The sequence below is a fragment of the Bradyrhizobium sp. JR4.1 genome (assembly GCF_040548605.1).
In the GTDB taxonomy this organism is placed as follows: Bacteria; Pseudomonadota; Alphaproteobacteria; order Rhizobiales; family Xanthobacteraceae; genus Bradyrhizobium; species Bradyrhizobium canariense.
On record NZ_JBEPRY010000015.1, the window covers coordinates 54,631 to 110,141 of the forward strand.

The 55,511-nt window shown below is 64.8% G+C and carries 56 protein-coding genes and 1 pseudogene (2 of these 57 only partly in view); 28 read left to right on the forward strand and 29 right to left on the reverse strand.

All coding sequences use genetic code 11. From position 1 onward, the window contains the following. The 3 genes in view from ABIB90_RS26015 to ABIB90_RS26025 are tightly spaced (at most 60 nt apart) and all read right to left on the reverse strand, a layout consistent with a single transcriptional unit that may run on beyond the window. Positions 1–69: the 5' end (the start) of a DUF4170 domain-containing protein gene (locus ABIB90_RS26015; RefSeq protein ID WP_007596929.1), read on the reverse strand. Its footprint begins 174 nt before the window's first position; the window shows 69 of its 243 coding nt (coding positions 1–69); its start codon is at positions 67–69; the stop codon falls past the left edge of the window. A 60-nt stretch (positions 70–129) separates the two neighbouring features. Continuing rightward, entirely contained in the window at positions 130–948 is an 819-nt protein-coding gene (locus tag ABIB90_RS26020) for an inositol monophosphatase family protein (protein WP_219685579.1), read from the reverse strand. Next, a complete protein-coding gene (locus ABIB90_RS26025; protein ID WP_354128663.1) occupies positions 935–2,338 on the reverse strand; it encodes a TldD/PmbA family protein in 1,404 nt (467 codons plus the stop codon). The genes ABIB90_RS26020 and ABIB90_RS26025 overlap by 14 nt, the downstream gene beginning before the upstream one ends. 264 nt (positions 2,339–2,602) lie before the next feature. Here ABIB90_RS26025 and ABIB90_RS26030 point away from each other — a divergent pair, with 264 nt between their 5' ends. Next, positions 2,603–3,121 (forward strand): DUF6101 family protein, encoded by a 519-nt coding sequence (locus tag ABIB90_RS26030; RefSeq protein ID WP_007596933.1) that lies wholly within the window; start codon positions 2,603–2,605, stop codon positions 3,119–3,121. On the opposite strand, the gene ubiA is transcribed toward ABIB90_RS26030, so the two are convergent. Together ubiA and ABIB90_RS26040 are read right to left on the reverse strand one after the other, a co-directional pair. Beyond that, complete coding sequence (gene ubiA / locus ABIB90_RS26035) at positions 3,118–4,050, reverse strand: 4-hydroxybenzoate octaprenyltransferase (protein WP_354201625.1); 933 nt, start codon at positions 4,048–4,050, stop codon at positions 3,118–3,120. The genes ABIB90_RS26030 and ubiA overlap by 4 nt on opposite strands. Continuing rightward, the gene (locus tag ABIB90_RS26040; RefSeq protein ID WP_007596938.1) at positions 4,047–4,706 is read right to left on the reverse strand and encodes a hypothetical protein; all 660 of its coding nucleotides are present in this window, start codon (positions 4,704–4,706) and stop codon (positions 4,047–4,049) included. Before ABIB90_RS26040 ends, ubiA begins: the two co-directional genes overlap by 4 nt. A 210-nt stretch (positions 4,707–4,916) precedes the next feature. Between ABIB90_RS26040 and ABIB90_RS26045 the strand changes: the two genes are divergently transcribed. The 6 genes from ABIB90_RS26045 (at position 4,917) to ABIB90_RS26070 (ending at position 10,913) form a co-directional block, all read left to right on the forward strand. After that, complete coding sequence (locus tag ABIB90_RS26045) at positions 4,917–5,669, forward strand: 16S rRNA (uracil(1498)-N(3))-methyltransferase (RefSeq protein WP_354201626.1); 753 nt, start codon at positions 4,917–4,919, stop codon at positions 5,667–5,669. 132 nt (positions 5,670–5,801) lie between these two features. Then, positions 5,802–6,953, forward strand: a complete 1,152-nt coding sequence (locus tag ABIB90_RS26050; protein WP_007596942.1) for an ATP phosphoribosyltransferase regulatory subunit — start codon at positions 5,802–5,804, stop codon at positions 6,951–6,953. Between the two features lie 3 nt (positions 6,954–6,956). Next, positions 6,957–7,934 carry an ATP phosphoribosyltransferase gene (gene hisG / locus ABIB90_RS26055; protein WP_354201627.1) on the forward strand — a complete coding sequence of 326 codons (978 nt, stop codon included), beginning with the start codon at positions 6,957–6,959 and terminating at the stop codon, positions 7,932–7,934. Between the two features lie 112 nt (positions 7,935–8,046). Beyond that, the gene (locus tag ABIB90_RS26060; RefSeq protein WP_354168622.1) at positions 8,047–9,108 is read left to right on the forward strand and encodes a glycosyltransferase family 2 protein; all 1,062 of its coding nucleotides are present in this window, start codon (positions 8,047–8,049) and stop codon (positions 9,106–9,108) included. Further along, complete coding sequence (locus tag ABIB90_RS26065) at positions 9,105–9,950, forward strand: ChbG/HpnK family deacetylase (RefSeq protein ID WP_354201628.1); 846 nt, start codon at positions 9,105–9,107, stop codon at positions 9,948–9,950. The genes ABIB90_RS26060 and ABIB90_RS26065 overlap by 4 nt, the downstream gene beginning before the upstream one ends. 135 nt (positions 9,951–10,085) lie before the next feature. Continuing rightward, positions 10,086–10,913: a DUF2076 domain-containing protein gene (locus ABIB90_RS26070; RefSeq protein ID WP_354201629.1), complete on the forward strand. Its 828-nt coding sequence runs from the start codon at positions 10,086–10,088 to the stop codon at positions 10,911–10,913. A 73-nt stretch (positions 10,914–10,986) separates the two neighbouring features. Here the strand turns inward: ABIB90_RS26070 and ABIB90_RS26075 are convergent, their stop codons facing one another. Further along, on the reverse strand, positions 10,987–11,787 hold the full coding sequence (locus ABIB90_RS26075) for a L,D-transpeptidase (protein WP_007596951.1): 801 nt from the start codon (positions 11,785–11,787) through the stop codon (positions 10,987–10,989). 314 nt (positions 11,788–12,101) lie between these two features. On the opposite strand from ABIB90_RS26075, the gene ABIB90_RS26080 reads away from it, so the two are divergent. Next, positions 12,102–12,881 (forward strand): protein phosphatase CheZ, encoded by a 780-nt coding sequence (locus ABIB90_RS26080; protein WP_007596952.1) that lies wholly within the window; start codon positions 12,102–12,104, stop codon positions 12,879–12,881. 168 nt (positions 12,882–13,049) lie between these two features. Here the strand turns inward: ABIB90_RS26080 and ABIB90_RS26085 are convergent, their stop codons facing one another. Beyond that, positions 13,050–13,571: a hypothetical protein gene (locus ABIB90_RS26085; RefSeq protein ID WP_007596953.1), complete on the reverse strand. Its 522-nt coding sequence runs from the start codon at positions 13,569–13,571 to the stop codon at positions 13,050–13,052. A 313-nt stretch (positions 13,572–13,884) separates the two neighbouring features. Here ABIB90_RS26085 and ABIB90_RS26090 point away from each other — a divergent pair, with 313 nt between their 5' ends. From ABIB90_RS26090 to ABIB90_RS26100, 3 genes are all read left to right on the forward strand, one after another. After that, entirely contained in the window at positions 13,885–14,181 is a 297-nt protein-coding gene (locus ABIB90_RS26090; RefSeq protein WP_007596954.1) for a co-chaperone GroES, read from the forward strand. Positions 14,182–14,327: 146 nt separating this feature from the next. Next, on the forward strand, positions 14,328–15,959 hold the full coding sequence (groL, locus tag ABIB90_RS26095; RefSeq protein WP_027520435.1) for a chaperonin GroEL: 1,632 nt from the start codon (positions 14,328–14,330) through the stop codon (positions 15,957–15,959). A 203-nt stretch (positions 15,960–16,162) separates the two neighbouring features. Beyond that, positions 16,163–17,374, forward strand: coding sequence for a hypothetical protein (locus ABIB90_RS26100; RefSeq protein ID WP_354201630.1), 1,212 nt, complete (start codon positions 16,163–16,165; stop codon positions 17,372–17,374). Between the two features lie 157 nt (positions 17,375–17,531). Here the strand turns inward: ABIB90_RS26100 and ABIB90_RS26105 are convergent, their stop codons facing one another. Then, a complete protein-coding gene (locus ABIB90_RS26105; RefSeq protein WP_354201631.1) occupies positions 17,532–17,930 on the reverse strand; it encodes an META domain-containing protein in 399 nt (132 codons plus the stop codon). 138 nt (positions 17,931–18,068) lie between these two features. Further along, complete coding sequence (locus ABIB90_RS26110; protein WP_354201632.1) at positions 18,069–19,733, reverse strand: L-lactate permease; 1,665 nt, start codon at positions 19,731–19,733, stop codon at positions 18,069–18,071. A gap of 312 nt (positions 19,734–20,045) precedes the next feature. Here ABIB90_RS26110 and ABIB90_RS26115 point away from each other — a divergent pair, with 312 nt between their 5' ends. Continuing rightward, on the forward strand, positions 20,046–21,809 hold the full coding sequence (locus ABIB90_RS26115; protein WP_354201633.1) for an ABC transporter ATP-binding protein/permease: 1,764 nt from the start codon (positions 20,046–20,048) through the stop codon (positions 21,807–21,809). Positions 21,810–22,055: 246 nt separating this feature from the next. Here the strand turns inward: ABIB90_RS26115 and ABIB90_RS26120 are convergent, their stop codons facing one another. The 5 genes from ABIB90_RS26120 to ABIB90_RS26140 form a co-directional block, all read right to left on the reverse strand. Further along, positions 22,056–23,057, reverse strand: a complete 1,002-nt coding sequence (locus ABIB90_RS26120) for a TorF family putative porin (RefSeq protein ID WP_007596962.1) — start codon at positions 23,055–23,057, stop codon at positions 22,056–22,058. Positions 23,058–23,486: 429 nt separating this feature from the next. Then, the gene (locus ABIB90_RS26125; protein ID WP_007596963.1) at positions 23,487–23,846 is read right to left on the reverse strand and encodes a hypothetical protein; all 360 of its coding nucleotides are present in this window, start codon (positions 23,844–23,846) and stop codon (positions 23,487–23,489) included. Between the two features lie 99 nt (positions 23,847–23,945). Beyond that, positions 23,946–25,268, reverse strand: coding sequence for a glycolate oxidase subunit GlcF (gene glcF, locus ABIB90_RS26130; RefSeq protein ID WP_354128665.1), 1,323 nt, complete (start codon positions 25,266–25,268; stop codon positions 23,946–23,948). After that, complete coding sequence (locus ABIB90_RS26135; RefSeq protein ID WP_354201634.1) at positions 25,265–26,503, reverse strand: FAD-binding protein; 1,239 nt, start codon at positions 26,501–26,503, stop codon at positions 25,265–25,267. Before ABIB90_RS26135 ends, glcF begins: the two co-directional genes overlap by 4 nt. A gap of 63 nt (positions 26,504–26,566) precedes the next feature. After that, entirely contained in the window at positions 26,567–28,060 is a 1,494-nt protein-coding gene (locus ABIB90_RS26140) for an FAD-linked oxidase C-terminal domain-containing protein (RefSeq protein WP_007596965.1), read from the reverse strand. A gap of 273 nt (positions 28,061–28,333) precedes the next feature. Here ABIB90_RS26140 and cycA point away from each other — a divergent pair, with 273 nt between their 5' ends. Next, positions 28,334–28,729: a cytochrome c-550 CycA gene (cycA, locus tag ABIB90_RS26145; RefSeq protein WP_354201635.1), complete on the forward strand. Its 396-nt coding sequence runs from the start codon at positions 28,334–28,336 to the stop codon at positions 28,727–28,729. A gap of 18 nt (positions 28,730–28,747) precedes the next feature. Here cycA and ABIB90_RS26150 read toward each other — a convergent pair whose 3' ends face one another. Then, complete coding sequence (locus tag ABIB90_RS26150; protein WP_354128666.1) at positions 28,748–29,704, reverse strand: alpha/beta fold hydrolase; 957 nt, start codon at positions 29,702–29,704, stop codon at positions 28,748–28,750. 326 nt (positions 29,705–30,030) lie between these two features. On the opposite strand from ABIB90_RS26150, the gene ABIB90_RS26155 reads away from it, so the two are divergent. Further along, the gene (locus ABIB90_RS26155) at positions 30,031–30,213 is read left to right on the forward strand and encodes a hypothetical protein (protein WP_007596968.1); all 183 of its coding nucleotides are present in this window, start codon (positions 30,031–30,033) and stop codon (positions 30,211–30,213) included. Positions 30,214–30,225: 12 nt separating this feature from the next. On the opposite strand, the gene ABIB90_RS26160 is transcribed toward ABIB90_RS26155, so the two are convergent. From ABIB90_RS26160 to ykgO, 3 genes are all read right to left on the reverse strand, one after another. Further along, positions 30,226–30,486, reverse strand: coding sequence for a hypothetical protein (locus ABIB90_RS26160; RefSeq protein WP_007596971.1), 261 nt, complete (start codon positions 30,484–30,486; stop codon positions 30,226–30,228). A 124-nt stretch (positions 30,487–30,610) separates the two neighbouring features. Next, on the reverse strand, positions 30,611–31,252 hold the full coding sequence (locus ABIB90_RS26165; protein WP_007596972.1) for a tetratricopeptide repeat protein: 642 nt from the start codon (positions 31,250–31,252) through the stop codon (positions 30,611–30,613). A 107-nt stretch (positions 31,253–31,359) separates the two neighbouring features. Continuing rightward, positions 31,360–31,485 carry a type B 50S ribosomal protein L36 gene (ykgO, locus tag ABIB90_RS26170; protein WP_006611362.1) on the reverse strand — a complete coding sequence of 42 codons (126 nt, stop codon included), beginning with the start codon at positions 31,483–31,485 and terminating at the stop codon, positions 31,360–31,362. 323 nt (positions 31,486–31,808) lie between these two features. Between ykgO and ABIB90_RS26175 the strand changes: the two genes are divergently transcribed. Beyond that, a complete protein-coding gene (locus ABIB90_RS26175) occupies positions 31,809–32,693 on the forward strand; it encodes a 4-hydroxyphenyl-beta-ketoacyl-CoA hydrolase (RefSeq protein WP_007596981.1) in 885 nt (294 codons plus the stop codon). 179 nt (positions 32,694–32,872) lie between these two features. On the opposite strand, the gene ABIB90_RS26180 is transcribed toward ABIB90_RS26175, so the two are convergent. Further along, a complete protein-coding gene (locus ABIB90_RS26180) occupies positions 32,873–33,220 on the reverse strand; it encodes a MerR family transcriptional regulator (protein WP_219685374.1) in 348 nt (115 codons plus the stop codon). An 84-nt stretch (positions 33,221–33,304) separates the two neighbouring features. Between ABIB90_RS26180 and ABIB90_RS26185 the strand changes: the two genes are divergently transcribed. The 3 genes from ABIB90_RS26185 (at position 33,305) to ABIB90_RS26195 (ending at position 35,658) form a co-directional block, all read left to right on the forward strand. After that, positions 33,305–34,315, forward strand: coding sequence for a zinc-dependent alcohol dehydrogenase family protein (locus tag ABIB90_RS26185; protein ID WP_354201636.1), 1,011 nt, complete (start codon positions 33,305–33,307; stop codon positions 34,313–34,315). 93 nt (positions 34,316–34,408) lie between these two features. After that, positions 34,409–35,140 carry a haloacid dehalogenase type II gene (locus ABIB90_RS26190; protein WP_354201637.1) on the forward strand — a complete coding sequence of 244 codons (732 nt, stop codon included), beginning with the start codon at positions 34,409–34,411 and terminating at the stop codon, positions 35,138–35,140. A gap of 41 nt (positions 35,141–35,181) precedes the next feature. Beyond that, positions 35,182–35,658 carry a YbaK/EbsC family protein gene (locus ABIB90_RS26195; RefSeq protein ID WP_354168657.1) on the forward strand — a complete coding sequence of 159 codons (477 nt, stop codon included), beginning with the start codon at positions 35,182–35,184 and terminating at the stop codon, positions 35,656–35,658. On the opposite strand, the gene ABIB90_RS26200 is transcribed toward ABIB90_RS26195, so the two are convergent. Together ABIB90_RS26200 and ABIB90_RS26205 are read right to left on the reverse strand one after the other, a co-directional pair. Beyond that, entirely contained in the window at positions 35,655–36,005 is a 351-nt protein-coding gene (locus ABIB90_RS26200; RefSeq protein WP_007596988.1) for a hypothetical protein, read from the reverse strand. The two genes, ABIB90_RS26195 and ABIB90_RS26200, sit on opposite strands and share 4 nt — an antisense overlap. Positions 36,006–36,100: 95 nt before the next feature. Next, entirely contained in the window at positions 36,101–37,084 is a 984-nt protein-coding gene (locus ABIB90_RS26205; protein WP_354201638.1) for a tripartite tricarboxylate transporter substrate binding protein, read from the reverse strand. Positions 37,085–37,238: 154 nt separating this feature from the next. On the opposite strand from ABIB90_RS26205, the gene ABIB90_RS26210 reads away from it, so the two are divergent. Then, complete coding sequence (locus tag ABIB90_RS26210) at positions 37,239–37,496, forward strand: hypothetical protein (protein WP_354168659.1); 258 nt, start codon at positions 37,239–37,241, stop codon at positions 37,494–37,496. A gap of 104 nt (positions 37,497–37,600) precedes the next feature. Here the strand turns inward: ABIB90_RS26210 and ABIB90_RS26215 are convergent. Next, a pseudogene (locus ABIB90_RS26215) lies at positions 37,601–38,121 on the reverse strand (REP-associated tyrosine transposase). A 56-nt stretch (positions 38,122–38,177) separates the two neighbouring features. Next, a complete protein-coding gene (locus ABIB90_RS26220) occupies positions 38,178–39,113 on the reverse strand; it encodes a LysR family transcriptional regulator (protein ID WP_354201639.1) in 936 nt (311 codons plus the stop codon). A 114-nt stretch (positions 39,114–39,227) separates the two neighbouring features. Here ABIB90_RS26220 and ABIB90_RS26225 point away from each other — a divergent pair, with 114 nt between their 5' ends. The 4 genes from ABIB90_RS26225 (at position 39,228) to ABIB90_RS26240 (ending at position 41,646) form a co-directional block, all read left to right on the forward strand. Further along, positions 39,228–39,980, forward strand: coding sequence for an SDR family NAD(P)-dependent oxidoreductase (locus ABIB90_RS26225; protein WP_007596994.1), 753 nt, complete (start codon positions 39,228–39,230; stop codon positions 39,978–39,980). Between the two features lie 36 nt (positions 39,981–40,016). After that, on the forward strand, positions 40,017–40,715 hold the full coding sequence (locus ABIB90_RS26230; RefSeq protein WP_354201640.1) for a pirin family protein: 699 nt from the start codon (positions 40,017–40,019) through the stop codon (positions 40,713–40,715). Between the two features lie 80 nt (positions 40,716–40,795). Continuing rightward, positions 40,796–41,395 carry an NAD(P)H:quinone oxidoreductase gene (gene wrbA, locus ABIB90_RS26235; RefSeq protein ID WP_007596996.1) on the forward strand — a complete coding sequence of 200 codons (600 nt, stop codon included), beginning with the start codon at positions 40,796–40,798 and terminating at the stop codon, positions 41,393–41,395. Between the two features lie 116 nt (positions 41,396–41,511). Continuing rightward, positions 41,512–41,646, forward strand: a complete 135-nt coding sequence (locus ABIB90_RS26240; protein ID WP_354201641.1) for a hypothetical protein — start codon at positions 41,512–41,514, stop codon at positions 41,644–41,646. Between the two features lie 4 nt (positions 41,647–41,650). Here ABIB90_RS26240 and ABIB90_RS26245 read toward each other — a convergent pair whose 3' ends face one another. From ABIB90_RS26245 to ABIB90_RS26260, 4 genes are all read right to left on the reverse strand, one after another. After that, the gene (locus ABIB90_RS26245) at positions 41,651–42,535 is read right to left on the reverse strand and encodes a protein-L-isoaspartate O-methyltransferase family protein (RefSeq protein WP_354201642.1); all 885 of its coding nucleotides are present in this window, start codon (positions 42,533–42,535) and stop codon (positions 41,651–41,653) included. A gap of 75 nt (positions 42,536–42,610) precedes the next feature. Further along, entirely contained in the window at positions 42,611–43,756 is a 1,146-nt protein-coding gene (locus tag ABIB90_RS26250) for a GNAT family N-acetyltransferase (protein ID WP_354201643.1), read from the reverse strand. 65 nt (positions 43,757–43,821) lie between these two features. After that, positions 43,822–45,216 carry an O-antigen ligase family protein gene (locus ABIB90_RS26255; protein ID WP_354201644.1) on the reverse strand — a complete coding sequence of 465 codons (1,395 nt, stop codon included), beginning with the start codon at positions 45,214–45,216 and terminating at the stop codon, positions 43,822–43,824. 40 nt (positions 45,217–45,256) lie between these two features. Then, positions 45,257–46,324 (reverse strand): glycosyltransferase, encoded by a 1,068-nt coding sequence (locus tag ABIB90_RS26260; RefSeq protein ID WP_354201645.1) that lies wholly within the window; start codon positions 46,322–46,324, stop codon positions 45,257–45,259. Positions 46,325–46,570: 246 nt separating this feature from the next. On the opposite strand from ABIB90_RS26260, the gene ABIB90_RS26265 reads away from it, so the two are divergent. After that, positions 46,571–47,557: a glycosyltransferase gene (locus ABIB90_RS26265; RefSeq protein ID WP_354201646.1), complete on the forward strand. Its 987-nt coding sequence runs from the start codon at positions 46,571–46,573 to the stop codon at positions 47,555–47,557. A gap of 15 nt (positions 47,558–47,572) precedes the next feature. Here ABIB90_RS26265 and ABIB90_RS26270 read toward each other — a convergent pair whose 3' ends face one another. Beyond that, a complete protein-coding gene (locus ABIB90_RS26270) occupies positions 47,573–48,601 on the reverse strand; it encodes a glycosyltransferase family 2 protein (protein WP_354201647.1) in 1,029 nt (342 codons plus the stop codon). A 393-nt stretch (positions 48,602–48,994) separates the two neighbouring features. On the opposite strand from ABIB90_RS26270, the gene ABIB90_RS26275 reads away from it, so the two are divergent. From ABIB90_RS26275 to ABIB90_RS26290, 4 genes are all read left to right on the forward strand, one after another. Next, entirely contained in the window at positions 48,995–49,795 is an 801-nt protein-coding gene (locus tag ABIB90_RS26275) for a class I SAM-dependent methyltransferase (protein ID WP_354201648.1), read from the forward strand. Positions 49,796–50,086: 291 nt separating this feature from the next. Next, the gene (locus ABIB90_RS26280) at positions 50,087–52,462 is read left to right on the forward strand and encodes an exopolysaccharide transport family protein (RefSeq protein WP_354128667.1); all 2,376 of its coding nucleotides are present in this window, start codon (positions 50,087–50,089) and stop codon (positions 52,460–52,462) included. After that, the gene (locus tag ABIB90_RS26285) at positions 52,455–53,261 is read left to right on the forward strand and encodes a WecB/TagA/CpsF family glycosyltransferase (protein ID WP_007597006.1); all 807 of its coding nucleotides are present in this window, start codon (positions 52,455–52,457) and stop codon (positions 53,259–53,261) included. The genes ABIB90_RS26280 and ABIB90_RS26285 overlap by 8 nt, the downstream gene beginning before the upstream one ends. A gap of 282 nt (positions 53,262–53,543) precedes the next feature. Then, the gene (locus ABIB90_RS26290) at positions 53,544–53,885 is read left to right on the forward strand and encodes a hypothetical protein (RefSeq protein ID WP_219680722.1); all 342 of its coding nucleotides are present in this window, start codon (positions 53,544–53,546) and stop codon (positions 53,883–53,885) included. Here the strand turns inward: ABIB90_RS26290 and ABIB90_RS26295 are convergent. After that, positions 53,859–55,511: the 3' end of a GAF domain-containing protein gene (locus ABIB90_RS26295; protein ID WP_354201649.1), read on the reverse strand. It continues 2,463 nt past the right edge of the window; 1,653 of the gene's 4,116 nt are visible here — the last part of the coding sequence; the start codon falls outside the window, past its right edge — the gene reads right to left on this strand; its stop codon occupies positions 53,859–53,861. The two genes, ABIB90_RS26290 and ABIB90_RS26295, sit on opposite strands and share 27 nt — an antisense overlap.

Sequence of the window (55,511 nt, forward strand, 5' to 3'; positions counted from 1 at the left end):
GTGCTCGAGATCGACGAGTTCGCCGCCGACGACGAGGTGGAGCAGTTGTTGCGGGGCACTATCTGGCATCGGTTCTGTTCCTAACGGGCTGCCCGGCAAAGCAGTGTTCGACAAGCACGAGAAAGCGCTTCACGGCAAGGGGCGGTTTCGAAAATGCGAGACAATGTTCGCATGACGATCGCGACCCGCTGCCACCAGCACCCCATGCGTGACTTGCCGGCGGTTATAGAGGATGGGATCTCCGGAGAGATCGCTCATCCTACCATCGGCTTCCTGCACGATCAAATCCGCCGCCGCAAGGTCCCAATCATGACTGTTGCCGCCCGCAAAAGCCGCATCCAGCGCGCCATGGGAGACCCGGCACAGCCGCAGCGCGAGCGAACCGATTCGCGGATGCAGCTTGATCTCGCCCAGTGACGGCTTCAGGCGCTCGACCAGGGGCTTCGGACCCGCGACACGCGAGAAGTCGAGCTCGGACCCAGCCGTCGCCCGCACCGGCACATCGTTGAGGGTCGTGCCCTGGCCGCGGGCGGCGAAGAAGAACTCATCGCTGGTCGGCGCGAACACCGCGGCCAGCACCGGCGAGGCGTCCTCGACCAGCGCGACGCTGACGCACCATTCGTCGTGGCCGTTGAGGTAGTTGCGGGTGCCGTCGATGGGATCGACGATCCAGGTCATCCGCCGCGACAGCCGCACCTCATCGTCGGCGCTCTCCTCCGACAGCCAGCCATAGTCGGGCGTCGCCGCGCGCAGGCGCGCTTCCAGAAGATCGTTGACGGCGATGTCGGCTTCCGAGACCGGCGAGGACGCGCCCTTGGTCCACTTCTTCAGCTCGGTGCGGAACATCGACTGCGCGAGTGCGCCCGCCTCCCGCACCGTGTCTTGCAGCAGCGCCGCGTCGCGCGTCAGGATGGCTTCGCCTGTTGCGTTCGCGTCAACGTCCGCCAAGCGTCAAACCCTCGATGCGCACCGTCGGCGCATTGACGCCGTAGCGGAACTCGAGATTGTTCGCCGGCTGCATCGACTTGAAGATCTCGAACAGATGGCCGGCGATCGTCACCTCGCTCACGGGATAAGTGAGTTCGCCGTTCTCGATCCAGAAGCCGGAGGCGCCGCGGCTGTAGTCGCCAGTCACGCCGTTGACGCCCGAGCCGATCAAATCGGTGACGTAGAACCCCTGCTTGATGTCGGAGATCAGTTCGGCCGGCGTCGGCGTGCCGGGTTCAAGATGCAGATTATACGGCCCGGGCGACGGCGAGGAGGAGACGCCGCGATGGGCATGGCCGGTGGTGGTGAGACCGAGCTCACGCGCGGTGGCGCAATCGAGCAGCCAGGTCGTCAGCACGCCTTCGTCGATCAGCGCGATCTTCTTCACGGCGACACCTTCAGCGTCGAACGTCTGCGAGCGCAGGCCGCGTTTGCGCAGGGGATCGTCGATGATGCGGATGTTCTTGGCGAACAGCTGCTGGCCGAGCTTGTCCTTCAGGAAGCTGGTCTTGCGCGCAATCGAAGCGCCGTTGATGGCGCCGACGACGTGACCGACCAGCGAGCCCGCGACGCGCGGATCGAACACCACAGGCACTTTGCAGGTCTCGACCTTGCGCGGATTGGCGCGCGCCACAGTGCGCTCGCCCGCGGAACGGCCGACGATCTCGGGCGACAGCAGATCGGCACCATGCGGCGCCGAGGTGAAATCGTAGTCCCGCTCCATGCCGGTGCCGTCGCCGACAATGGCGGTGGCGGAGATGCCCTGGCTGGAACGCAGGTAAGAGCCGTGGAAGCCGGTGCTGGTGACGAGCACCATGCCGCCCATTCCGGCAGAGGCCGAGGCGCCGCCGGATTTGGTCACGCCCTTCACTCCGAGCGCCGCAGCCTCGGCTTCGAGCGCGCGGCGCTCGAGTTCCGAGGTGGCGGGCACGTCAGGGTCGAGCAGATCGAGATCGGGGAAGTCGCGCGCGAGCAATGCGGGATCGGCAAGGCCGACATATTTGTCGTCGGGCGCAACACGCGCCATCGCAACCGCTCGCTCGGCAAGCTTGGTCACGGCATCGCCGCTGGCGTCGTTGGTGGAGACCACCGCCTGGCGCCGGCCGACCAGCACGCGCAAGCCGACATCATCGCCCTCGGAACGCTCGGATTCCTCGACCCGGCCGTCGCGGACCTCGACGCCTTGCGAGACGCCACGCACGGCGACCGCATCGGCCGCATCCGCGCCGGCGCGCCTGGCAGCCTCCACCAGCCGCTGCGCGAGATCGGAGAGCGCAGACTGGTCGAACAGGTCGCGGCTGGCTGTGGACGAATTCTTGGGTGAAAGCGTCGAGCTTGGTGAAGGGTTCACAAACGAAATCCTGTTGGGGCGGGCTGCGGGACCGGAACCCACAGATGTGCCCTGATCGCGCGGACTTCAAGCATTTTCAACCCACCAAAAGCTCAGATTCGCACCTTGCGCGCAACGTCTCGTCAATCATGCGCGCCAAGGTCTTGTCAATCATGCGCGGCGGTGAGGTTGGATTAACCAGCCTTTTTAAGCGGTTTCGGAAAGGCCCGCGCTAAGGTCCTCGCATCGACCGGGAACATAATCCTGGCGGGGAGAACTAAAGCCGTGAGGCGTCAAACAGCAACAAGCGGGATCACTCCCGCCGGGTCGAGCCGCTCCCTGCGGCTCGACCCCCTTTCCCTTCCGGTCCGCTTCGATGCGCATGATCCGCGCGCCGACGGATATGTCCGGCAGATCGAGCTTCATCGCGAACGTGTCGTGCTGCACCGTGCCGTCCGCGGCATGCGGATGGCGATCAACGTCCGCGTCAGCGACTTCATCGGCGTCGCGCTGCGCGGCAACGACGAGGCCCAGACCCTCGTCCTCGTGCATCGCGATCCCTCGCTCTCCATTCCGCTGCTGGTCAGCGCCGATGGCGACGAACTCGTTGAGGCCTGGGCGATCTGGAGCGAGCTGTTCGCGCTTCCGCAGCTCGACGAAGGCGCACGCCAACCCGCGCCGCGGCGTCGCCGCGCCAACGCGATCCGCCACCGCCGTCCGAAATTTCTGATGCGCCGCCGCACCGGTGTCGCACGCGAGTTGTCGGTGCATCGCGACGAGCGCGAGATCATCGCGCGGAGTTAGGCCGCTCGCAGCACCGCGTCGGCCAGCAAACCCGCAAAGAGCAACAGCCCCGCATCGCGATTCGAGTAGAACAGGCGCTTGCAGAGATCGCCGTCGCTGATATTCAGCCGCGCGATCTGCGAGGCCAGATGCACGGCGAAGGCCACAAGTCCGAGCCAGGCCGGCCAGCGCGCATCGCCCGACGCCAGCGCCACGCCGATCAGCAGCACCGCCAGGCCGTAGAACAGGATCAGCGCCTGGTGCGTATGCGCGCCGAACAGGCGCGCGGTGGACTTGATGCCGATCAGCGCATCGTCCTCTGCGTCCTGATGCGCGTAGATCGTGTCGTAGCCGATCACCCAGGAAATCGAGCCGGCATAGAGCACGAGTGCGGTGACGTCGATGCGCCCGAAGGTGACGGCAAATCCCATCAGGGCGCCCCAGGAGAACGCAAGCCCGAGCACGATCTGCGGCCACCAGGTGATGCGCTTCATGAACGGGTAGATCGCGACGATCAGCAGTGAGGCAATGCCGGTCAGGATCGCGAAGCGGTTGAACTGCAGCAACACCACGAGCCCGATCAGCGCCTGCGCGACCATGAAGGCCAGCGCCTGCTTCGCGCTCACCTGGCCCGACGGCAGCGGTCGCGAGCGGGTGCGCTCGACCTTGTCGTCGAGGTCACGGTCGGTGATGTCGTTCCATGTACAGCCTGCCCCCCGCATCACGAAGGCGCCGATGAAGAACAGGACGATGGTGAGCGGCAGGCCGCGGACGTCATGCGCCATGCCGGCGGCGAGCGCCGCCGACCACCAGCACGGCATCAACAGGAGCCAGGAGCCGATCGGACGATCAAAGCGGGACAAGCGCAGATAAGGCCGCGCCCATTGCGGCGCACGCGTATCGACCCAGTTGCCGGTGGAATCGGCAACTCGGGCGGATGTGTCGCTCATCGCGTCAGGACGTTGCCGTTGAGTGTATCGAAGGTGCTGCCGCCCTTCTTGCCGGCATTGGCCTCGGGCGCCGAGCCCGAACCCAGCACTTCGCTCAGCGACGGACCGGCCGGTCCGCGCGGCTGGTTCTGCATCTGCTGCGCGACGTTGCAGACCTTCGCCGTCATGGCCTCGGTGTTCTTGTGGCCGTCCTTCATCTGCGCGCCGACCTGCGCCGGAATCCCGCATTTCGAGGCGTTGGCCTCGATGTACTTGATCATCTTGGTCTCAGCCTGGCTGAAGTTGCGGATCAGCTTGCAGGCCTCGTCAGGCGGAGCGTGACGGTCGCTCGCGGCCTTGATCAGCTTGCCGCGCTTTTCGGCATCCTCGCGCAGAGGCATGAAGGCCTTCATGCAGTCCTCGCCGGGACCGGCTTGCGTCGGCGGCGCCGCGCTGAAGGCGCCGGCGCCACCGACAGGCGCGGCGCCGTTCACGGGGAAGGACGATTGCGGCGCGCCGCCGACGGAGGCGACGGGCGCCGAGCCGTTCACGGGCGGAAACGCGGAACTTGTTGGGGCCTGGCCCGGCAGCGGCGCAGGGAAACCCTGCGCATAGGCACAAACGGCGCCCATCGTGACCATGGCGGCAGTGATCGGAACCATCAAATGACGGATCATCAAGGCAGTCTCTCCGGCAGGAGCTTGCGGGGTTCGGCGTCTTCCCAATTGAAGCGCAACCAGCGTGCTCGCGATTTTACGATTCCCGCCGGCCCTTAACAACCCGTTGAATAGGGCAGGAGCGCGGCGCGCCGACGCACCATTTTGGCAAAATTTACCCCGAAACTACTGCTTTCGGCTAAGAACGGCGGCAAATCGGACCTTTGAACCATGCCCTCCCACGATTTCCGCGGCCCCCGCCTGTTCGTCGATGCCCCCCTTGCCCAGGACGGCAGGGTCGAGCTCGACCGCGACCAGAGCAATTATCTCGGCAATGTGCTGCGGCTTGCCGCCGGGGCCGAAGTCTTGGCATTCAACGGCCGCGACGGCGAGTGGCAGGCCGCCATTGAAGGCCGCAAACGGCCGGACGGCCTCGTCATCCTCCAGCAGACCCGGCCGCAGGACCGGCTGCCCGACCTCTCTTACGTCTTCGCCCCGCTCAAGCACGCCCGGCTCGATTATATGGTGCAGAAGGCCATTGAGATGGGCGCTGCCTGCCTTCAGCCGGTGTTGACCCGGTTCACCCAGGCTTCCCGCGTCAATACCGAGCGGATGCGCGCCAATGTCGTCGAGGCGGCCGAGCAATGCGGCATTCTCAGCATCGCCACCGTTGCCGAGCCGGTGCCGCTGGAGCGCTTCCTGACCCAGCGCGCCGCCGGCAGGCTGCTCGTCTTCTGCGACGAGGCGGCGGAGCTTGAAAACCCCATTCAGAGCCTGCAAGGCGCAGGCGCGGCAGAGGGAATCGACGTGCTGATCGGCCCCGAAGGCGGCTTTGCCGGGGAAGAGCGGGCGCTGCTGCTGCGGCAGCCGAATATCCTGCGGCTGGCGCTGGGACCCCGGATCATGCGGGCCGACACGGCCGCGGTGGCCGCGCTGGCGCTGGTGCAGGCGGTGCTGGGCGATTGGCGTGGCAAAATGGCCTGATGCCGATATTGGCCGACCGTTAAGCGATTGATCCTTTGGAGGTCGAAACCGCTTTCGGGCCATGCTAAGGCCTGCGGCAATTCGCTCCCCTTGCTTGCCCTGCCCGGTTCCACCGGGACGATGGACCCCGACATGACTGCGACTGCCACCTCAAATGCTGCCGGCTCCGCCGCCTGGGCGGACACGCTGCTGCTGTCGTTCGCGCAGGCGGGCTATGTCAGGGCCGAGCCCGCGATCCTGCAGCCGGCCGAACCGTTCCTGGATCTCTCCGGCGAGGACATCCGCAAGAGCCTGTACCTGACCACGGACCTCTCCGGCGAGGAGCTGTGCCTGCGCCCGGACCTGACCATTCCGGTGGCCCGCGACTACCTCAGCTCTGGCCGTGCCGGCCAGCCGGCCGGGTTCAGTTATCTCGGCCCGGTGTTTCGCTACCGCAACGGCCAGAGCAACGAATTCCTGCAGGCCGGCATCGAATCGTTCGGCCGCCAGGACCGCGCCGCGGCCGATGCCGAGATGCTGGCGCTGGCGCTGGAGGCGACCGCCGCCTTCGGCGTCCGCGACGTCGAGATCCGCACCGGCGACGTAGCGCTGTTCAACGCGCTGCTCGACGCGCTCAACCTCTATCCGGTCTGGCGCCGCCGCCTGGTCAAGGATTTCAACCGCAAGATCAGCCTGGAGCAGGATCTGGAGCGGCTGGCAGCCGCGACGACCGCGACCCGCAGCGAATATGAGGGCGTGCTCGCGGCGCTCGCCGGCTCCGACCGCAAGGCGGCACTCGCTTTCGTCACCGATCTGATGTCGATCGCCGGCACCACCAATGTCGGCGGCCGCAGCACGGCCGAGATTGCCGACCGCTTCCTCGAGCAGTCGACGCTGAAGGGCGGTGCGCTGCCGCGCGAGGCCATCGCCGTGCTCAAGCGTTTCCTGTCGATATCGGGTAACCCCGATGACGCCGTCGCCGAGCTGCGCGCGCTCACCAATGACGCGAAGCTCGACCTCAGTGCTGCGGTCGACCAGTTCGAAAGCCGGGTCGGCTTCATGGCCGCGCGGGGCATCGATGTGAAGGGAACGCGCTTTTCGACCGCGTTCGGACGCGGGCTCGACTACTACACCGGCTTCGAATTCGAGCTGCATCACCGCGGCAACGGGGCCGAGCCGCTGGTTGCCGGCGGCCGCTATGACGGGCTGATGACCCAGCTTGGATCGGCCGAGCCGATCCCTGCGGTCGGTTTCTCGGTCTGGGTGGATGCGCTGACCCGGATCGGCCGCAAGGTGGGAGCTTAAGTCATGAGCGCGCCATTCGTTCTGGCCGTTCCCTCCAAGGGCCGCCTGCAGGAAAACACCGAGGCCTTCTTCGCCCGCGCCGGGCTCAAGCTGTCGAAGGCGGGCGGCGCCCGCGACTATCGCGGCACGCTCGCGGACCTCGACAATGTCGAGGTCGCCTATCTCTCGGCGAGCGAGATCGCCTCGCAACTGTCCCGCGGCTCGGCGCATCTCGGCGTCACCGGGGAAGATCTGGTGCGCGAGACCATCGCGGACGCCGACAAGCGCGTCTCCCTGATCGAAGGCCTCGGCTTCGGCTATGCCGACGTCGTCGTCGCGGTGCCGCAGGCGTGGATCGACGTGCGCACCATGGCCGACCTCGACGACGTCACCACCGGCTTCCGCGAGCAGCATCACATGCGGATGCGGGTCGCGACCAAGTTCATCAATCTCACCCGCGCCTTCTTCCAGAGCCAAGGCATCACCGATTACCGCATCGTCGAAAGCACGGGCGCGACCGAAGGCGCGCCGGCCGCCGGCAGCGCCGAGTTGATCGTCGACATCACCACGACCGGCGCGACGCTCGCCGCCAACGGATTGCGGGTGCTCGACGACGGCGTGATCCTGCGCAGCCAGGCCAATCTGGTCGCCTCAAGGGACGCCGATTGGTCGCCGCAGGCGCGGGAGACCGCGCGAGTCATCCTCGATCACATCGCGGCGCGGGCGCGGGCCAACAAATACCGCGAAGTCCGCACCCGCTTCCGCCAGTGCGACGCGGCCATGCTCACCGAGGCCCACGAGCGCTTCGGCGTCGAAGCCCCGTTCGGCGGACCGACCTCGTCAGGCATGCTCACGCTGCACTGCCCGCCGGGCCAGCTCTATGCACTCGCGAGCTTCCTGCGCGGGCATGGCGCCGAGACCGTCTCGGTGGTTTCGCTGGATTACGTGTTCGACCGGGAGAACCCGCTGTTCGCCAGGCTCGAGGCGTTCCTGCGGCAGTGAGCCCAAAGTTTGTTGAGCAATTCCGTTCAGCGTAGCGACAGCAAACGGCAGCTACCATATGCTGTCGAGATGACCTTGCAAGAAAACCTGATCGCCTCTGGAACCTTGATCCATGACGCTGGGCTCTGACGTTTCCGGCATGACGACCACCGCGGCCAGCGCCGCCGCGAAGGGACTGTCGATTGTCGTCCCGCTCTACAACGAAGCGGCGGGCCTCGCCGCCCTGCACCAGCGCATCTGCGATCTCGCAAAGACCTTGCGGCAGCGCTACCACCTGGCTTGCGAGATCGTTTATGTCGACGACGGCAGCGCGGACGCGACGCTGTCGATCGCCCGCGCACTGCCGGCCGACGCGGTCGACGTCCAGGTGGTGTCGCTGTCGCGCAATTTCGGCAAGGAGGCCGCGCTGATGGCCGGCCTCGACCATGCCCGGCTCGGCGCGGTGCTGTTCATGGACGGCGACGGCCAGCATCCGCCGTCGCTGGTCGAGCGACTGGTGCGGCACTGGATCGAGGACGGCTACGACGTCGTCTATACCGCCAAGGCGCATCGCGACAACGAGCCGTTCCTGCGGCGGCTCGCCGGGCGCGGCTTCTATGCGCTGATCAATTGGGGCGCGCGCCAGAAGATTCCGGAAGACGCCGGCGATTTCCGCCTGCTGTCGCCGCGCGCGGTCGCAGCACTGCGGCAGCTGCCGGAGCGCAACCGCTTCTTCAAGGGCCTTGCGAGCTGGATCGGCTTCCGCCAGATCCGCGTCGATTACGAGCCCGCACCGCGCACCCATGGCGTGACAACCTTCAGCGCCGCGCGTCTGCTTGGTCTTTCGATCGAAGGCGTCACCTCGTTCTCGGTGGCGCCGCTGCGCTTCGCCAGCCTGCTCGGCGTGATCCTCGCCGGCGGAGCGTTCCTGTTCGGTCTGTCGATCCTCTGGGAGGTCCTGACCACCGGCAAGCAGGTGCCCGGCTATCCCTCACTCGTGATCGGCCTGATGACGATCGGCGGCGTGCAGCTCATCATGATCGGCATCGTCGGCGAATATATCGGCAAGATCCTTTCCGAGCTGAAGGCGCGCCCGATCTACTTCGTCGCCGAGCACAGTGAAAAGCATTTCGAGACCGACAAGGCCCAGGATGCTTCAAGCCTGGACGCCTCGAAGAGGACGGCGGCCGAATGAGCGCGGCCGCGCCGCCACGGCGGATCTGGCTCTGCGCCGACGATTACGGCATCAGCCCGGGCGTCAATCGCGCCATCCGCGACCTGATCGAACGCGGCCGTCTCAACGCCACCTCGGTGATGATGGTGGGACCTGCGGTCGAGCGCAGCGAGATCGAGGCGCTCCAGACGGCGGCGCAAGCGAGCCCGCGCTGCGCGATCGGATTGCACGTGACATTGTCGGCACCGTTCCGGCCGCTCACCATGCATTTCCGCCCGCTCGACGGCGACATGTTTCTCCCGTTTCCGAAGCTGCTCCGCGCCGGTCTTGCGCGAAGGCTCGACCGCGAGTTCTTTCGCAACGAGGTCAAGGCGCAGCTGGCAGCCTTCGCGAAAGCGTTCGGGCGCGCGCCTGACTTCGTCGACGGTCATCAGCATGTGCAGCTCTACCCGCAGGTGCGCGACGGATTTGTCGACGCAGTCGCCGAAGCCGCGCCAAAAGCCTGGGTGCGCCAGGGCGGCCGCGACCTGCCCCTGATGCAGCGGCTGGCCTCGCCGAAAGCCATGGTGCTGGATATCCTCAGCGCGCAATTCCGCCGCCGTGCCGGCAGCGCGGGCCTCAGCTTCAATCCCGGTTTCGCCGGCGCCTATGATTTCACGCAGGCCGCCGATTTCGGTGCGCTGATGCGGCAATTCCTCGAAGGCCTGCCGGATGGCGGCCTCATCATGTGTCATCCCGGCTTCGTCGACGACATCCTCACCGGGCTCGACCCGATGACGGATGTCCGCGAACGCGAGCACGCCTATCTCGCCGGCGATGCCTTCGCGCGCCTGCTGACGGACAGCGGCGTCACGCTGGGGTGAACCGGTGGAAGTTTGCGAGAAAGCCGCCCGCGAGGCAGCTTGTCGCATACCGAAATTTAATCCTGCCGGCACTGTTGGGGCCACAATGGAACCCTACATCTGCCTCGCGCTTGTTTTGCGCAAGGGAGACTGACCATGACGCCGCAGGAACGCCAGCTCGTCGACGAGCTTTTCGATCGGCTTTCGAAACTGGAAAATGCACCGCGCGATCCCGACGCGATCGCCGCAATCTCCGACGGCCTGCGCAAGGCCCCCGGCGCTGTCTATGCGCTGGTTCAGACCACGCTGTTGCAGGACGAGGCGCTGAAGCGCGCCCACAACCGCATCCAGGAGTTGGAGGCGGGGCAGGCGCCCGAGCAGGCGCAGTCCGGCGGTTTCCTGGACACCATGCGCGACACGCTGTTCGGCGGGGGTCCATCGCGCGGCTCGGTTCCGAACGTACCGCCGCGTGACTCGCGGCCGGTCTGGAACAGCGGCCAAGCGATGCAGCAGCCTCAGCCCGGTTACGGCCAGCCGCCTTATGGGCAGGCATACGGTCAGGGTCCAAATCAGGGTCCAGGCCAGGGCTATGGCGCGCCGCCGGTCGGCGGTGGCGGCTCGTTCCTCGGCACGGCGGCGGCAGCCGCGGCCGGCGTCGTCGGCGGCTCGCTGCTGCTGTCCAGCATCCGCGGCATGATGGGCGGACCGCACCAGCAGGCTTTTGGCGACACCAATGCCCTGGGCGACCGCAGCGCTGGTGGAGGCCCCTGGAGCGGCGGCGACCAGTCCGGCGGATCGCTCGCGCGCGATGCCGGCCTCGACGACATCGGCTCGAACCGCGACCGCGGCGATGCGCCCCGCCAGGGCTTCGCCGACCACGCATCGAGCGACGACCAGAATTACAACGATCAGAACGACAATGTCGACCTCGCCGACGACAGCGATTTCGGCGGCGGAGACGATGGCGGCAGCGATTACGCCTGACGCTTCTTACCCGTGCTCCAAACGAGAACGGCCGCCGATGAGGCGGCCGTTTTTGGTTCCGGGCACTATGCGCCTACATCACGACGACCTTGGTGCCGACGTTGACGCGGCCATAGAGATCGATGACGTCTTCGTTGCGCATGCGGATGCAGCCCGAGGAGACGTTGGTGCCGATGGTCCAGGGCTCGTTCGAACCGTGGATACGGTAAAGCGTCGAGCCGAGATACATCGCGCGCGCACCGAGCGGATTTTCCGGGCCGCCTTCCATATGCCTCGGCAGGTCGGGACGGCGCGCGATCATTTCCGCCGGCGGCGTCCAGGCAGGCCATTCGCGCTTGGCCGTGATCGACTTCACGCCGGACCAGGTGAAGCCGGGACGCCCGACGCCGATGCCGTAGCGCATCGCACGACCGCTGCCCTCGACCAGATAGAGGAACTTGTTCGGCGTATCGACCACGATCGTGCCGGCGCTTTCGTTGCCGCTATAGTCAACGAGTTGTTTCTCGAATCTCGGATCGAACTGACGCTGCCGCGGATCGACCGCCTCCTGCTGGAGACCTGCGCCCTGTGTCTGCGGCTCGCCCATCGGCGGCAGGCGACGCTGGTCATAATAACCAGGCTGCTGTTGGTACACCGGCTGCTGCGGAGCGTAGGCCGGACCGCGGCCGGGCCCGTCGCCGAAGATGAACTCGATGAAGCCGCCGCCCATGTTCGAATTGGAGGCGACACGCACCGGCGCAGGCGGCACCTGCGGCTGGTACAGCACCGCGGGCGGATCGTTCGGCACGCTATTGTCGAAGGCGCTGGCGCTGTTGACGCCGGCAATGAAGGTGCAAGCGCTGCCAAGCAGCGCAACAGACATTTTCTTGAACATCGACGTACTCTGTACTGTTTCGTCTAGATCACATGCGTCGTGGCGAGGTGATGGCTGATCCGCACCCGCGACGTGGTCAATAAAGAGCAAAAGCCGTTTTGTTTGGTAAACGGAAACGCCATTTCGATTCACCACGTCGTCGGCAGCGGTGCAATTTGGCGATCAGCGTTTATTTTCGATGAACGCCGCGCACGCATGGTTAATCGCCCGTTTGCAAGCCGTCGCGCACAACCGCACGACAGTTCCGGCTGTGAACTTCGTGTTAAATCGCTTCTGCCTACAAAGACGCGTGAGTGAGGTGGGGGGAGTTCTTGATGGCTATTCACCGCAAACGTTTTCGTGTCGAAGAGGCTATTGTCGGCGAGATGCCAAGCCCCGAAATGATTGAGGAGGCTGCGCCGATGCATAGCGAGATCATGGCCGAGTTGCGTGCGATCCGTGCACAGATGGCGAAGGGCACCGTGCCCTTGTCCGGCAGCGCCGCCATGGCGGCGATCGACGCCTCCACCGCCCATGAGCTCTCCGAAGCCCGTACCATGCTCGATACTTACCGGGCGCAGATCGAGCAGTGCGAGAAGCTGAAGGTCGAGCTCGACCTCATCCACGACGCCATCGACCGCACCAAGCGCGAGATCGCGACACTGCATGGCAAGAGCTTCGACGGCGGCGAAATGGCCAAGGTCAATGGCGAGCTCGGCGCGGTCGTCGGCGGCACCGAACAGGCGACCCAGCAGATCCTCGAAGCCGCCGAGTCGATCGACCAGGCGGCCAGCGCGATGGCCAAGGTGCAATCGGCCGATCAGCAGAAGCGGCTCGCCGACGATATCCAGGAACGCGTCATCTCGATCTTCGAAGCCTGCAACTTCCAGGACCTGACCGGCCAGCGCATCAGCAAGGTCATGAGCACGATGAAGTTCATCGAGCAGCACATCAATTCCATGATGGAAATCTGGGGCGGTGTCGACGCGATCAAGTCCCACGTCGTGCCGCAGGTCGACACCCGCAGCGACGACGACAAGCTTCTCAACGGCCCGAAGCTCGCCGGCGACGTCGGCCACGCCTCGCAGGACGACATCGACGCGCTGTTCGACTGAGTGGACGCGACGCTACGGAAAACAAAACGCCGGCGAGAGCCGGCGTTTTTTTGTTTTGGACGTCATTGCGAGCGAAGCGAAGCAATCCAGATTGTGTCCGCGGAGACAGCCTGGACTGCTTCGTCGCTTCGCTTCTCGCAATGACGAGTGGCTAGGCCGGCGCCGCGATCACGCCCTCGGCGCGCAGCGGACGTAGACCATGTTGCCGTAGCGGGTGGCGGCGTCCTTGTCGATGAAGCGGGTGATGAGGACGCGACCGTCGAAGGAGACGATCTCGCGGTCCTGCTCGCCGGGCGTCGGACCCGCCGGCCCGATATAATTCTTGCCGCTGGGCGACCCCTTCAGCCGCAGCTCCTGCGGTGTTGCCTGGTCCGCCAGATGCATGATCACGCCGCCGGAGGAGCCGGCGGTGATCACGTAAGGATTTTTGCATTGGGCCCGGGCGGCAGCCTCGGTGCGGGCGCGGTCGGCCGGGTTCTGGAACGAGGCGAGGCCCCAGCGCCCAACGATCTCGTCGGCGCGGATCGACGCGGGCATTTCCGGACCGGTGCCGGGCTCGGCCTCGGGGGGCGGTGAGGACGAAGAAAAGGACGGCAGGCTCATGCCGCCGCCGCAGGCGCCAAGCAGCAGCGCCAGGCAAGAAGCCGCCGCCAGATTGGCGACCGTGCGCGCGTGAGCTGAACTGATCATGGCATTCCCCCGGACAAAACCATGGCCGCACCCCTTCCGCAGCCAAGCGCAAAACCGCTGCCGGAGCAATGACGTCCTTTAATACGCCGGCGCCCCGAACAAGTTTCCAATCTCACCATCCTATATCCGTCTCACCAATCGCTTAACCACCTTTGCTTGACAGGATCGCGGCCAAGCCATATTCCCGGACGCACCATTAGCACTCTGAAAGATGGATTGCTAACGCGCGCCGATCGATCCTCGGGAAGGGTAGACGGAAGCGCCGCCCGCCCACTTTCACTCCTTCCGAAGCGAGCCTCCAAAGGGAAACGTCATGACTAAATCCAAATTTCGTCCGCTGCATGACCGTGTCGTGGTCAAACGTATCGACGCCGAGTCAAAGACCAAGGGCGGCATCATCATTCCGGACACGGCCAAGGAAAAGCCGTCCCAGGGCGAAGTCGTCGCCGTCGGCCCCGGTGGCCGCGACGAGGCCGGCAAGCTGATCCCGATCGACCTCAAGGTCGGCGACCGTGTGCTGTTTGGCAAGTGGTCGGGCACCGAGGTCAAGATCGACAACGATGAGCTCCTGATCATGAAGGAGTCGGACATCATGGGCGTGATGGCCTAAGGCCAGACGCCTGAACGGCCGCTGAATGCATGCCCGGGTCACTCGATCCGGGCATGCATCATTCCGCCGGGTTCGATCGCGGACCCCGGAATGAGGCGGCCCAACAAACAAGACACATCACGAAAAAAGAAGAGGAATTGCAGACCATGGCTGCCAAAGACGTCAAGTTTTCCGGAGACGCGCGCGATCGCATGCTGCGCGGCGTCGACATTCTCGCCAACGCCGTCAAGGTGACGCTCGGCCCGAAAGGCCGCAACGTGCTCATCGAGAAGTCGTTCGGCGCGCCCCGCATCACCAAGGACGGCGTCACCGTCGCCAAGGAGATCGAGCTCGAGGACAAGTTCGAGAACATGGGCGCCCAGATGGTGCGTGAGGTCGCCTCCAAGACCAACGACCTCGCCGGCGACGGCACCACCACCGCGACCGTGCTGGCCCAGTCCATCGTGCGCGAAGGCGCCAAGTCGGTTGCCGCCGGCATGAACCCGATGGACCTCAAGCGCGGCATCGACATCGCGGTCGCAGCCGTCGTCAAGGACATCGAGAAGCGCGCCAAGCCGGTCGCCGCCTCTTCCGAGGTCGCCCAGGTCGGCACCATCTCGGCCAACGGCGATGCTGCCATCGGCAAGATGATCGCGCAGGCGATGCAGAAGGTCGGCAACGAGGGCGTCATCACCGTCGAGGAGAACAAGTCGCTCGACACCGAGGTGGACATCGTCGAGGGCATGAAGTTCGACCGCGGCTATCTCAGCCCCTACTTCGTGACCAACCCCGAGAAGATGACCGCCGAGCTCGAGGACGCCTACATCCTCCTGCACGAGAAGAAGCTGTCCGGCCTGCAGGCCATGCTGCCGGTGCTGGAAGCCGTGGTGCAGTCGGGCAAGCCGCTCGTCATCATCGCCGAGGACGTCGAGGGCGAGGCGCTGGCCACTCTGGTCGTCAACCGCCTCCGTGGCGGCCTGAAGGTCGCCGCCGTCAAGGCGCCGGGCTTCGGCGACCGCCGCAAGGCCATGCTCGAGGACCTCGCGATCCTCACCGGCGGCCAGCTGATCTCCGAAGACCTCGGCATGAAGCTCGAGAACGTTACGGTGAAGATGCTTGGGCGCGCGGGCAAGGTGGTGATCGACAAGGAGAACACCACGATCGTCAAGGGCGCCGGTAAGAAGCCGGAAATCGAGGCCCGCGTCGGCCAGATCAAGGCCCAGATCGAGGAGACCACCTCGGATTACGACCGTGAGAAGCTCCAGGAGCGTCTCGCCAAGCTCGCAGGCGGCGTCGCGGTGATCCGCGTCGGCGGCGCCACCGAGATCGAGGTCAAGGAGAAGAAGGACCGCGTCGAGGATGCGCTCAACGCCACCCGCGCCGCGGTGCAGGAAGGCATCGTCCCCGGCGGCGGCGTCGCGCTGCTCCGCGCCAAGAAGGCGGTCGGCCGTCTGACCAACGCCAATGCCGACGTCCAGGCCGGCATCAACATCGTGCTGAAGGCGCTGGAAGCCCCGATCCGCCAGATCTCCGAGAACGCGGGCGTGGAAGGCTCGATCGTCGTCGGCAAGATCCTGGAGAACAAGTCCGAGACCTTCGGCTTCGACGCCCAGACCGAGGAGTATGTCGACATGGTCGAGAAGGGCATCATCGACCCCGCCAAGGTGGTGCGCACCGCGCTCCAGGACGCCGCCTCGATCGCCGGCCTGCTGGTGACCACCGAGGCCATGGTCGCCGAGTCGCCGAAGAAGGACGCCGCGCCCGGCATGCCGGCCGGCGGCGGAATGGGCGGCTTCTAAGGCCCGCCCGTTCCATTGCAGTGTTGCGAAGGCCGCCTCCGGGCGGCCTTCTTTTTTGGCAATCGTGCCCCGTGCTTTCCAATTCAACCGGCGGCCAAAACCCACTACGGTGACGCCCGATTCGAATTGTTTGGGCATGATCTGATCGGAAAACCGCTTCACATTTTTCCGGATCATGCCCCATTGCCTCAGGGATTTCCTCGATGCGCGCGCTTGTGTTTTGCTCCACGGCCGTTCTGACGGCTCTGCTTGCAGTTTCGCCTGAGGTCGCATCCGCCCAGATGAAGCTGTCGCCGAAGGCCACGGCGCCCGGCGGCGTCGAGACTCGCTATTTCACCTCGATCGACGGGCTGATGGACGGCAATGCCGACGTGATCCTGAAGGAGACACGCCAGGGCAAGACCGTCACCGCAGCCGTGCTCGACGTCTGTTATCCCGTCGCGAAGAATTCCGACCGCAAGGACCGCTTCGTCGTCAATCTCCAGGTCGCCGGCCAGAACCTGACGGGTACGACGCAGAGCCTCGGCGCGAAGGCGCCGGTCACCGTCAAACTGCTGCGCAAACAGGCCGGAGACACGTTCGAATTCCGCGGCCAAATCAGCATCGGCCAGGCCGTGACCGAGGTCACCTCACCCGACAATTCCGATCTCAGCGAGAAGGAATTCCTCGACAACCAGACCTCCGACGACGGCATCACGCCGCAGCCGAAGGATTTCACCGACGTCTCGCCGGAAGCGATCGCGGTCAAGGTCAAGCTGGATGCCGCGACCGAGTTCCTCAAGAGCCTGAAGGGCCAGGACGTCGAGGTGACGCTGGCGAGCCTCACCGTCGGCTGCGACGCGCTGCGCGCGGGCGAGCAGACCATCAACATGTCGGTCGATCCGGAGCGCGCCAGCGCGCTGCTGGCAAAATTCAAGGCGACGCCCGGCGTCACCGCCGCGGGCTGGACCGCGGGCATGACCGAGATGGACCGCACCATCCGCATTGCCGCCGCCGATTGGCGCGAGGGCGACAAGATCAACCGCGACAAGCTCGCGGCCGCGGTGGCCGGCGTGCTGAGCAGGACGCTCGCGGCAAAGCCGGTCTCACAAGGCTTCAACCCGGCGACCGGCAAGCTCAAGCTGGTGTTCAAGCGGCCGAACCAGGATTTTCCCGCGCTCGAGCTCACCGACACGATCGAGGTCGCGGGCCTTGTCTCGCCCGACAAGCCCGGCACGACCGACAAGCTCATGCTCTGGGTCGGGAATCCCGTGACCACGACCACCGACGAGAGCAGCGGTGCCAAGCTCAATCTCTCGGACGAAGCGACCGCCGACGAGGAAGGCGATCAGCCCGACGACAACGGTTCGGTCGAGGCGCTCGCGAAGGAGCTGAAAGGCCAGCGCTGGGACGCCGACAAGTCGGTGTGGAAGTAGCTCGCTGAACTATCGTGCCCCGGACGCAGTGCAGCACGTCAGTGATGCGCTGCTGAGCCGGGGCCCAGAAGCCGCGCACGAGATCGACGATAGAGAACTGGGTCCCGGCTCTGCGCAGCAGCGTTGCACGCTGCAGCGCGTCCGGGACGCGAGAGATCTAATTCCCGTTGACGCGGAAGCGCAGCGGCTTGGGGCCGACGAGCGTGAGCACGTCGCCCTGGCGCTTCCAAGTCTCGACGCTGCCCAGCGCTGCAACGAGATCGTCGTCGGCCTGGGCCCGCGCCGGCGGGCAGGAGCGGTCCTGGATCTGGCTGGGCACGAAGATCACGGTGTTGCCGGCGACCGAGAACTGGCCCTTGCCACCCTTGCACCAGAGCTCCAGCACGACCTCGCCATTGTCGCCGATCTCGATGTTTGGAATCCGCTTCGACCCCGGCTGCGGCAGCGCCTCCAGCGTCATCTCGGTGCCGAACGGAAAACCGTCCTCCGCACGCGCGAGCGTGGACATCGCGAGCATTGCAACCGCCGCGCACACCGTCTGCCTGAACGAAACCATGAGACCTCTCGACCGACCTGATTTGCGGCACCTTCTATAAGACGGCGGCGCCGTTGAGAAGGTTCGCCCATGCACGACGCAAAAATCCCCGCGAGGACCAACCTCGCGGGGATTTGCGTCGAAGGCGGGCGTGGCCTGCTACTTCAGCACCATCGCCGTGAACGGCCAGACATAGGCCTGCAACGTCACGAACACGCCGACCAACGAGGCCAGCACGATCGAGTGCCAGAACACGAAGCGCAGGATCGTGCCCTCATGGCCGTACCAGTTGGTCGCGGTCGAGGCGACCACGATCGACTGCGCGTCGATCATCTTGCCCATTACGCCGCCGGACGAGTTCGCCGCAGCCATCAGGATCGGCGACAGGCCGAGTTGCTCCGAGGTGATCTTCTGCAGGTTGCCGAACAGCACGTTGGAGGCAGTGTCCGATCCCGTCAGGGCCACGCCCAACCAGCCGAGCAGCGTGCCGAAGAAGGGATAGAGCACGCCGGTTGCGGCGAAGGCGAGGCCGAGCGTCGCGTCGACGCCGGAGAGCCGCGTCAGCGTGCCGATCGCGAGCATCGCCGAGATCGTGATCAGCGAGATCGCGCATAGCCGGATGGTGCGCCCGTATTCCGTCAAGAGCCGGCCAGGACCGACGCCCATCAGGAAGCCTGAGATGATCGCCGCAATCAGCATGCCCGTGCCGGTGAAAGAGAGATAGGTGAAGCCGAACACCGCGCTCTCTTTCGTCGGCCCTGGCGCGACCGGCGGCATCTTGTTGATCATCTGATGCAGCTCGGGAACGGGATAGTTCCAGGTGAAGATCGAATTCGCCCAGGTCTTGAATCCACCATTGCCCCAGATCAGCATCACGATACAGACGATGATCCACGGCAGCAGCGCGCTGAACAGCTCGCTCTGCGTCAGCGGCGTCTTGTCCATCGGTTTTGCCGCAGCCATGGTGGCGGCCGATTCATCGCGGCCGCGCAGCGCGGGGGACAGCCAGAGCTGCCTCGGCTGCCAGACCTTCAGGAACAGGATCAGCGCGCCCATCGAGATCAGCGATGCGCCGATGTCGACGATCCAGGGATTGATGAAGTTCGAGATTAAGAATTGCGGGACCGCGAACGACACGCCGGTGACCAGGATCGCCGGCCAGACATCCTTCATGCCCTTCCAGCCCGCGAACGCCCACACCACCCAGAACGGCACGATCAGCGAGAAGAACGGCAATTGCCGGCCGACCATCGCGCCGAGGATGTAAGGATCAAGCCCGGTGACCGAGGCCAGGCCCTGGATCGGCGTGCCCAGCGCGCCATAGGCGACCGGCGCGGTGTTGGCGATCAGCGACAGGCCGCTTGCTGCAAGCGGCGAGAAGCCGAGGCCGATCAGGACGGCGCCCGTGATCGCGACCGGCGTGCCGAAGCCCGAGGCACCCTCGAAGAACGCGCCGAACGAGAACGCGATCAGCAGCAATTGCAGCCGCCGGTCCTCGGTGACGCCGCCGACCGCGCGCTTGAGCAATTCGAAGCGTCCGGTGCTCACCGTCACCTGGTAGAGGAAGATGACGTTGAGAACGATCCAGCCGATCGGGAAGAAGCCGGTGACGATGCCCAGCACCGAGGCGCGGATCGACATGTTCGCCGGCATGGTGAAGACGAAGATCGTGATCAAATTGGCCACGATCACGGCGATGACCGCCGCGATATGAGCCTGGACGCGGCCGCTCGCGATCAGGACCAGCAATGTGACGACAGGGACTGCCGCCGCGATCGTCGACAGCACGGGGCTGTGCAACGGGTCATAAACTTGATTCCACATGATCTTCCTCCCCCACGCATGTGTGCTGCAGGCGGCCCGCGTGGACAGCCGATCCTGCTTGACGCTGAAGCGATAACCCCCGAGCCGGACGCGAATTCCTCGCGAATGCAGCGGTTCCCGTCCGCTCACAAGCTCGCGACATCCCGGAGGCCCCCACCCCGCGCCGATGAGCCCCATGCTAGGGTTGCAAGCTGCGACAAGCCAACGCAAATTGCAGGACTCGCGACTTTAGTCTAAGCGCGCCGATTTCCGCCGTCGTCCCAGGTCTTTGGCCCGGGCAGTTGTGCACATCCCCTCAGGAGACAGAGCTCTGTGAAGAACATCAGCGCCACGCTCGCGATCGTCTGGCGAATCGCCGCCCCGTATTTCCGATCGGAGGACAAATGGGCCGGCCGCGGTCTGCTCGCCGCGGTCATCGCGATGGAGCTGGCGCTGGTCGCGATCGACGTCCTGGTCAACCAATGGCAGAACCGGTTCTACAGCTCGCTGCAGGCAAGCGACTGGGATAGCTTCGTCAGGGAGATCTGGATCTTCATCGGCCTCGCCTCCGCCTTCATCGCGCTGGCGGTCTACAAGCTGTATCTGAACCAGTGGCTGCAGATCCGCTGGCGGCAATGGCTGACCCGGCACTATCTGGGCGAATGGCTGCAAGGCGCCACCCACTACCGCATGCAGCTCAAGGGCGATGCGGCCGACAACCCGGACCAGCGCATCACCGAGGACGTCAAGAACTTCGTCGAGCAGACCCTGACCATCGGGCTCGGCCTGCTCTCGTCGATCGTGACGCTGTTCTCCTTCGTGATCATCCTCTGGGGGCTTTCCAACGCCGCGCCGTTGCACCTGTTCGGCGCCGACCTCATGATCCCCGGATATCTCTGCTGGGGCGCGTTGGTCTACGCGATCTTCGGCACGGCGCTGACGCACTGGATCGGTGCCCCGCTGGTCAATCTCAATTTCGAGCAGCAGCGCTTCGAGGCCGACTTCCGCTTCAACCTCGTCCGCGTCCGCGAGAATTCCGAGCAGATCGCGCTGCTCAAGGGCGAAGGCGCCGAGCGCGGCCGCCTGCTGGATCGCTTCGGCTTCGTGATCGGCAATTGGTACGCCATTATGAGCCGTACCAAGCGCCTCACCGCGTTCACCGCGAGCTATCAGCAGGCCGCCGTGATCTTTCCCTACGTGCTGGTGGCGCCGGCCTTCTTCGCCAAGAAGATCCAGCTTGGCGACATGATGCAAACCGCTTCCGCCTTCTCGAGCGTACAGGGCGCATTGTCGTTCTTCGTCACGGCGTACCGATCGCTGGCGGAATGGCGCTCGATCGTCGCCCGCCTCGACGGCTTCGAGATGTCGGTCGATGCGGCCGCGCACCTGCCGCCGCACGAGCCTGCGATTGCCCTCAAGGCCGCCGGCGGCAATCGCAATATCGCCCTCGAACAGCTCTGCGTGAACCTGCCGAGCGGCACGCCGCTGGTCGCCGCCGACGCCTTCTCCGTCCAGACGCCGGAGCGCGTGCTGGTGACCGGACCGTCCGGCTCCGGCAAGTCGACGCTGTTCCGGGCCATCGCCGGCATCTGGCCGTTCGGCACCGGCACCATCTTCGTCCCGGAAAAGGCGAAGCTGATGATGCTGCCCCAGCGCCCCTATTTCCCGGTCGGCGTGCTGCGCGACGCGGTGGTCTATCCGGCCGCGCCGGGCGCGTTCGAAACCGCACGCGTCAGGGATGCGCTGATCGCGGTCGGATTGCCTGACCTGGCCGAGCGTCTTGAGGAGGACGGTCATTGGAACCGGATGCTGTCGCTCGGCGAGCAGCAGCGGCTCGGGCTCGCCCGCGCGCTCCTGCATGCGCCGGACTATCTGTTTCTGGACGAGGCCACGGCCTCGCTGGACGAGCCGTCCGAGGCCCGCCTGTACCGGCTGCTGGCGGAGAAGCTGCCACAGGCCACCCTCGTCTCGATCGGCCACCGCTCGACGCTGGAAGCCTTCCATACCCGCAAGGTGACGATGGTGAAGCACGGCGCGATCCACGTCCTCGGTGACGGTGGTGTGCCGGTCGAGAAGGAGCCGAGCGCGGCGCGCTGAGACGGCTCGACCAAGCCCTGAGGCTATCGCCCTTCGTTGCGGCCATCCTTCGAGACGCCCGCCCTTGGCGGGCCCTCAGGATGAGGTCTGTCCTCGCGGTGAAAACCGTGCCCCCTCATGGTGAGGAGCCCGCCGGAAGGCGGACGTCTCGAACCATGCAGGCCCTCAGCCTGCGCCCCAAAAGTCCCAAAGCAAAAGGGCGGCAGGTTGCCCTGCCGCCCTCATCAAGTCGCTTCGGGAAGAAGCTTACTTCAGGTTGCTCATCGCCGTCAGGTCGAACGACAGCTTGGCAATGCCGGCCGCGCCGCACCAGTTGGATCCAGCGCCGCCCGGATTGATCGCGGTGACGTTGGTGGTGCCGGTGGCGTTGAAGGCGCTGGTGAAGGCGTTGCAATCACCCTTGTTCAGGTCGGTGTCGGAGTAACGCAGGTCCAGCGTGAACACCTTGTAGGTGAAGCCGATGCCGATGTTCCAGGTGTTGTAGTCCTTGTAGGGGATACCGTTGGCGAAAACGGTGCCGACGCCGGTGCCGTAGAAGGCGTCCGAAGTTCCGAACCACTGCCGGCCGAACTCACCCGACACGTACATGCCCATGCCGGAGGGACCGAAGGCCGTGCTGGGCGCCGTGTATTTGGCGGTCAACGAAGCGTAGTTGCCCCAAGCACCCGAGTTCAGGAAGTTCGGCGAGTAGTACTCGGTCGCGCCGACCGTGAAGCTGTCGTTGATGGTGTAGTTCACCTTGCCGTAGACTTCGACGAAGCTGACGTCCTTCTTCATGACGTTGCCGTCGGCGAGGAAGATCGTGGTCGTGCTGACGCCGCAGACGTTGCCGCCGGGAATGCCGCCGGTGAGCACGTTGTCGGCGCAGCTGCCGCCCGGATACAGGTAGCCCCAGACACCGATGTCGAACGCGAAGGCGCCGAAGGTCGGGCGGATACCGCCGTAGATGTCGACTTCAGCAGCGGCGCGATTGGCGAAGGAGATGCTCTCGGCGGACACGCCGACGTAGAGCTGGAGGTCCTTGTTGACGTTGTAGCGCGGCTCGAAATAGGCCGCGACCGACGCTTTGTGGTTCGACTGCGTGACGCCGCGGAAGATGTAGTCGCTCATGATGGCGCCGCCGAAGGCGATATCCCAGGGATCGAACGCAACCACCGGGGCCTTCTTAGCCTTCACCGCCATGTCTGCCGCGAAAGCCGAGCCCGTCACCATTGCCAGCGCCGTTGCCAACAAAGCCACTTTTTTCATTTCGATCCCCATCACCAGTTCTATGACCCCAGCCGGATCCCGGAAGCCCCCGGAACGCACGACCTGATTGCAAATTTCGTAACTGCGGCAATCTGGATGGAGTGGCGCAAACCGAGAAGCAAAAAACGCGGGCATCTGCCGACTTTTTGGGCGTTCTGACGATTCCACGGCAGGTTGTCAGCCTGTGTGTCTTCTCGAACACATTATTTGCAATCCAAAGTGCACTGGGAGGCCCGGGTTAGTACGGGTCCTGCGGTACCGTGCTGCCCGCGCCACGAATCAGGCTGCTTCCGGACAAGACCATCCCTCGCGGCCCGTCTCGCCGATGCAAAAAGGCCGCAGCATCACCGCTGCGGCCTTCCTGTTGTCGATCATGGTCGTCGGATTGGACCCAGCCCTTTGGCCTAACCTTGGGCCTGAACCTTGGGCCTAACCTTGTCCTTCGGCCGGCGTCGAGTCCGCAGAAGACGAAGGCATCGCCCAGCTTGTCTCGGCGGCGGGCTCAGGAGCCGGAGCTGCCGGCGTTGACGGCTTCGGCGCGGGAGCTGCCTTCGCCTTCTTCGGCGCCGCTTTCTTCGCAGCCTTCTTGGCGGCCTTTTTGGGCGCAGCCTGCTTAGCGGCCTTCTTGGCCGCCTTCTTCGGCGCGGCCTTCTTCGCAGATTTCTTTGTAGCCTTCTTGGCAGACTTCTTCGCAGACTTCTTGGCTGCCTTCTTTGCGGTCTTCTTCGCCGCTACTGCCTTCTTGGCCTTTTTGGCCTTCTTGCTTTTTTTCTTCTTCGCTTTCGCCATCGTGGTCCTCCTGTTGCCGCCGAACAATGGTCGATCGGGTGTCTTCAGCCGTCACCTCCGGACGAAAGCTCAGCCCTCGAAAGCTCGGTCTTCGAAAGCTCAGTCTTGCGCGTTCAATGCCGGCCGCGACCCGCCCGTAGCCCAATCGAGAAGCTCAATCGTGTGTACGACCGGAACTGACGTGCCACTGGCAATCTGCACCATGCAGCCGATATTGCCTGTGGCAATCATGTCCGGCTTGACGCTCGCGATGTTGGCGACCTTGCGATCACGCAACCGGCCCGCAAGCTCGGGCTGGAGAATGTTGTAAGTCCCCGCCGAACCGCAACACAAATGGCTCTCGGGCACATCTTTCACCACGAATCCGTTATTGGAAAGCAATTCTTTCGGAAGGCCCGTGATTTTCTGCCCGTGCTGCAACGAACACGCCGAGTGATAGGCGACGACGATGTTGTCCTGTCGCGCCGTGGCCGCGAGTCCAAGGCCGGCGACATATTCAGTGATGTCCTTGGCGAGCGCAGAGACCTTCGCCGCATCGGCGGCAAGCGCAGCGTCCTCGCGCAGAAGGTAGCCGTAGTCCTTGATCACGGTGCCGCAGCCGGACGCGGTCACCAGGATGGCGTCGAGCCCCTCGCCGGCCGCTTCCGCGCGCCACGCCGCGACATTGGCGCGAGCCCGCGCCAATGCGTCCTGGTCGTTGCCGAGGTGATGGGTCAGCGCGCCGCAGCACTGCTCGTCCCTGACCAGGACGACCTCGATGCCGTGGCGCGTGAGGAGACTGATGGCAGCCTGGTTGATGCGCGGCGCCAGCACCTGCTGGGCACAGCCCTGGAGCAGCGCGACCCGGCCGCGCTTCTTGCCGAGAGCCGCGAACACACTGCCGGCGGCGGGCCCCGGCGGCGGCAGCCGGCTCGGCGCCAGCGCCAACATCGCCTTCAGGCGCAGGATCAGGCCGGGCGTCGCCGACGGCCGGGGCGTCGGCAGGAACGCGGCCAGCGGGCGGGCCAGCCGCGCCAGCACCATGCTGGCGCGGAAACGCTGCGGGTCCGGCAGGACGAAGGCCAGCACCCGGCGCAGCAGCCGCTCGGCCAGCGGCCGCTCGTAACGCTGCTCGATCCTGACCCGGGCCTGATCGACCAGATGCATGTAATTCACCCCCGAGGGGCAGGTCGTCATGCAAGCCAAGCACGACAGGCAGCGGTCGACATGTTTGACCACTTCGGCGGTCGGCGTCTGGTCCTTCTCCAGCATCTCCTTGATCAGATAGATGCGGCCGCGCGGGCTATCGAGCTCGTCGCCAAGCAGCACATAGGTCGGGCAGGTTGCGGTGCAGAAGCCGCAATGGACGCAGGCGCGCAGGATCTTGTCGGCTTCCGCGATGTCGGGATCGGCGAGCTGCGCGAGTGAGAATTCGGTCTTCATGCCGCAACGCCCCGCGACAGCCGGCCCCGGTTGAGGATGGTCTTCGGATCGAAGCTGGCGCGGACCCGCTCGCTCAAGGCGGCAAGGCCAGGGCATTGGGGGTGGAATACATCGATCGTGCGCCTGATGTCCTCGGCCGCCCGGATCAGCGTAGCGTGCCCGCCGGCCGCATTTGCACGTTCGCGCACGGCCGCGGCATGCGCGTCCGGCTTCGGTGGCAACGCCGCCCAGATCAGTCCACCACCCCAATCGTAGATCAATTCGCCGCCGGTCTCGCGCGCCAGCAGCGTCCCGAGCGCCGCGCCCGACGCCGGCGGACAGACGATCCGCCAGACTGGCCACGCCCCCAGCGCGCCGTCAGCCGCGAACGGCAGGACGTCGCGGATCGTGGTCCACAGCGCCGCTGACACCGTGTCCTCGACGAGAGTTGCGGTTCCGAACGGCGCCAGCAATTCGCGCAGCGAGCCGGCACGGTGAGCGGCCGAGGCGGTAATGCCCTCGAGCCGCAGCACGGTCAGCGCCTCGCTTTGGCCTGCGATATCGCCGAGACCTTCGATCTTGGTCCGGAACGCCGATGTCGGCAGATGCGCGGCCCCGGAGACGTCGAAGGGCGAGCCGAGCGCCGCCGTCATCGCCTTGTTCGCGGCGGCATCGTCGAGCCCGCGCAGCAACAGCGTCCGCTCCGCCTCCGGCTTCGGCATCACCTTCAGCGTGACCTCGGTCATGATCGACAGCGTGCCCCAGGAACCCGCGAGAAGCTTACAGAGGTCGTAGCCCGTGACGTTCTTCACCACCTTGCCGCCGGTCTTGAAGCTGTCGCCGAAACCGGAGACAGCATGCGCCCCAAGCAGATGGTCGCGCGCCCCGCCCGCCTTGATCCGGCGCGGACCGGCCAGGCCAGCCGCGATCATGCCGCCGATGGTGCCGAGCGCGGGCGTGCCGAGCAGCGGCGCGGTGTTCATCGGCTCGAAGGCGAATTGCTGGTTCTTGGCATCGATCAGCGACAGCACGTCGGCCAGCGGCGCCCCGGCCTGGAGCGTGACAATGAGTTCGTTGGGCTCATAGGCGGTGATGGCATTCAGCGCGGAGACGTCGAGCACGGCGTTGGTCGCCATCGCATGACCGATGGCACGCTTGGAGCCATGGCCGATGATCTCGAGCGGCTGCTCATTGGCAATCGCCGCGCGCACCACCTCTTCGACGTCTTTGGCGTCTCGTACCTTGAGCGTATCCACGCCTGTAGCGGGTACCGAAGTTTGCAGCGAAAATCAAATTTGGCGCGTTGCAGCGAGGCGGCTCTAGAACCGCGGAATGTCGGGAAACGCCAGCTTGCCGGCATGGACGTGCATGCGACCGAGCTCGGCGCAGCGGTGCAGGGTCGGAAACACCTTTCCGGGATTGAGCAGGCCCTGCGCGTCGAAGGCGCATTTCAGGCGCTGCTGCTGGTTGAGGTCGATCTCGCTGAACATCTCCGGCATCAGATCGCGCTTCTCGATGCCGACGCCGTGCTCGCCGGTGAGCACGCCGCCGAACTCGACGCAGGCGCGCAAGATGTCGGCGCCGAAGGCTTCGGCGCGCTCGATCTCGCCGGGCTTGTTGGCGTCATAGAGGATCAGCGGATGCAGATTGCCGTCGCCGGCATGGAACACGTTGGCGCAACCGAGCTGGTATTTTTCGGATAGCTCGCGGATGCGCGCCAGCGCCTTCGGCAGCGCACCGCGTGGGATGGTGCCGTCCATGCAGAGATAGTCCGGCGAGATGCGGCCGACGGCGGGGAACGCGGCTTTCCGGCCGGCCCAAAACAGATTGCGCTCGGCCTCCGAGGTCGAGATCTGGCAGGTGGTCGAGCCGCAAGCGTTCGCAATCGTCTCGACCCGCGTGATCAGCTCATCGACCTCGATCTTGGGACCGTCGAGCTCGATGATGAGGAGGGCCTCGACATCGAGCGGATAGCCGGCATGGACGAAGGCTTCCGCGGCGTGGATCGCAGGCTTGTCCATCATCTCCATGCCGCCTGGAATGATGCCGGCGCCGATGATGCGCGCCACGCATTCGCCGGCCGCCTCGACTTGCGCGAATCCGACCATCAGCGCACGCGCCGTCTCCGGCTTTTGCAGGATGCGCACCGTGATCTCGGTGATGACACCGAGCAGGCCTTCCGAGCCGGTGATGACGCCCATGAGGTCGTAGCCGGAGTTCTCCGCCGATTTGCCGCCGATGCGCAGGATCTCGCCGCTCATCAGCACGATCTCGCAGCCGAGCACGTTGTTGGTGGTCATGCCGTATTTCAGGCAGTGCACGCCGCCGGAATTCTCCGCAACATTGCCGCCGATCGAGCAGGCGATCTGCGAGGACGGATCCGGCGCGTAGTAGAACCCGGCATGGGCGACGGCCTGGCTGATCGCGAGGTTGGTGACGCCGGGTTCGGTGACGACGGCGCGGTTGTCGAAATCGATCTCGCGGATGCGCTTGAACTTGCCGAGGCCCAGGAGCACGCCGTCTTCCAGCGGCAGCGCGCCGCCGGAGAGCGAGGTGCCCGAGCCGCGCGGCACCACCTTGATGCCTTGTCCGGCACAATATTTCAGGACGAGCGAAACCTGCTCGGTCGTGTCGGGCAGCACCACGACCATCGGCGGCTGCCGATAGGCCGTCAATCCGTCGGATTCATAGGCCCGCATCTCGGCAGGCGTATCGATCACGCCTTCGCCTGGGACGATTGCGCGCAATGCAGCCACGATCTCGGCGCGGCGCGCGAGCACGGCCTGGTCGCTCGCAGGCATCATGATGGCCATAACATTTCCTTCATGGCGTATCCTTCCGGCTGAGGCCGCACGATCGAATTGTCGCGGCAAATCAACCACGTCCGCGGTGGTTTGGGTAGGCCATCCGAAAGTCGGATCGACGATCTTGCGCGAGTTCGCTCTGGGACAAGTAGGAAATCGTGAAACCTGCCATGGTTTGGCGGCTTGTCCAATCCGGACAGGCCTGCCAAAACCGGCAGGTCCGACCATTGCCGATCAGGCATGCAACTGACCAGACCCCAGGGAAGAGACGAAGAGCACCCGATGACAAAACTGATTTTTGGCGCATTGACCATCCTCACCGCGATTGCCACCGCACCCGCCGCGATGGCGCAGGACGTCGCGGCCGGCAAGTCGTCGTTCAACAAATGCCTGGCCTGTCACGCGATCGGCGAAGGCGCCAAGAACAAGGTCGGCCCCGAGCTCAACGGCCTCGACGGCCGCAAGTCCGGCACCGCGCCGGACTACAATTATTCCGACGCCAACAAGAATTCCGGCATCACCTGGAACGAGGCGCTGTTCAAGGAATACATCAAGGACCCGAAGGCCAAGATCCCCGGCACCAAGATGGCGTTCGCCGGCATCAAGAACGAGAACGAGATCAACAATCTCTGGGCCTATGTGTCGCAGTTCGACAAGGACGGCAAGATCAAGCAGTAAGCGCGTAAGCGGCGGCCGCTAATCGGCGGCCGCCTGCGCCGGGACGATGTTTCCGATCATCGTCTCGATCTCCGTCTTGACGAGATCGGGCACCGCGTTCTGCACCATGTGGCCGAGATCAGGCAGCACGATCAGCTTGGCATTCTGCACGGTGGCAGCGAACGGGCGCGCGTGAATGTCGGTCTTCACCGTCTTGTCGGGTTCGCCGGCGATGATCGTGACTGGCGCCGATATCTCGCCGTAGCGGACGACCTGCACGGCGACCGCTTCCTTCAGCGTCACCAGATCATAGGCATTGGCGATGAACTCGCGCGGGCGCAGCAGCAGCGGCGTCGCGGAGTCCCGCACGAAACCATCCGGCATCATTTGCGGCAGGAAGACGTTGCGCGCGCCGGGCTCGCTCAGGAAATAGCCCAGCGGCAGGGTTATGGTGTAGGCGAGCAGCGGGCCGATCACGGGCGTTGCTATGATCTCGTTGTAGCGGCCGACGCCGCCGCGCCAGGGATGGGTGACGGGCGCGAGCATCACAAGGCCCGCGACGCGGCCAGGATGATCGAGCGCCAGCCGCGCGCCAAGCGCGCCGCTCCAGGAATGCACCACGAAGACCGCGCGATCGATCCCGAGTTTGCCGAGCGCCTCATCGATCATCCGCGCCTGCACCTCCGGGGTCGAATCCTGCCGCCGCGCCCGCGTGCTCCAGCCATGACCGGGACGGTCGATCAGGATGACGCGATGATCCCTGGCGAGGAGATCGCCGAGCGGCCGCCGCATCGCCTCGAGGTTGGAGCTCGCGCCGTGCAGCATCACGATCGGCAGGCCCGAATCGCGCGGGCCGATATCGACGAGGTGAAGCACGGCGCCATCGACCTCGATCATCCGGCCTTGCGGTGGAAAGGCGCGTTGCACGGCGAGGACGCCGGCCTGCGTGACCAGCGCCAGCACAACCAGCGCGGTCACGACTGACATCACGATCATGGATGGAATCCGGGCGATCCAGGGCACAGGGCAGTTACGTGGCTTGCGGGCGGCAGTTTCGCCCGGGGAGCCCCCGCGCTCCACTTGAAATACCGGGGCTGTGGATATGTGCATAATTCAAGCGGTAAAAACGCAACGAAATCAATGCTACTCCCCGCAGCACGCAAGCCTCGAAACAGCTTCATGCAGTCGTCATCGCGGCGTCCATATAATCGCCACGGTCGGTTCCGCCATTTAGACGCAGGTGGGCGCCGATCCTGCTCGCAACCCTCGGGGATGCGGGAAAGACCGGCAGGATTTATCCTGATTTGAACCGGAGAATTTCGATGAGCCTGAGATCCAAAGATACTGCGATCGACGAGATCGTGGCAAGCTGCCACGGCGACCTGCGCGGTGCTGTGCGCGCGCTGCTGCTGATCAACGAGCACCTCGAGACGGAGCTTGCAAAGGCCTACGCCGCAGCAGTCGATCGCGGCCTCGCCGAGCGCGAGGGCAGCGTTTTGCACTAGGTCGCTGTCGACCTAGTTCGTGCTGTCCTCGTCCTTTTCCTCGTCAGGCGTGGGTGCGGGACAGGCGCGGATGGTCGAACGGGCAAGCTTGGCGTCGGCCTTCGATTTGTAAGGACCGTCACCGAACCAGACGTCGCCGATGATCACGGGATTGCTGGTCACGATGTTGCATTTTCCGGTGGCGCGATTGCCGACCACCCAGAACAGTCCGTCGGCGAGGCTCGCCGTGCCCGACGCCAACAGCAATGTACCTGCAAAGATCAAACGCTTCATGGCTGTGCTCCCGCCATGAAGGTAGGCCTGCGGCGGTGCCACCCACACCCCTCGTGACGCAGCGCGTGTCATCGTGGTTAATCCGCCTGCGTTGCATTCGCTCGAGCAATGATCGACTTGTCCGCTAAATATCGCGGCCTTCGACCTTCTCGGTCAGCGCCTTGACCTGATCGGGGATCTTCTCGAGGTGCGGATTGACGGCGAGCGCCTTGCGGTAGGCCTCGAGTGCGCGCTTTTCGTCGCCGACCTCCTGCATGATCATGCCGAGGCCTGCGAGCGCGCCGAAATGGCGGGGCTCACGGATCAACACCTCGCGAATGTCGGCGAGCGAACGGCCATAATCGTTCTGCATGTAGTAGAGCGTCGCGCGACGATTCCAGGCCTCGATATAGTCGGGCCTGAGCTTGACGACCGAATCCAGCAGCTTGATCGCGACCTCGATCTTCTTTGCGTCGACCGCGGTCTTGGCCCGCGCCATCAGCAGCGCCGCGGTGTCGCTCGGGGTCTGGATCCAGATCGCCCAGATCCGCGCCTCGACGTGCTTGGCGCTGGCCTCGTCGGGCGCAGCTTTCAGCGCGCCGAACAGGAAATCGAGATTCTTGGTGCGGTCGACCTTGGGCAGCTTGGCCGGCGCTTCCGGAAGTTTCTTCTGCTTGCCGGGTGGGGTCGGTGGATCAATCTGCTGCGCCAGCGCCGGAGCGAGTCCGGCGGCTCCCAGCACAAGAGCCAGACACAGGGTGCGCGCGACGAAGAATCTCACTGCCATGGCCGAAGTCTAAACGCGCAAAGCCGCCCTTGCAAAGCAGGGGCGGCGTCAAACTCGTGTGAGACCGTGGTCTTGCGGGGCGCTCGCGAGCGTCCGGCAGGGCGAAATCAGCCCTGACGTGCCTTGAAGCGGCGCTGCACTTTGTTGATCACATAGACCCGGCCCTTGCGGCGGACCAGGCGGTTGGCGCGATGGCGACCGCGCAGCGATTTCAGCGAGTTACGGACCTTCATGGCAGAATCCTGAACGTTCGAAAGGCCGTGTTCGGCACTACCGTTTCGGCACGCGCGAATGAGGCAAAATGAGATTTTCCCGCTGGCGGACCGACCGCCCGGGACGGGGCGGTTCTTAAGGCATGGGAGGACCGGATGTCAATGTTAACTGGCCCGATCCCACCCAGCAAATTCAGGAAAACAACCCCATGCAAAGTAGAAGCGGCCGGATCGGCCCAATCAGCATCTCGGGCGACGCCTGTCCCACGACGCCTTGTCCCACAATGTCTTGCCAAATTCGTTATATCATATAATCAATTCGACAACCCGTCGGGAGGAAACCCATGCCGAAGCTGAAGCTGCCCAATATCGACGACGTCGTCGCCATCGATATCCACACCCACGCCGAGGAGCCCTGCGGCACCCATCCCGACGACGGCTATGACGACTTTCAGGCGCAGATGGCGGACTATTTCAAGTCGCCGCACAAGCATCCGCCGACCGTGCCGGAGACCGCCGCCTACTATCGATCCAAGAACATCGCCGCGGTGATCTTTCCGGTCGACGCCGAGCGCGAGACCGGCTTCCGCCGCTACAAGAACGAGGAGATGCTGGAGATCGCCTCCGACCATCTCGACGTCCTCATCCCCTTCGTCTCGATCGACCCGCACAAGGGCAAGCTCGGGGTGCGCGAGGCGCGCAAGCTGATCGAGGAATACGGGGTGCGCGGCTTCAAATTCCACCCGACCATGCAGGGCTTCTATGCCAACGACCGCATGGCCTATCCGCTCTATGAAGAGATCAACAATGGCGGCGCGATCGCGCTGTTCCACACCGGCCAGACCGGCGTCGGCTCGGGCATGCCCGGCGGCATGGGCATGCGGCTGAAATATTCCAACCCGATGTACATGGACGACGTCGCGGCCGATTTCCCCGACCTCAAGATCATCCTCGCGCATCCCTCTTTCCCCTGGCAGGAGGAAGCACTGTCGGTCGCGACCCATAAGCCCAACGTCTACATCGACCTCTCGGGCTGGTCGCCGAAATATTTCCCGCCGATCCTGGTGCGCTACATCAACTCGATCCTGCAGGACAAGATGCTGTTCGGCTCGGACTGGCCGGTGATCACGCCGGACCGCTGGCTGTCGGATTTCGCCAAGATCGACATCCGCGATGAGATCCGGCCGAAGGTGCTGAAGGCGAACGCAAGGAAGCTGCTGGGGATCTAGGGGCGCACTCGTCAGCGCATTGAGGGCTTCGACGCTGCTATCGAAGCCCTCATGCTCAGGTCCTCAAGGCTTAAGACTCAAGGCCGATGCTCGCGCCGCGCAGGTCCAGCACCCAGCTGCGGCCCAAGTTGCGGATGGCGGCCTTGGCGCGGTGAATCCGATGGCGGCGTCGCGCGCGATCAGTTCACGCTTGCGAGGAAGCCGGCCAGGATTGTCCGGCTTTCGCTGAGCGTCTCGATACGTTCGTCGATCAGGCCGACCTGCTGAGTGAGTATTTTTCGCAGCTCGTTGCACGGCGTGAAAGCCGGATCGTTGTTCCTTACGCAGGGGAGCAACCGCTTGATGGTTTCGAGCGTCATCCCCGCGCCGCCGAGCATCTTGATGCGCCGTACGGTTTCCTCTTCGGCCGTGCCATAGTCGCGATAGCCGGAGTTCGTCCGCAGCGGCGCAAGCAGTCCTTCGCCTTCGTAGTAGCGCAGCATTCGGACGCTGACCCCCGTCCGTCGGGAGAGTTCGCCGATTTTCATCTGAAGCCTCTTGACCCTCACAGCGCTGTCAGACCTTACAGACTTCGCTCGTCCAAGTGAATGCCACTTGTGAAGGGAGCAACGATGAAAGCCTACCATTTGAATGGCCATGCTGGTGCTGGCCGCCTTGCGTGCGTCGACGTCGGCAAACCCGAACCCGCCAATGGCGAGGTCCGCATTCGGGTCGAAGCGGCAAGTCTGAATTACCGCGACCTCCTGGTCCTCGACCGTGCAGGCCAAGGCGAGCTCAACGGACGCGTTCCACTCTCCGACGGTGCGGGTGTCGTTGACGCCATCGGCGCCGGCGTCGCGCAATGGCGGCTCGGGGACCGCGTCGCTGCATCGTTCTTCCGCGATTGGATCTCCGGGCCGTTCAAGTCCAGCTATATTCCGTCATCCCTCGGTGGCAACACGATGGACGGAATGCTGGCCGAGTATGTCGTGCTGCCGGCAACCGCGCTGGTCTCAGTGCCGGCGCATCTGTCCGCGGTGGAGGCAGCGACCCTGCCCTGCGCCGGCGTCACGGCTTTTCATGGCATCATCGCACGCGGCGGGATGCGCAAAGGCGACACGCTGCTGGTCCAGGGGACAGGCGGCGTCGCGCTGTTCGGGCTTCAATTCGCAGCGGCGCTGGGCGCGCGCGCGATCGTGATATCATCCTCGGACGAAAAACTCGCCCGCGCCAAGGCGCTGGGCGGTTCGATCCTCATCAACTACCGCGACACGCCGGACTGGGATGTCGCCCTGATGAAGGCGACGAATGGCGCCGGCGCCAGTCATATCCTCGAACTCGGCGGTCCCGGCACCTATGACCGATCGCTGCGATCGGTCGCTTCGGGTGGCAAGATCGTTCAGATTGGGGTTTTGACGGGGTTCGGTCCCAAGCCCGACCTCGCACGCCTGCAGTGGGAGAATGCCGACATCATCGGTGTCACCGTCGGATCGGCCGAACACTTTGTCGCGATGAATCGCTTCCTGACCGAGCATGCGATCCACCCGATCGTCGATCGGGTCTACGACTTCGACGAGGTTCCCGAAGCATATGCGCACCTGCGGACCGGCTCACATTTCGGCAAGGTCGTGATCAGGCTTTAGAAACCAGAGGCCCAAGTCGCGATTGCCTCTTGGACCGATTTCGCTGCGCCTTGTATAGTCCGTGGACCGCAACGATCCCGGGGGACAGGTGAATTGAGTCTCAAAGCCGTTGTCTTCGACGCCTACGGAACGCTTTACGATATCCAATCGGTCGCGGAGATCACCGAGGATGCGTTTCCCGGCTACGGTGAGATCATCACGCAGATCTGGCGGATCAAGCAGCTCGAATACACCTGGCTGCGCTCGCTGATGCGGCGCTACCAGGACTTTGCAGCCATCACGCGCGACTCGCTCGCCTATACGTTGCGCGTGCTCGGGCTCGCTTACGAGAACGAGGCATTCGAGCGCGTGATCGAGAAGTACCTGCATCTCGATCTCTATCCGGATGCGACGGCAGCGCTCACGGCTCTGAAACCGCGAAAACTCGCCATCCTCTCCAACGGCAGTCCGGACATGCTGAATGCGCTCGTGCGCAACTCCGGTCTCGACGCCCTGCTCGATGCCACGATCAGCGTCGACGCGAAGAAGATCTTCAAGCCGAGCGCGGAGGCCTATGAGCTGATCGGCGAGGCGCTCGGCACCGCGCCGGACGAGGTGCTGTTCGTCTCCTCCAATCCCTGGGATGTCGCAGGCGCGAAAGCATTCGGACTGAACGTTGCCTGGATCGAACGGGTGAGGCCCGAAGCGATGGCACTGGCTTGCGTCGAGAACGAACTCGTGGCACCGCTGACGATGTTCAAGGCGATCCGCACCCAGATGGACGAGCTCGGCTTTGCGCCGGATCATCGTGTCCGGGCGCTCTCTGAGCTGCCAAGGATTGCTTAGGCGTCGCCGCCCGCCCTTAAGTCTGGAATGAGCCGACCTGAATGAGCCTTCAATCCGTTCGCGATTTCTTCGCCGAAAAAGCCCCCGACATCACGGTTATCGAATCCCCGATCAGCTCCGCGACCGTGCCGCTGGCCGCCGAGGCCTACGGCGTCGAGCCCGGAATGATCGCCAAGACGCTGTCCTTGCGGATCGGCGAACGCGTCATCCTGATCGTCGCGGCCGGCACCTCGCGCATGGACAACAAGAAGGTGAAGGCGGCGTTCGGCGGCAAGCCGAAGATGCTGGGGCTGGAAGAGGTCGCGGAGGTCACCGGCCACGAGGTCGGCGGCGTCTGCCCGTTCGGACTGAAGGCGCCGCTGCCGGTCTATTGCGACATCTCGCTGAAAGCGTTCGACGTGGTGGTGCCGGCTGCCGGCTCGACCCATAGCGCGGTACGGATCACGCCGGAGCGGATGGCCGAGCTGACCGCGGCGGAATGGGTCGATGTCTGCGAGACCAGATCCGAAGCGCGCTAATCATCCTCGTCGTAAGGCCGGGGCTGGGTCGCCGGAGGCGGCGGCGCAGCATTGTATCGTGGCGCCGGCGCGGCGCGATTGCCCGGAACCTGCTGCTGCGGCGGCATCTGGTTGTTGGACTGGAACACCGCGCGACAACCGCTGGAGAGCTGGGGCGTATTCTGCCGCAAGCAGGCCGTAATGCGGCTCACATCAGGGATCTGGTCGCTGCACAGCCGCCATACATCCGGCGTGCAGGCCATCTGCTGCTCCATGGTTCCGCGATACTCTTCAGCGGATGCAACGCCCTGCGCGGCGATGCCGCCGATCGCAAGCGCCACACCCAGCGCAATCCGCTCTGTTCGCATGTCCGATTCCTTCGCGAGTCTCTCGAATTCTGCTGAATCAATGAGACGCGGGGAGGTTCTGGACCAACAAAAAATTGTGAAAACGGGCCAGGAACCTATTCGACCTTGCCGATCTTCTTCACCGCCGCAATCAGCCGCGCGCTGTCGACCGCCACGAACTCGGCAAACGCCGGCGCGTCCTGATAGGCAACGAGACTGCCCGACGTTTCGAAGGCCTTGAGCACGTCGGGGCTCGTCATCACCTGCGCCATTGCCTCGCGCAGGCGAGTCGCGATCGGGGCAGGAAGAGCATTCTGGGCAAAGAGTCCGGCCCAGATGTACATCTCGACGTCCTTGTAGCCGAGCTCCTGGAAGGTCGGCACGTCGGGGAAGCTTGCGATGCGCTTGGCGCCGCAATTGCCGAGCACGCGCAGCTTGCCGTCCTCCACTTGCGGCTTCAGCGTTCCCGGTGCGGCGGCGATCGCCTGCACGGTGCCGCTGAGCAGCGCGGTGAGTGCCGGTCCGGCGCCGCGAAACGGCACATGGAGCAGCTTGATGTCGGCGCTGCTCGCAAACATCTCCATCGCCACGTGCAACGTGCCGTAAGGCCCCGACGAGCCATAGGTGATCTGGCCGGGACGCTTCCTGGCATCCTCGACGAAATCCTGCGCGGTCTTCCACGGCGCCGAGGCCGGTACCGCGAGCAGCGTGGGATCGGCCAGCACCCGCGCGATCGGCATGAACTGCGAGAGCTCGTAGGCGACCGGACGGTCGAACAGCCGGTCGGCCTCGGGCAGCACCGCGAGCGAGGACAGCGTCATCAGCAGCGTGTAGCCGTCAGGCTCGGCGCGCGCCGCCGCGGCGTTGCCAACGGATCCACCGCCACCGCCGGCGCGGTTGTCGACGATGACCGCCTTGCCGAGGATTCGCTCCAGCGCCTGTGCGACGGGGCGCGCCGCGAGATCCGCCTGGCCGCCGGCTGGAAACGGCACGATCATGGTGACGTTGCGAGTGGGATAGGCTTGCGCGAAAGCCGCGCTCGACAACACAGGCAACAACGGCAATGCGGCAGCGGCGCGCAGGACATCGCGGCGATCCATGGCAGATTTCCCCCTGTTTTCTTGTTTCGCTGCCAGCCTAGCGTGACCCTCCGCAAGAACAAGCCGCGCGGCGGGATTAACGAAGCATTATCCATGTTCCGCCCGGTCAGGAACGCCCCCTGGACTCTACCGTTGCCTCCCAGGGAGTGGAGCGATGAATAGACTTCAGACCATTGACGTGGCGCTGGACGAGATGCTGGTGAATCTCGCCGCTATCGTGTTGCGGCTGTCAAAGCCTGACGTGACACGAACGCCGGAAGCGCGACGCGCCTTGGCGCAATCCGTGCATCAATACGCGGTGTGTGCGGCACGCTCGAGCGATCCGCGCGTGCACGAATTGAAGACACAGCTGGAGGGGACGTTGCGGCCGGCCTTGCGCGTGGTCGCGATCGACGGCGTGAAGGTATCGTAGTCGAAGATTGGTGGGCACGCTTCGCTTTGCCCACCCTACGATAGCTGTGCGGCGAGGTGCCGTAGGGTGGGCAAAGGCGCGCTCTTCGCGCGCCGTGCCCACCATCATTCGCCGAATTGCCCGGCAACGTCCCGCATATCCCCTCCCCAATCCACGGGAAGGGTGCCTTGATCAACATAGCGGTGGAAGCTGCTGAACGACCAATCGCGCACACGCGCGACGAGGCCATGCTTCACGGGATGAAGTGTATGTAATCAACGTGCCGCTCCAAGTCAGCATCGTCGCGAATTGAGTGCTCCCAGAAGCGGCGCTGCCAGATGCCCTTCTCGCGCTTCCTCGACTTACTGATTGAACGCTCGCCGGCCTCCAGCCGCCGCGAAAACCCACCCTTGATCAGATTCCATCGCGACGAAAAGTCGGCGTCATCCTCAGGCAACGCCCAGATCGCATGGAGGTGGTCAGGCAAGATACAGATAGCGAGGGTTTCGAACGGCCGGCGTTGCACGACCGTTCGGTAAATCTGGCGTAGGCGATCAACCTGGTCGACGAGTAGCGTACTTGACCTATCAGCTAGCACGACGGTGAAGAAGAACATGTTGCCTTGCGCTCGGCGGTACTGAGGCACTTGCGATTCCTCGCGTGAATTGGTGGGCACGCTTCGCTTTGCCCACCCTACGGCACCTACGCTGTTCGCTCGCTCCTCTTCACCCGCCGTTTGCACGTACCCGGCAGTTTCGCTGCGAGAAAATCGCCGAGCGCCTCGACGCGTGCGGGGCGCGGGCCGCCGGGTGGCGTCACCAGATGCACGGCGCCTTCGACCTGCTTCCAGTCCTTCAGGATCACTTCGACCTCGCCGGAGGAGATGGCGTCGCCGACGATGAATTCTGGAAGGTCGGCGATGCCGAGGCCGGCGATCAGCGCCGGCATCACCGCGTCGCCGTTGTTGGCACGGAGCTGTCCGCCCGGACGCACGCTGGCCTGCTCGCCGGCCGCATTGGTGTAGTGCCAGACGTTCGGCGTCGAGAGATAGGCGTAGCTGAAGCATTTGTGAGCGGCCAGATGCATCGGATGCGTCGGTCGTCCCTCGCGCTTCAGATAGGACGGCGCGGCCACAGTGAAACGCGGCATGGTGAAGAGGCGCCGCGCGATCAACGAGGAATCCGGCAGCCGCGCGATCCGCACAGCCATGTCAAAGCCCTCGCCGATCAAATCGATGGTCGCATCGCTCAGATGCAGGTCTACCGAGACTTCGGGATAGGTTTCGAAGAACTCCGGCAGCAGCGGCGCCACCGCCTTGATCCCGAATGTCATGGGCACGGCGAGCCGCACCAGGCCCCGCGGCGCGACCGACTGCGCCAGCGCCTCGTTCTCCGCGGCTTCGCCATCGGACAGCAGGCGCGTCGCACGCTCGGCGAGCTTATGGCCAGCATCGGTCAGCGCGAGCCGGCGTGAGGTGCGGTTGAACAGCCGGGCGCCGAGCCGCCCTTCGAGGCGCGTGACCGCCTTGGACACCGTCGCCTTGGACATCGCGAGCTCGCTCGCGGCCCCCGCAAACGACCGTAATTCCACGACTTTTGCGAAAATCGCGAGTGCCTCGAAATCGGGAAGTTTGGCCATGGCGGGTCCGATCGGGATGTTTTTGGAAACAATACGTTTCAACAGTTTCTATTTATATACCACAGGCGGAGGCTTATCCAAGGGTCATCAGACATTCAGGGCTGGAGAAATCCAATGACCAAGAAGCTCTCAGGCAAGGTTGCCCTCGTCACCGGCGGCTCGCGCGGTATCGGCGCGGCCTCTGCCCGCGCACTCGCCGATGAAGGCGCTGATGTCGCCATCAGCTACGTTGCCTCTCCCGAAAAGGCGGAAGCGGTCGTCACCGAGTTGAAGGCCCGGGGCGTCAAGGCCCGCGCCTTCAAGGCCGACCAGGCCTCGGCCAAGGACGTGACGCAGCTCGTCAAGGCCGTCGCGAAGGAGTTCGGCCATCTCGACATCCTCGTCAACAATGCCGGCGTCGCGAGCGGCGGCGCGATCGACGATGCCAATGCCGACACCGAAGCGCTCGCCCGCCAGGACGCGGTCAACGTGCATGGCGTGATCGCGGCGATCCGCGCCGCTTCGCAATTGATGGGCGAGGGCGGCCGCATCGTCACCGTCGGTTCGATGCTTGCCGACCGCGCCTCGTTCCCGGGCCTTGCCGACTACGTCGCCACCAAGGCGGCCGTGGTCGGTTACACCAAGGGCGCAGCCCGCGACCTCGGCCCGCGCGGCATCACCGTGAACGTGGTGCAGCCCGGCTCGATCGACACCGACATGAATCCGAAGGACGGCGGCGAGTTCGCCGAGACCCAGCGCAAGCAGCACGCGCTGCAGCGCTTCGGCCGTCCCGAGGAAGTCGCCGCCGGAATCGTCTTCCTCGCAAGCCCGGAAGCCTCCTTCGTCACCGGCGCGGTGCTCAACGTCGACGGCGGTTTCGGCGCCTGATCAAGGCGCCACCCGCCAAAACAAGGAATTACGCAGATGATCGAACTCAGACCTTTCGCAAAGCTCGGCGGCGCCGATCACGGCTGGCTCAACGCCAAGCATCATTTCTCCTTCGCAAGCCATTATGACCCCGACAACATGGGTCACGGCGCCTTGCGGGTGTGGAACGACGACGAGATCGCGCCGAACACCGGCTTTCCAGCCCATCCCCACGCCAACATGGAAATCATCACCTATGTGCGCGAGGGCGCGATCACCCACCAGGACAGCCTCGGCAACGAGGGACGCACCGAAGCGGGCGACGTGCAGGTGATGAGCGCCGGCAGCGGCATCCGCCACTCCGAGTACAATCTCGAGCCGACCAAGACACGCATCTTCCAGATCTGGATCGAGCCGACCGCGCGCGGGGGGCAGCCGACCTGGGGCTCGAAGCCGTTTCCGAAAGGAGACCGCTCCGGCAAGCTCGTCACCATCGCGAGCGGCTTCGAGCAAGACACCGACGCGTTGCCGATCCGCGCCGATGCGCGGGTGCTCGCCACCACGCTGAAGGCAGGCGAGAGCGCGGAGTACGTGCCGCACAAGTCGCGGCACCTTTATCTCGTGCCCGCGGCGGGGTCGGTCGAGATCAACGGCGTGCGCGTCAACGCCCGCGACGGCGCCGCGATCCGCGACGAAGACAGCCTGAAGATCACGGCATTGGAAGATTCCGAGATCGTGCTCGTCGACGCGGCTTAGCAACGCATTCGTCATGCCGGCTTGTCCCGGCATGACGCTCCCGACACCCACCATCAAATCTGCATCCAACGGAGATCATCATGACCAAAGTTCTCGTCCTTTATTATTCCGCCTATGGCCACATCGAAGCGATGGCCAATGCCGTCGCCGAGGGCGCGCGCGAAGCCGGCGCCACCGTCGACATCAAGCGCGTGCCCGAGCTGGTGCCGGCCGAGGTCGCGAAAGCCTCCTATTACAAGGTCGACCAGACCGCCCCGATCGCCAAAATCGAGGACCTCGCCAATTACGATGCGATCATCGTCGGCACCGGCACCCGCTTCGGCCGCATGGCCTCGCAGATGGCGAACTTCCTCGACCAGGCCGGTGGTCTCTGGGCCAAGGGCGCGCTGCACGGCAAGGTCGGCGGCGCCTTCACGGCGACCGCGACCCAGCATGGCGGCCAGGAGACGACGCTGTTCTCGATCATCACCAACCTCTTGCATTTCGGCATGGTCGTGGTCGGCCTGAACTACGGCTTTGCCGGCCAGATGAAGCTCGACGAGGTCACCGGCGGCGCGCCCTATGGCGCCACCACGATCACCGGCGGCGACGGCAGCCGGCAGCCCAGCGCCAACGAGCTCGCCGGCGCACGCTATCAGGGCCGCCAGATCGCGGAGACGGCCAGGAAGCTGCACGGCTGAGCGCGGTTAAGCTTTACGCCTGAACCACTGCATGGCAGGTGCGATCTGGGCGGCATTCTCTTCGGGGGATGCCGCCCCATCTCTGTGGTCGGGATATTTCACCAAAAGCGATACGAATGGCTTTCGAACTCTTGTTGATCGCGCAGATGATCCGCAGGCCCGCCCAGGCGCTGGCGCGGCGATGGTATTGCCGCAGCCTGTTCCGCGCCTCGCGCGGCCGCTTTCATTGTGCCGGCTGCACGAAGGCGTGACCGGCTAGGCCTGCGTGATGTCCGCGTTGGGCTTGATGGGCGCAGTCGCGACAGGCGCCGGTGCCGTCGAGAGCCACCAGCCGTCACCGCCGAACCAGCACGTCTCGTCGGGAGCGCCCTCTCTCCGCAACGACTGCACGCCCTCCCATCCCCTTGCGAACGCCTCCGCCAGTCGCCGGGCAGCATCCGCATCCTGCAATCCCGCGCAGCCGATGAATTGGGCACGCCCGAGGAATTTGGCGGGCCAGGCTGCACCCTCGTCCGGGCGCGTGATCATCAGCATGCCGCCGAGCATGCCTTCAGGCGCGAGCGGAAACACCAGCCGCCCACCGGGCAGCAAGGCATCGAGCCATTCGGCAGCCGGCTGCGCCGCACCCGCGCAGACATAGATCACGTCGGCTCTGGGCAGATCGGACGCGATGCCCGAACGATCCCACACATCCACATGGTCGATGTCCTTCAGATTCTCGCGCGCGAGCCCTGCCAGACGTTCGTCGATCTCGTAGGCATGGACGCGGCCGCCAGGGCCGACGAGATGCGCGAGGATCGCCGTGTAGTAGCCGCTCCCCGCGCCGATCTGGATCACGATCTCGCCTTGCTTCACCGCGCAACCGCTGAGCCAATAGGCGTGCGCGCCGGGCATCCCGATATTGAGACCCCGCGCGCTGTCGAGCGCGAGCAGCGTGTTCTGGTAGAGGAAGGCGGGATCATCGTCGGGCGTCACGACATAGGGGTGTCCGCCAACCGAGATCGACCACGGCCCGGATCCGGCGAACGGCTCGCGCCTGACGGTGCGATAGGCTTCCTCGATACGGGGGTCTGTGGCCCTCGCCGCGGCGCAGATCAACTGTGCATAGAATGCGCGATATTTTGCCGAACGATCTTCCATGTCGCCTCCGGGAAACAGGCGACGATAACACAACGACTGCGATAATCGAGTGACCCTGCAATCCAGCGCGGCGCGTCAGCGCGCGCTCTTGCCCATCGCCTGCGCCGCAAAGGCGGCGAGCCTGGGGTGACGGCGCAGGCCCTGCGCGACATGGTCACGCCACGCGAAGGGCATGCCGCGCCAGGACAGCGCGACGCTGACATCGGTCAGCGGCACCGGCTCGGCGCCGAAGCGGCGCTTGTAGTCCTGGTTGCCGATGCTGAGGTCGAAACGGCGCACGCCGTCGGCATGCAGCGCCGCCATGGTGCGCTCGGTCACGAGCAGCCCCGGCGAGCAGTTCGACCAGGAATCGCCGGCGTGGCTGATGCGCAGCAGGAAATAGGTCGCACCAGACCTGACGCCGAGCGTGGTGGCAACGACGGCCTCGTCGCAGACCAGCGCCGAAATGACGGCGTAACCGTCCGCAGCACCCTGGCGGGCGACCTCGCGATAGAACTGCGCATGGGTTTCGTCGTTGAGGACGAAGCGCGAGCCGAGCTTTCGCATGCGCGCCTGCTGCTGGGCATCCATCACGTCCAGCAGCTCGCGCGCACGCGCGACATCGGTGGCGATCGCGAATCGCGCGCCGGCGTGACGGCTGAAGACGCGCCAGCAGCGTGGCATCTGCATGCGCTTGATCGAGGCCCGGTAATCTTCATAATCGTCGCCGGTCAGCACGAGGTTGCCGTTGAGCGAGCAGGATCCGATCCGGCCGAGCGACACCAGCGGGTTCGGGTTGCTGCCAATCTGGGCCGGCATCTTCTTCAGGCGCAGCAAATCGAAGCGGTCCGGCAATGCGCGCAATGCGTCGATCAACGCCTTGCCGATCGCATCCGCCGCCGCCGCGTCCAGCGCGGCATCGAGCGCCAGAATCGGCGCGTTGTTGTCGGAGACGCCGAGATCGGCGAATTCGACGATGCGGATGCCGCGCCTGAGATGGCTGATCATCGGCACCATTGCGATGTCCTTGCCAGTCGTGGCATCGGAGATCAATGCAATCAGCGGCGAGAGATCGTGGAACGCCTCGTACCAGGCGCTAAGCCAATAGCCATGCTGGAATGCAGTGCGATGGCCAGCGTTCAGGCGCGATGCGGCCTGCTTCCAGTCACGCACGAAATCGACCGCGATTCCCGACGCGCTGGACACAAGATCATCTGGTTGCTCGACGCTGAGGATCGTCATCCGCGGGACATGCGATTACTGGGTGTTTCCAGATAGATTATGTTTTGTCGCGGCCACAAGTGACCTCACCGCTTATCGTTAAGCCGATGCCACTGCGGCAGCACCGGCTGCGACAAGTCATCCGTTTCCGCGACGCATTGGAACCTGGCCAGGAAGTGCAGGCCGGCCACGGCAACAGCGAACATGAACCAGATCGGATTCTGCCGTTCGAGCAGGAAGGTCTCGGTGGCCCCGTAGTACAGGCCGAACAGCCACACGGTCAGGAACAGCTTTGCCAACGCACCGCTGCGGTTGTGAGTTCGGGCCGTCTGGAAATTGCCGAGCGGCGCGAGCACGAAGACGAGGATCACCAGCAACAACCCCGGAAGGCCGATGGTGACCGCGAGGTCGAGATAGCTGTTGTGGCTGTGCGCGGCGCTCGTTGCCCATTCGGCGCCCTGGACGGTCTGCCGTGCCGTCACGTCGTCCCAGAACGCGGCGTAGCCGTGACCAATGGTCGGCTTCTCGGCGACGGCTGCGAGCGTGAACTCCCAGATGGCAGAACGGCCGGTGAAGGTGGGATCGAGCGGAAGCAGCCGCGTCATCGCCCCGAGCGCCGGGCTCAGGACGCTGCCGACTGTCAGCAGGTTCATCACGATCAGCGGCACGAAGCAGATCATCCGCCTCAGCCACAGGCTCGGCGTGACGCAGACCAGCGAGGCGAGCGCGTAGATCGCAAGACACAGCACCGACGACGTCTTGCCGCCGGTGAAGATCAGGAAGATTCCGGCCAGCGCGGCGATGGCCGGCCCCATCACGAAGGAGCCGACGGCGGACAGATAAATGCCGACATAAATCAGGATGGTCATCACCGGCGAAGCGATGTTCTTGTGACCAAAGCTGCCGCGCCAGTCGCCGGCCAACTGCGGCTCGGTGACGTCGAGTGCGGTGTGCATCGAGTATTGCGGCGCCAGGAAGACGCCGAGATAGCAGAGGGTAAGCAATACGAGCGCGGCGCCGCCGAGACACAGGTTGAAGCTGCGCTGCGTCGGCGGCAGCAACGGCAAAAGCACCGCGAGCGACATCACGCTGGCTGCGAGCACGAAGCGCTGCATCGAGACTCCGCGATTCTCGGAGAAGACGATGTTGATCAACAGCCATCCGACCAGGCAGAGATGCAGCGGCGTCACCAGCGTCTTCAGCGCGGGCGCATCCGTTGCGGCGACCAACAGTACCGCGACCGCCGCCAGCAAGCCCCAGGAGACATAAGTGAGCGCCATCCGTCCGCCGACGACGGTGGTGACATCCTCGTTGCGCAGGTCAGGAAACGGATCGAGCGTCACCAGCACCAGGAGCAGGGCTGCGACTGCGACGAGGCAGCGCGCCGCCCGCACGGCGTCGATCCCCGCAAGCCCATCGCGCAGGACGCCGCCGAACGATCGGGCCTCGACGTCGGTCATATCAGTGGCGCTGCGATCCATGGCTCGAGAGTAGTGGTGAAGCCGGGGGAAGCTCCAAGAGTTAGCCGATCCCTGTTAAGCATTCGTCAACCAGTCCAACGGGGCTCTGCGGCACCGCCTGCGGCCGCACGATGCTCCGCGCGATTTCGTAATATTGAAGCGCGCGCTGTTCCAGCGTGAGGTTGTCGAGCACGAAGCCGCGCGGATCGAACGTATCGGCGGCGCACCCGGCCCAGAAATCATCCCAGCCCGCCTCGAACCCGGCGATGTCGACGAACTTGGCGCCGCAACGATCGTCCCAGTACGGCACCGACGAGACCGGGGCGAACTGGACGCGATGCGGATAATAATCGGGGTCCCGCCAGGGGCCGCCGGGATCCCAGGCGAGCACCGGGACGCCGCAAGACAATGCCTGCTGATAGGCGATGCCCTGGCTCTCGTTCTGGCAGAGGAAGATCATCGCACGCGATCGCGCGAGCGCGGCCCGATAGTCCTCTTCCTTGTAGCTGCCGTAACGCAGCTCGGTGAACGAGCGGCCTTCCCTCGTGAGCCGGGCGCGGACGGGTTCGATCAGCTCCGCCGCGTAGCGATCGCGGTCCCAATGCACCTTGTCGTAGATCAGGACGTCGACACTCTTTTGCGAGGTCGGCGACGGTGCCCAGAGATCCGTGTCGATGCCGATCGGCCAAGCCTCCGTGTCGGGCCAATGCGGCCGATACATGTCGGCGTACCACGGGCCGGGCACCACGACCTTCTTGACCGGCAGGCGCTTGAACAGGTCGGGATCGTCGAGCGGATGATTGTGGGCGGCAACGCCGAGCAGGATCGGATTTTTCCAGGCGAACTTGTCGAGCAGGAAGGTGCGGCCGATGATGCAGGCGAGTTCGCCCGGATGCCGCGCGATGTAGCCATAGTCGTTGACGCGATAGCGGATACCGAGCCGATCGAGTCCCGCACAGAGATTGAGGAACACGCGGAGCTGCCCGCTCATGCGCGGCTCGCCGAGCAGCATGCGACGCGCCATGCGCCGCAGATGCCGATCGCCGGGAAACCAGCGATCGTCCTTGTCCTCGTAGAACAGGTTGAGGACCATGTCGTCGGGATCGTAGTCGAATGTCTTTGCGGGCACTGGGTCCATCCGCGGCAGCCTGATGCGCATTCTCGCATGGGACCGGCTGCCGCACTCTTCCAAATTTGCCACAGGCTTAATGCCTGCGGCTTAACGCTAATTGACGAAACCAGCGCTGCGGCAGCCTTCGCGGCGACGCTTTTTTCCCAATGCGAGTATTATTCGCGACGGCCAAGGTTGCGATCGGTCGCATTCCCAACTCGCAGAAGCGCCCTGGTTAACAGACCGTTAAAGGCAAGCCGTATCTTGATCACCGCGGAAGACATTCTCGAATTGCCGGCGACATCGCGCGTCGTTTCGGCGGCGCGCGTCCCGCTGCAGGTCGGCTCAACCACGTCGGTGTCCGTCGTCATTCCGGCCAAGAATGTTGCGGCCTATATCGGCGAAACCCTCGCCAGCGCACTGGCGCAAACCGAGGTCACCGAAGTGATCGTCGTGGACGACGGCTCGACCGACAGCACCACCGCGATCGTCCATGCCATTCGTGACCCGCGACTGCGCCTGATGACCAACGGCGCCGCTGGCGTATCGGCAGCGCGCAATCTCGGCGCACAACATGCGAGCAGCCAATGGCTGCTCTTCCTCGATGCCGACGATCGCCTACGACCCGGCGCGGTCGCGGCCCTGCTGGCCGCTGCGCGTGCCGCGCCGCGAGCGGTTCTTGTCTACGGCGACTACAACACGATCGACAGCGAGGGACGGCAGATCGGCCGCCGGGATCTGCTGAAAGGACGCCGCAAACCGTCCGGCGACGTGCTGGCGCGGCTCGCGGCCGGAAACTTCATCGTCAATGGCGGCATTGCGCTGGCACGTGCAGAGGCCTTCCGCGCTATCGGCGGCTTCGACGTCTCGCTCAGATATTGCGAAGACTGGCACTGCTGGTGCCGCCTTGCCGCGATCGGCGAATTCGAATTTGCGCCAAACCTTCTGCTCGACTACCGCCTGCACACGGCCAACACCATGAACGCGGCGGTGCGGACGCCACAGGATTTCTTTCCGGCGATCGCACGAATATTCGACGACGGGTTGATCATGGCGCGACTGCCCGCGGGCATGGCAGCCGGGCTGCGCCAGGCCGCCGAGGTTCATCTCGTCACGTATTCGGCGATGCAAGCGGTCCGCTTCGGCAGATATCGCCAGGCCTTCGCCTATCTCGGGATGGTCGGGCGCCGCTCGCTCAAATCGCTGCCGCGTTCCGCGGTTAGGGTCGCCCTCGCCTGCTTCGGTATTTAGACCGCGACCTCGGCGTCAGGACGCGATCTTCGAGGCCTTATAGGGTTTCGGCTCGATGCCGAACGCGGCGAGCGCCGAGCCGAGTGCGACCATCACGGGATGCATCGCGACGAAGGCTTTCGACGATTTCAGCAGAGCGGCCGCGCGCACCAGCGACAACGGCAACCTCCCGAGCATCTGCGCAAACACCCACACTCGCGCCGCGGCGCCCTGCGCGGCCTTGGACTGCACACGATAATTGATCGCGCCGATGCGCAGGCCTCGCTTCACGATCCAGCCGAAACTGGTGCGGCTTTGCGGCACCGTCTCGGTGATGACTGCCTCCGCCGTCCAGTGGAACGTCATGCCGGCATTGCGGCAGCGCACGAAGAAATCGCAGTCGCCGCCCCCGAGGAAGTTGAAGCGCGGGTCGAAGGCCGGACGGGCGAACCTCTCGAACGCCGCACGCGTGATCAGGCAATTGCCGCAGCCGTAGATCAGGGGCACAGCGCCGCTGTAATCATAGGCGGGGCAGAAAACGGGGTGGCGCGAAAGCCAGGGCATGCTGCGATCCTCGAAGACCGGCAGCACCGGCCCGCCGACCAGATCGGCGCCGGTCGCCTCCGCGGTGCGAACCATCAGCTCGAGCCAATCGGGCGAGGCGATCTCGTCGTCGTCGATCATCAGGAACCGGGTCGCGGCGGGAAACAGCGCCAGCGCCGTCTCGAACGCGGCGTTGATCGCCTGGACGTTGCCTTGCCGTTTCTCAACCAGGCAGACACCCTGAAGCCTGCCATCGGCGAGATATTCCGCGGCCACCGGCGCGCTTTCGCGCCGGACCGCATCGTTCTCGACCATGACGACGGCGAAGGAGCGCGGGGTGCGCTGGCTGGCGAGCGAGTCCAGCGTCGACCGCAGATGCTGCGGGCGGCGGAAGCAGGGGATGCAGACGACGATACCAACCGACAGGTCGATAATCCGGGAGCTGGCCGCGATCTCCCGGTGGGGATCGCGCACGGCATCCGAGATACGCGTGGCGGACAGGTCTGTCGGGATCAATGTCATGACGTTCTAGATGTCCGAGATAGATTGAAAAAGCCCTGCTTCGATCCGGGGATCAGCGCCGTCCCGCGACGGCACATCGCCGCGGGACAGGCACGTCCCAAAATGAACGGCCGGTTTGAGCCTCGCGACGGCGCCACGCCGCCGATTTTCCGCCATCCATGCACTTAACTGATTTCGGGTGTTTCTGCTGCGAAGCCTTGCGCGCAGTGATACTGCAATTCGCGGTCCACCGTGCCGACGGTGGCTGGCGTGGACGATACCGTAGTTAACGCACATGCTCATTAACCCGATCGTAAGTACCGCGACGGGTGAAGCGTCGCGGTATCGGATTTGCTCTACGGGCACACGAGACTTTTCCTGTAAATTTAAGTCGAACAAGCGCGGTCAGAAAATATGAACAAGCCAGCCACGATCGATTTCGCGACAGCCACGGCGGTCCAAATTCCCGCGGCCATGGCACGCACTCAGGCGCTGCACGATCTCGTCCCCGGTGAAGCCCGCGACAGCCTGCTCGCCGTCCACGACGTACTGCGCCGCGAACTGCCGCAGGGCCAGCTCGCCACCTACGAAGCCGGAGGCGGCTCGTGCAGCGTCCTGCCACCGGAATTGCTGAGCCGCAGCAAGGTCACCGTCGTCGACATCGACGAGGACCAGGTCCGCAACAACAGCTACGCGGACGAAGCGATCGTCGGCGACGTCCAGACCTACCGCTTCGGGCGCGAGACCTTCGATCTGGTGATCTGCTACAACGTGATCGAACATCTTCCCAACGTCGACGCCGCACTCCTGAATTTCCGAGATGCGCTCAAGCGCGGCGGGATGATCCTGATCGGCGCGCCCAATCCGCGCTCGTTGTCCGGGGTCGTCACCAAATACTCGCCGCACTGGTTCCACGTCTGGTTCTACCGGCACATTCGAGGCATCAAGGATGCCGGCTTGCCGGGCGAGCCGCCGTTCCCGACCTTCTTCCATCCCCTGGTGTCGCTACCGAGGCTCGAAGCGTTCGCCGCCGCCAATGGCCTCGAGATGATCTACCGCCGTGAGGTCGAGAGCCCGCGCTATCCCGAGATGCGCCGGCGCAAGCCGCTGTTCGCAGCCCTGGTCGACGCCGGCGCCGCCGTGCTCAACGCCATGCTCCCGCGCGGGACCGACGTCCGCCGCGGCGATTATCACGTCATCCTGCGGAAAAGCTGACGGCCATGGTGCGCGCGCAGCCGATCGCAAGACCAGCGAAGCCTCGCGGCCACGTTGCACGCGGTAACGAACCGTTAATCTCTGAAGGACCGCGCCATCGCATGCGTCACGGCGACGCGTCGAAGAGTGGCATGCGCTTAAACGCTTTGTTTGCCATTTCGGTGAATAGTCCCTCAATGAGTATGGTTAATTTTCCCTGTTGCGTTGAGTGGGCACCTATATCTGAGGTGCGTGGCGTAGAGCGAAGAGTACCCCCTCAGCTCGCGGCACTTGGAATGAAAGCTGGGGATCATGCTTGACTATAACCAGCCGATAGATCGGGCCGGACCGGAGGCCCCGCAGCAGCGGCCTCGGGTTGGCTTCAACGTGCTGGAGCTGGTCAATCTGCTCTGGCGGCGGAAGGTCGCGATTGCCGTTGCCGCGCTGCTCGGTGCAACGGCCGCCGTCACCGTGGGCAAGAGCCTGACGCCCCGCTACACCGCCACCGCCCAACTCTATGTCGACCCGCGCGAGCTTCAGCTCGTCGATCGCGAGCTAACGCCTCGCGCGCAGGACGTCTCCGGCATGTCGATGGTGGTCGAGAGCCAGGCGCGCCTGATCACCTCCAACAGCGTGCTGCTCCAGGTGATCCAGCAGGCTGATCTGGACAAGGATCCCGAATTCGGCGGCGGCGCCGACGGCAAAGGCGTGATGTCCTCGCTGCTCGGTCTGATCGGCCTTCAGCCCCGCGCGCCCTCCGCCACGGAGAAGAGGGAAGTGCAGCTCGCCGCCCTCGAGGCGCTGAACCGGCACATCACGATCCGCAAGACCGAGAAGAGCTTCATCGTCGACATCGAGGTCTGGTCGACCGATCCGGCGAAAGCGGCGATGCTCGCCAACACGCTGACCAGTGCCTACCTCGCGGAATCCCGCAACTCGCAGGCGTCAGCCGCGCGGCGCGCCACCAACGATCTCTCCGGCCGCTTGAAGGAGTTGCGCGAGCGGCTGCGCAACGCCGAGACCGTGCTTGCGACCTACAAGGCCCAGAACAATTTCGTCGGTACCCAGGATGCGCTGATCAGCGACCAGCAGCTTTCCGCCAGCAACCAGCGGCTTTCCGCCGCCCGCGCCGCGACCATGGACGCGCAGGCGCGCCTCGATCAGATTGAGGCGAGCCGGCGCACCACGGCAGATGCGGGCGCGAACTCCGAAGCGCTGCAATCGCCGACCATCGCGAACCTGCGCGCGCAATATGCCGACGCGCGCAAGAAATATGCGGAGCAGGCCGGCGAGCTCGGCCCACGTCATCCGGCGCTGCGCCAGACCGAGAAGCAGGTCGAAGATCTCAAGCGCACCATCAACGAAGAGATCGACCGCTTCGCGCAGTCCGCCAAGAACGATTTGACGCGTGCCCGCGACTTTGAAGCCTCGCTCAGCCGGGCGCTGGAGGCACAGAAGCGGCAGAGCGTCCAGCTCAGCCAGGCCGCCGTGCGCTTGCGCGAGCTCGAGCGCGAAGCCGATGCCAGCCGTGACGTCTATCAATCCTTCCTCAAGCGTTCGCGCGAGACCGAGGAGCAGGAGACGCTGAACACCTCGGCGGCCCGAATCATCGGCGAAGCGACGGTGCCGCAGCGGCGCTCGTTCCCGCCGGCGATGAGCCTGTTCGCCATGATCGGCTTCATCTTCGGCGCGATCGCTGCATCGAGCTGGTTCGTCGCGGCCGAACTGCTGTTCGCCGGCGCATTCGCGCCGGCGCCGGCGCCGGCCCGGCCCAATCGCACTCCGTTGCCGCAAGCTCCGCGAGCTTCAGAGCCTTCGCGAACGGCGGAGACCGCCCGGCCCCACCCGGCCTCGCGAGCCCCGGAAATCGCGCAGGCACTGCCGGAACTCACAGCCCCGCCGCTGCAACCTTCGATGGTCGAGAAGCCCCTGATCGAAAAGCCGCTGATCGCGCGCCTCCAGGAGGCCGACGTCATCCACACGCTCGGTGCCATTCTCGCCACCGGCGGCGGCATCGACCTCACCCGGCTGGGCTGGCCGACGCTGCGCCCCGGCTTTCCCCTGACGACGCTGCTCAACGCCTGGCGCGACATGCGCGCTACGGCGGCCCGGCGCGCCGGCGGAAAGACAATGCCTGTTATCGCGCTCGTCGGTGCCAGTGAGACCACCGGGCGCAGCGTGACCGCGCTGAATTTCGCGCTCGCGGCCGCGCGCGACGGCGCTCGGGTACTGATGATCGATGCCGACCACCAGGCCCACTCGCTCTCGAACAAGGTCAACCGTCCCGGCAAGAGTGAGCCGAGCAAGGTTGGATGGCTTTCGATCGGCAGCAAGGCCGCGCGCGAGATCAAGACACTCAACGGCATCTCGGTATTGCCGGCCGCCGAACGCGACGCAGGCAAGGCCACTGACGCCATCCGCAAGGCCATCGAGCAGGCGCGCTCCGCCGGCGGTTATGACCTCGTGATCCTCGACGGTCCCGCGGCGCCACTCACGACCGGCAGCCGCAAGCTGCTCGATGATGCCGACGCGCTGGTGGCGGTGCTGCCGACCAGCCTCGACATCAACGACGGCCTCGAAGAGATATTGAGCACGCTCGGCCGCGCCGAGCGCAAGCTCGTCGGCGTCGTGCTCGACGAACTCACCCCTATGGCCCAAGCTCGCCAACGAGGCAGACAATATGCTTGAGCGCCGCATCAATCTCGATGGCCGGACCGCAACTGCCGACGTGCCGCGGATCACCATCGGCGGCCTTCGCATGGCCGCACTCGACCTGGAAGCGACCGCGGATTTCATGATCGAGGCGACCGATCCGCGCCATCGCATCGGCCGTCCGCTGCACCTGACCTCGGCCAACGGCGAGGTGCTGGCGCGGTGCTCGACCGAACCGGAGACCGAGCGCCTGTTCCGCGGCGCCGACCTCATCAACGCCGATGGCCAGCCGCTGGTGGCGGCGTCGAGGCTGCAATCCTGGTTTCCGCTGCCCGAGCGCGTCGCCACGACGGATCTGTTTCACGTCGTCGCGCGCAAGGCCGAAGCGGTCGGCCGCACCTTCTACATGTTCGGCGCGAGCGAGGACGAGAACGCCGCTGCGGTCGAGAACGTCCGGAAGATGTATCCAAACCTCAAGATCGTCGGCTACAGCCACGGCTATCTCCGTGGCGATGCACTGCGCGCGAAGGTCGACGAGATCAACGCGCTAGCACCGGATTATCTCTGGGTTGCGCTGGGCGTGCCAAACGAGCAGGCTTTCGTCGAGGAATTCACGCCGCATCTCACCAATGTCGGCGTCATCAAGACATCCGGCGGCCTGTTCAACTTCTTGTCGGGAAGCCGCGCCCGCGCGCCGCGATGGATGCAGAAGATCGGCCTGGAATGGGCCTGGCGCACCTTGCTCGAGCCCCGCCGCCTGTTCTGGCGTTATTTGACCACCAATCCTCGCGCGATCTATCTGCTGTTCAGCCGCAATCGGCCCCTTAATCGCTGAGTAGAACGACATGACCGCCGCCGGTTATCAGCCCCGCCTGCGCTGTTTCAACGCCGGCGGCGCCGGTATTGCGCCTTGCGGGTCGGGCTCATAAGCGGCTAAAGAGACTGTCACAGTCGGCGCCGGCAACTTTCGCGGCCGCCGCATGTTTTTGTATGGCCGCCGACACAAGCGGCACAATCGGCTCAGCCAATAGCGCGAGCCAGCTTTTCACAGCGAAGGCCACGATCGAGTCCGCGCATCGGCCTGCTTTCAGGCGCGACCCAAGGGAGCACGGAACGAATGCATCAGGCCGCAAGCCTGCAATTCGAGCGCATGATGGACGAGCTCATCCTCTGGCATGCCGTGCCGGAGGACGAACGATCGCCGGCGCCGGCCTGGTGGTGGGGTCCGGCGATGGCGGTATTCGACACGCACGAGCCGATGCGACAGGCCTGGTGTCGTGAGCTCGGCCTTAACGACGGATCGAGCTTTGCCGAAGGAGCGCATATCCTTATCGCGCTCTTCGCCGAACAAACCTCGCTTCCGTGGCCGGATGATTTTCCACGCAAGGCGGAGATCAGGGAAGAGGACGTCCGCGAGCTCCACCCGCAGCCATCAGACGACAGCGCTTTTCAACCGTAGCGCCGCGGCCGCGGTGGCGGCATGGTCCGGCTCCGGCTGGAGCGGCGGCGCGACAGACGGCTCCGTCGGCCGCAGCAGCTCGGCCATCTGCCGCGCCGGCACCGGCTTGGAGATCAGGAAGCCCTGCATCTCGTCGCAGCCATGAGCGCGCAGGAACGCCTCCTGTTCAGCGTTCTCGACGCCTTCCGCCACCACGGTCATACCGAGCGCCTTGCCCATGCTGATGATGGCCTGCGCGATCGCCTGATCCTCCGCATCCTGCGGCAGGTCGCGCACGAAGGAGCGGTCGATCTTGATGGTGTCGATCGGAAAATGCTTCATCAGCGACATCGACGAATATCCGGTGCCGAAATCGTCGATCGCCAAGCGAATGCCGCGGCTCTGGATGGCGTCGAGCACCTTGATCGCACGTCCGACATTGCGCATCATCATACTCTCGGTGACTTCGAGCTGGAGCAGCACCGGCGACATGCCGCTTGCGGCGAGCGCTTCGTCGACGTCCTGCAAGAGATGCTCGTCGACGAACTGGCGCGGCGACAGGTTCACCGCCATGGATACCGGCAAGAGGCCGCGCCGCTGCCAGGCCATGGCCTGCGCGCAGGCCTCCTTCATCACCCAGCGGCCGATCGGCACGATCAATCCGGTCTCCTCCGCCAGCGGAATGAACTGCGCCGGCGAGATATTGCCGAGATCGGGATGCGTCCAGCGCAATAGCGCTTCCACGCCGGTGATCTGGCCGGTCACCATGTCCACCTTGGGCTGGTAGTTCAAAGTGTACTGATCCCGCTCCAGCGCCCGGCGCAGCGCGCTCTCCAGCGACAGCCGCTCGATCGACTGCGTGTTCACTTCCTTGGAGAAGAAGCGATAGCCGTTCTTGCCGTCTTCCTTGGCGAGATACATCGCCATGTCGGCATTCTTGGTCAGCGTCAGCGCGTCGGCACCGTTGGCCGGATACATCGCAATGCCGATGGAGGCGGTGGTGTGGCACTCGTGGCCGGCCAGCTCCATTGGCTTCGCGAGCACGCGGAGCAGTTCCGTCGCGATGCGCTGGACGTCGTCGATCTCGCCGCACTGGTCGAGGATAACCACGAACTCGTCGCCTCCGAGGCGCGCCACCACGTCGCTCGCTCGCAGCGCGCTGCGCAACCGGTCGGCGACTTCGAGCAGGAGCAAATCGCCCGCCTCGTGGCCGAGCGAATCGTTGATGACCTTGAACCGGTCGAGATCGATGAACAGCACCGCGAAACGATGGTCATGGCGCTCCGCCGCATCGATTGCCGCGCGCAACACGGCACTGAATGTCTCGCGGTTGGGCAGGTTGGTCAGGCTGTCATAGGAGGCGAGATACTCGATCCGTTCGTCGGCCTTGTTCTTCTCGTCGGCGCGATCGAAATTCTCCATCGCGAAGGAGACGTTTTCGGCGAGACGCTGCAGCAGCTCGACGAACTCGTCGGTAAAGGCGGCAGGCTCCGCCGACAAGTAGATCATGACGCCAACTGCCTGGTCGTGGGCGACCAGCGGGAATGCCGCTCCCGAGCGCGCGCCGTCGCCGCGGACGATGGCGTGGAAGGCGCGGACGCGATCGTCGTTGAGATAATCGTTGCTGATGCAAGGCTGGCGCGTGCG

Coding starts and splice junctions, on each gene's coding strand:
- ubiA (WP_354201625.1), bottom strand. CDS start 4,050: ATGAGCGACACATCCGCCCGAGTTGCCGATTCCACCGGCAACTGGGTC.
- ABIB90_RS26040 (WP_007596938.1), bottom strand. CDS start 4,706: ATGATCCGTCATTTGATGGTTCCGATCACTGCCGCCATGGTCACGATG.
- ABIB90_RS26045 (WP_354201626.1), top strand. CDS start 4,917: ATGCCCTCCCACGATTTCCGCGGCCCCCGCCTGTTCGTCGATGCCCCC.
- ABIB90_RS26050 (WP_007596942.1), top strand. CDS start 5,802: ATGACTGCGACTGCCACCTCAAATGCTGCCGGCTCCGCCGCCTGGGCG.
- hisG (WP_354201627.1), top strand. CDS start 6,957: ATGAGCGCGCCATTCGTTCTGGCCGTTCCCTCCAAGGGCCGCCTGCAG.
- ABIB90_RS26060 (WP_354168622.1), top strand. CDS start 8,047: ATGACGCTGGGCTCTGACGTTTCCGGCATGACGACCACCGCGGCCAGC.
- ABIB90_RS26065 (WP_354201628.1), top strand. CDS start 9,105: ATGAGCGCGGCCGCGCCGCCACGGCGGATCTGGCTCTGCGCCGACGAT.
- ABIB90_RS26070 (WP_354201629.1), top strand. CDS start 10,086: ATGACGCCGCAGGAACGCCAGCTCGTCGACGAGCTTTTCGATCGGCTT.
- ABIB90_RS26075 (WP_007596951.1), bottom strand. CDS start 11,787: ATGTTCAAGAAAATGTCTGTTGCGCTGCTTGGCAGCGCTTGCACCTTC.
- ABIB90_RS26080 (WP_007596952.1), top strand. CDS start 12,102: ATGGCTATTCACCGCAAACGTTTTCGTGTCGAAGAGGCTATTGTCGGC.
- ABIB90_RS26085 (WP_007596953.1), bottom strand. CDS start 13,571: ATGATCAGTTCAGCTCACGCGCGCACGGTCGCCAATCTGGCGGCGGCT.
- ABIB90_RS26090 (WP_007596954.1), top strand. CDS start 13,885: ATGACTAAATCCAAATTTCGTCCGCTGCATGACCGTGTCGTGGTCAAA.
- groL (WP_027520435.1), top strand. CDS start 14,328: ATGGCTGCCAAAGACGTCAAGTTTTCCGGAGACGCGCGCGATCGCATG.
- ABIB90_RS26100 (WP_354201630.1), top strand. CDS start 16,163: ATGCGCGCGCTTGTGTTTTGCTCCACGGCCGTTCTGACGGCTCTGCTT.
- ABIB90_RS26105 (WP_354201631.1), bottom strand. CDS start 17,930: ATGGTTTCGTTCAGGCAGACGGTGTGCGCGGCGGTTGCAATGCTCGCG.
- ABIB90_RS26110 (WP_354201632.1), bottom strand. CDS start 19,733: ATGTGGAATCAAGTTTATGACCCGTTGCACAGCCCCGTGCTGTCGACG.
- ABIB90_RS26120 (WP_007596962.1), bottom strand. CDS start 23,057: ATGAAAAAAGTGGCTTTGTTGGCAACGGCGCTGGCAATGGTGACGGGC.
- ABIB90_RS26125 (WP_007596963.1), bottom strand. CDS start 23,846: ATGGCGAAAGCGAAGAAGAAAAAAAGCAAGAAGGCCAAAAAGGCCAAG.
- glcF (WP_354128665.1), bottom strand. CDS start 25,268: ATGAAGACCGAATTCTCACTCGCGCAGCTCGCCGATCCCGACATCGCG.
- ABIB90_RS26140 (WP_007596965.1), bottom strand. CDS start 28,060: ATGGCCATCATGATGCCTGCGAGCGACCAGGCCGTGCTCGCGCGCCGC.
- cycA (WP_354201635.1), top strand. CDS start 28,334: ATGACAAAACTGATTTTTGGCGCATTGACCATCCTCACCGCGATTGCC.
- ABIB90_RS26150 (WP_354128666.1), bottom strand. CDS start 29,704: ATGATCGTGATGTCAGTCGTGACCGCGCTGGTTGTGCTGGCGCTGGTC.
- ABIB90_RS26155 (WP_007596968.1), top strand. CDS start 30,031: ATGAGCCTGAGATCCAAAGATACTGCGATCGACGAGATCGTGGCAAGC.
- ABIB90_RS26160 (WP_007596971.1), bottom strand. CDS start 30,486: ATGAAGCGTTTGATCTTTGCAGGTACATTGCTGTTGGCGTCGGGCACG.
- ABIB90_RS26165 (WP_007596972.1), bottom strand. CDS start 31,252: ATGGCAGTGAGATTCTTCGTCGCGCGCACCCTGTGTCTGGCTCTTGTG.
- ykgO (WP_006611362.1), bottom strand. CDS start 31,485: ATGAAGGTCCGTAACTCGCTGAAATCGCTGCGCGGTCGCCATCGCGCC.
- ABIB90_RS26175 (WP_007596981.1), top strand. CDS start 31,809: ATGCCGAAGCTGAAGCTGCCCAATATCGACGACGTCGTCGCCATCGAT.
- ABIB90_RS26180 (WP_219685374.1), bottom strand. CDS start 33,220: ATGAAAATCGGCGAACTCTCCCGACGGACGGGGGTCAGCGTCCGAATG.
- ABIB90_RS26185 (WP_354201636.1), top strand. CDS start 33,305: ATGAAAGCCTACCATTTGAATGGCCATGCTGGTGCTGGCCGCCTTGCG.
- ABIB90_RS26195 (WP_354168657.1), top strand. CDS start 35,182: ATGAGCCTTCAATCCGTTCGCGATTTCTTCGCCGAAAAAGCCCCCGAC.
- ABIB90_RS26200 (WP_007596988.1), bottom strand. CDS start 36,005: ATGCGAACAGAGCGGATTGCGCTGGGTGTGGCGCTTGCGATCGGCGGC.
- ABIB90_RS26205 (WP_354201638.1), bottom strand. CDS start 37,084: ATGGATCGCCGCGATGTCCTGCGCGCCGCTGCCGCATTGCCGTTGTTG.
- ABIB90_RS26210 (WP_354168659.1), top strand. CDS start 37,239: ATGAATAGACTTCAGACCATTGACGTGGCGCTGGACGAGATGCTGGTG.
- ABIB90_RS26220 (WP_354201639.1), bottom strand. CDS start 39,113: ATGGCCAAACTTCCCGATTTCGAGGCACTCGCGATTTTCGCAAAAGTC.
- ABIB90_RS26225 (WP_007596994.1), top strand. CDS start 39,228: ATGACCAAGAAGCTCTCAGGCAAGGTTGCCCTCGTCACCGGCGGCTCG.
- ABIB90_RS26230 (WP_354201640.1), top strand. CDS start 40,017: ATGATCGAACTCAGACCTTTCGCAAAGCTCGGCGGCGCCGATCACGGC.
- wrbA (WP_007596996.1), top strand. CDS start 40,796: ATGACCAAAGTTCTCGTCCTTTATTATTCCGCCTATGGCCACATCGAA.
- ABIB90_RS26240 (WP_354201641.1), top strand. CDS start 41,512: ATGGCTTTCGAACTCTTGTTGATCGCGCAGATGATCCGCAGGCCCGCC.
- ABIB90_RS26245 (WP_354201642.1), bottom strand. CDS start 42,535: ATGGAAGATCGTTCGGCAAAATATCGCGCATTCTATGCACAGTTGATC.
- ABIB90_RS26250 (WP_354201643.1), bottom strand. CDS start 43,756: ATGACGATCCTCAGCGTCGAGCAACCAGATGATCTTGTGTCCAGCGCG.
- ABIB90_RS26255 (WP_354201644.1), bottom strand. CDS start 45,216: ATGGATCGCAGCGCCACTGATATGACCGACGTCGAGGCCCGATCGTTC.
- ABIB90_RS26270 (WP_354201647.1), bottom strand. CDS start 48,601: ATGACATTGATCCCGACAGACCTGTCCGCCACGCGTATCTCGGATGCC.
- ABIB90_RS26275 (WP_354201648.1), top strand. CDS start 48,995: ATGAACAAGCCAGCCACGATCGATTTCGCGACAGCCACGGCGGTCCAA.
- ABIB90_RS26280 (WP_354128667.1), top strand. CDS start 50,087: ATGCTTGACTATAACCAGCCGATAGATCGGGCCGGACCGGAGGCCCCG.
- ABIB90_RS26285 (WP_007597006.1), top strand. CDS start 52,455: ATGCTTGAGCGCCGCATCAATCTCGATGGCCGGACCGCAACTGCCGAC.
- ABIB90_RS26290 (WP_219680722.1), top strand. CDS start 53,544: ATGCATCAGGCCGCAAGCCTGCAATTCGAGCGCATGATGGACGAGCTC.